Below are 56,728 nucleotides of genomic sequence, written 5' to 3'. Positions count from 1 at the left end.
CGTGGCGCCGAGATTCAGGCACGGGTTGTCGGCGAAATGGGGCGCGCCGAGCAGCTCGCCCTTGAGGTCGTACGTCCAGCGATGCAGCGGACAGACGATGTTTTGCGTCTGCCCGCGACCGTTGAGCATGATGGCTTGCCGGTGGCGGCACACGTTCGACAGCAACTCGACTTGCGATTGCTGGTTACGGACGAGTACTCGCCCCTCGCGTTCGCTGGGCAAGGCAAAATAATCCCCCGCTTCGGGCACCATGAGATCGTGGCCGATGTAGCGAGGACCTTTCTTGAAAAGGGTGTCGATTTCGCGCGTAAGGAGCGCTTCGTCAAAGTAAGCCGTGACTGGCAGCTGGCTGTGAACAGACCGCAACTGCAATGCATTGCTCAGATTGGACATTCCCACTCCCGATGAAGACGTGAAAGCAGTGAACAACCCAACCATCGAAGATTCGATTTAGGGAGCCCGCGATTATACCCGTTTCCCTGTGACAGGGGCACTTAAGTCCCTGATTTGGGTTAAAAATGTCAAGAAAGTTCGGCATTTTCGCCGCAGACCTCAAGCTTTTTTTCTGCGAGACTTCAGGGTCGAAGCGGGGCAAAGGTGGGCATCGGACAGGCTCGAAGCAAGGCGGCACGGCGGGGCGCAGGCCTTCGAGAGGATCGAAAATGTCGCTTTTGCCGTAGAATGTCCGACTTGTTTTAATTTTGCGACTATTCATGGCGAAGACCGCATCGAACGATTCCGCCGCCGCGCCAGCCGAAAGCGGTGATAGCGCGCCCCTGCCGGAGAATTACGAGGCCGCGCAGGCAGAGCTGGAAGAGCTCGTCGCGCGCATGGAAGGCGGCAGCCTGAGCCTCGAGGAATCGCTGGCCGCGTACCGTCGCGGGGCGGCACTTGTCGCATTCTGTCAACAGCAGCTCGAAAAGGTCGAGCAGCAGGTGCGGGTTCTCGATGGCGAGACCCTCAAGCCACTGCCCATGAATACCGCAGGCACAGCCGCGACTGAGAGCGGGGACGACCTATGACATTCGAACAATGGACGCGCTCGGTGCTCGAACGCGTCGAAACGGCTCTGGAACACTATCTGCCGGCCGAGACGACCGAACCCGCCAAACTGCACGAGGCGATGCGCTATGCGGTGCTGGGCGGCGGCAAGCGGGTGCGGCCGCTCCTGTGCCACGCGGCCGGCGAGCTGACCGGCGCGCGCGCCGAATGCCTCGATGCGGCGGCGGCGGCGCTGGAAATGATCCACGTGTACTCGCTCGTGCACGACGACATGCCCTGCATGGACGACGACGAACTGCGCCGCGGCAAGCCGACGGTCCACGTCAAATACGACGAAGCGACCGCGCTTCTGGTCGGCGACGCGCTGCAATCGCAGGCATTCGTCGTGCTCACGTCCGACGTATTGGGCCAGCCGCAACAGGCCTCGCTCGTGCGCGAACTCGCGCTCGCCAGCGGCTCTGTCGGCATGTGCGGCGGCCAGGCCATAGATCTCGCGAGCGTCGGCCACACGCTGACCCGCCCGCAGCTTGAGACCATGCATCGCATGAAGACCGGCGCGCTGCTGCGCGCGGCCGTACGCATGGGCGCTCTGGCTGGTGAGACGCCGGACGCGCAGGCTCTGGCTTCGCTCGACGCCTACGCCGCCGCGGTCGGTCTCGCGTTTCAGGTCGTCGACGACATTCTCGACGTCACGACCGACTCCGCAACGCTCGGCAAAACCGCCGGCAAGGACGCGAAGGACGGCAAGCCGACCTACGTGTCGATTATCGGGCTCGACGCGTCGCGCGCGCTCGCGGCGCAACTGCGCAGCGACGCTCACGCGGCGCTTGCACCGTTCGGCGCTCGCGCACAGCGTCTTGCCGAACTGGCCGATCTGGTGGTGAACCGGGTCAGCTGAACGCGAAAGCCCGCCGCCGCGCACCCTCCATCCCCGGGGTGCATGTATGAAGTGCGGGCGCGTAAGTTTTCCTACAATGGAACGACGATGTACGACTTGCTGAAAACCATCGACGACCCGGCAGCCCTGCGCCGCCTCGATCGCCGTCAATTGCAGCCGCTTGCCGACGAGTTGCGCGCCTTTGTGCTCGACAGCGTATCGCAGACGGGCGGCCATCTCTCGTCCAACCTCGGCACGGTCGAGTTGACCATCGCGCTGCACTACGTGTTCGATACGCCGCACGACCGGATCGTCTGGGACGTAGGCCATCAGACCTATCCGCACAAGATCCTGACCGGTCGTCGCGACCAGATGCACACGCTGCGTCAGTTGGGCGGCATCTCGGGCTTCCCGAAACGCGATGAATCGGAATACGACACCTTCGGCACCGCGCACTCGAGCACGTCGATTTCGGCCGCGCTCGGCATGGCGATCGCGAGCAAGCTGCAGGGCGACAACCGCATGGGCATCGCCGTGATCGGCGACGGCGCGATGACGGCTGGCATGGCCTTCGAGGCCATGAACAACGCGGGCGTCGAAGACGACGTGCCGCTGCTCGTGATCCTCAACGACAACGACATGTCGATCTCGCCGCCGGTCGGCGCGCTGAATCGCCATCTCGCGCGTCTGATGTCGGGTCGCTTCTATGCGGCCGCGCGAGCGGGCGTCGAGCGGGTGCTGCGCGTCGCACCGCCGGTGCTCGATCTCGCGCGCAAGCTCGAGGAGCACGCGAAGGGCATGATCGTGCCGGCCACGCTGTTCGAGGAGTTCGGCTTCAACTACATCGGGCCGATCGACGGTCACGATCTCGATTCGCTGATTCCGACGCTGCAAAACATCAAGGAACTGCGCGGGCCGCAATTCCTGCACGTGGTCACGAAGAAAGGCCAAGGCTACAAGCTGGCCGAGGCCGATCCGGTGCTGTACCACGGCCCGGGCAAGTTCAATCCGGCCGAGGGCATCAAGCCGGCCGCGACGCCGTCGAAGAAGACCTACACGCAGGTGTTCGGCGAATGGCTGTGCGACGCGGCCGAGCTCGACTCGCGCGTGGTCGGCATTACACCGGCGATGCGTGAAGGCTCGGGCATGGTCGAGTTCGAAAAGCGCTTCCCGGATCGTTACTTCGACGTCGGCATCGCCGAGCAGCACGCGGTGACGTTCGCAGGCGGCCTCGCCGCGGACGGCATGAAGCCGGTCGTTGCGATCTATTCGACCTTCCTGCAACGCGCGTATGACCAGTTGATTCACGACGTCGCGCTGCAAAACCTGCCGGTGGTGTTCGCCATCGATCGCGCGGGTCTCGTCGGCGCGGACGGCGCGACGCATGCGGGCGCGTACGACCTCGCGTTCATGCGTTGTATCCCGAACATGACCGTGATGGCGCCGTCGGACGAAAACGAGTGCCGGCAGATGCTGTACACCGCGTTGCAGCAGTCGCATCCGACCGCTGTGCGCTACCCGCGCGGCGCGGGTACCGGTGTCGCAACCATCAAGCAGATGGCCGCGTTGCCGCTCGGCAAGGGCGAAGTGCGTCGCGAGACCTCGGCGCCGGCTGGCAAGCGCATCGCGATTCTCGCGTTCGGCACGATGGTCGCGCCGTCGCTCGCGGCCGCCGAGCAATTCGACGCCACCGTCGCGAACATGCGCTTCGTGAAGCCGCTCGACACCGAACTCGTGCGCAAGCTGGCCGAGACGCACGACGCGATCGTCACCGTCGAGGAAGGCTGCATCATGGGTGGCGCGGGTTCGGCCTGCGTCGAAGCCCTGCTCGCAAGTGGGGTTATGCGCCCCGTACTACAATTGGGCCTCCCCGATCGGTTCATCGATCATGGGGACCCGGCCAAGCTGCTCGCCGCGTGCGGTCTCGACGCCGCGGGTATCGCCCGGTCGATCCGTGAACGCTTCCTCGCAAGCGGCGCTGTCGGCGGTCAGTCGTCGGTGAAGCGCGTCGCTTAAAGCGCGCTGTCGCCTGTCGTGCAGTCGTAGGTGCGACTCATGCCGCCGTCATGCGAGGGCGGCTTCGGCAATCTCCAGTTTGAAGCGACGGGTCTTGCGGCCCGTCACCCAACGCCGGCGGCAGCCGGCGTTCGCCGTTGCGCGCGCTGATCCGCACGGCCGCTGGGCGCTTCGAACTCGCTGCGCGATACTCGCCGATGCAGCGAGACTTTGACGCAGCCCGGCGCTTTTCAGAAAGGACAAAAGAATGAATCAGATGAATCCCGCCTTCGTGATGCCCGACGTGCAAAGCACCCCCGATACGCGCCAGATTCCAATCCAGCGGGTCGGCGTGAAGGGCGTGCGTCATCCGTTGACGGTTCGCACGCAAGCCGGTGAAGTACAGCCGACGGTCGGCACGTGGAATCTCGACGTGCATCTGCCGGCCGAGCAGAAGGGCACGCACATGTCGCGCTTTGTCGCGTTGCTCGAAGAGAACAAGGCGCCGCTCGAACCGGCCTCGTTCCGCACGATGCTCGCGGCCATGCTCGATAAGCTCGAGGCCGAGGCGGGCCGCATCGAAGTGTCATTCCCGTACTTCGTGAACAAGACCGCGCCGGTGTCGGGCGTGCAGAGCCTGCTCGACTATGAAGTCACGCTGACCGGCGAGACCCGCCATGGCGCGACGCGGCTGTTTCTGAAGGTGCTGGTGCCGGTCACGAGCCTGTGCCCGTGCTCGAAGAAAATCTCGCAGTACGGCGCGCACAACCAGCGCTCGCACGTGACGATCGATGCCGAGCTGATCGGCGACGTCGCCGTCGAAGAGCTGATCAGCATCGCCGAGGAAGAAGCGTCGTGCGAACTGTGGGGCCTGCTCAAGCGCCCGGACGAGAAGTTCGTCACCGAGCGCGCGTATGAGAATCCGAAGTTCGTCGAAGATCTCGTGCGCGACGTTGCCCAGCGTCTGAATGCCGACGAGCGCATCGTCGCGTATGTGCTCGAAGCTGAGAACTTCGAGTCGATTCACAATCACAGCGCGTATGCGGTAATCGAACGGGACAAGCGTCTCGCCTGATACGTTCTGTGCCGCTCCACGCCGTTTCGTTGAGAAAGCATTGAACCCACAAAAAAGCCGCTTTTAAAGCGGCTTTTTTATCGTCTTGCGGCGGCGGTTCAGTGCGCGAGCGACGTCAGATCCCAACGCGGCTTCACGGTGAACGCGTAGTCGTTGACGGCCTGTTCGGGCCAGCGTTGCAGGCGCAGCGCGCCGGCCAGCGCGATCATCGCCCCATTGTCCGTGCACAGCGACAGGTCGGGATAGTGCACGTAAAAATTGCGCTTCTGCGCGGCGGCCGACAGCGCTTCGCGCAACTGCCGGTTCGCGCCGACGCCGCCCGCCACCACCAGCCGGTTCAGCTTCGTGCGCTTGAGCGCCGCAAGCGATTTCGCGGCCAGCACTTCGACGGCGGCATCGACGAAACCGCGCGCGAGGTCGGCCTTGGCCTGCTCGCAGATGTTTGCGCCGCCCAGCCGGTTTGCGTGCGTGAGCACGGCGGTCTTCAGGCCGCTGAAGCTGAAATCGAGGTCGCCGGAATGCAGCATCGGGCGCGGCAGCACGACTGCGCCGGGGGTGCCGAACTCGGCCATGCGCGAGACTTCCGGGCCGCCCGGATAGCCGAGGCCCAGCAGCTTGGCGGTTTTGTCGAAGGCTTCGCCCGCGGCATCGTCGAGCGTTTCGCCGAGCGTCTCGTAGACGCCCACGTCCGTCACGCGCATCAGCTGCGTATGGCCGCCCGATACCAGCAGCGCGACGAACGGGAACGGCGGCGGCTCGTCGACGAGCAGCGGCGACAGCAGATGCCCTTCGAGATGGTGAATGCCGACGGTCGGCTTGTTCCACGCCATCGCCAGAGAATTGGCGACGCTCGCGCCGACCAACAGCGCGCCCGCGAGCCCGGGCCCTTGCGTGTAAGCGATCGCGTCGATGTCGCCGCGCGCGACGCCGGCGCGCTCCATCACCTCTTCGAGCAACGGCAGCGCGCGGCGGATATGGTCGCGCGATGCAAGCTCCGGCACGACGCCGCCGTACTCCCGGTGCATCGCAATCTGCGAATGCAGCGCGTGCGCGAGCAGGCCGCGCTCCGTGTCGTAGAGCGCGAGACCGGTTTCGTCGCAGGAGCTTTCGATGCCGAGAACGAGCATGATGAATCGCTTGAGACGGGCGCGCGCGACGCGCGTCCGAAAGTAAAAGGTAAGCCTCAAAGTATACCAGCGCGGACAAGCAGCCGCTGGCGGTCGGCAAGTCGCGGGCATGGGCGCGAGGGCCCGGCAGGTACAATGCGGCCCCATGGAATCCTTCGATATCGCGGTGATCGGCGCGGGCGCGGCCGGAATGATGTGCGCGGCCGTGGCCGGTCAAGTCGGCCGGCGTGTGGCGCTGATCGACCACTCGCAACGTCTCGCGGAAAAAATCCGCATTTCTGGTGGTGGCCGCTGCAACTTCACGAATCTGTATGCGGGGCCGGCCAATTATCTGTCGGCGAATCCGCATTTTTGCCGCTCGGCGCTTGCACGCTATACGCCGCGCGACTTCATGGCGCTGCTGAAGCAGCATCGCGTGACATGGCATGAGAAGCATAAGGGCCAGCTGTTTTGCGACCAGTCGAGCGATGCGGTCATCGACGTGCTTAAAAACGAGTGCGACGCCGGTGGCGTTGCATGGCGCACGCCGTTGTCCGTCGAAGAAGTTCGCCAGGACGCCGAAGGGCGGTTCCTGCTCGGCACGACGGCGGGCACGATCGCCGCCCGTGCGCTCGTGATCGCGACGGGCGGTTTGTCGATCCCAAAGATCGGCGCGACCGATTTCGCGTACCGGATCGCCAAGCAGTTCGGCCACAAGCTGATCGATACCCGCCCCGCGCTGGTGCCGCTGACCTTCGCGCCCGCCGACTGGGAGCCGTTTGCGGCGCTGTCGGGCGTGTCGCTCGAAGTCCAGCTGTCGACCGGCAATAAGAAGACCGGCGCGGAGTTCACCGAAGATCTGTTGCTCACGCACCGCGGCCTGTCGGGCCCGGGCGTGCTGCAGATATCGAGCTACTGGCAGCCCGGCGAGCCGATTCACATCAATCTGCTGCCGGAGCGCGACGCCGCGGCCGCGCTGATCGACGCGAAAAACGGTATGAAGCGGCAGATCGCCAATCTGCTGTCGGAATGGGTGCCGCAGCGGCTCGCGCACGTGTGGCTCGACACCCATCAGGTGGCCGCCGAGGCCCGCGTCGCCGATCTGCCGGACAAGTCGTTGCGCCGCATCGGTGAGGCGCTGTCGCGCTGGACGCTCACGCCGAACGGCACCGAGGGCTATCGCAAGGCCGAAGTGACACGCGGCGGCGTCGATACACGCGGTTTGTCATCGACGACGATGATGAGCGCGCGGGTGCCGGGCCTCTACTTCATCGGCGAGGCGGTCGACGTGACCGGCTGGCTCGGCGGCTACAATTTCCAGTGGGCGTGGGCGTCGGGTGTCGCGGCGGGGGAGGCCGCCGCCGAATATGCCCGGGGGGCTTGACGGCGCCATGGCTTTGTGAGAAAGCTCTGCTATACTCCTGAACCTTTACAAAGTTCCGTTATTGAAAAATGACGACCATCCGCGTAAAAGACAATGAGCCGTTCGAAGTCGCCATGCGCCGTTTCAAGCGCACCATGGAGAAAAACGGCTTACTGACGGAACTTCGCGCTCGCGAGTTTTACGAGAAACCCACAGCCGAACGCAAGCGCAAGAAAGCGGCGGCGGTGAAGCGTCATTTCAAGCGTCTGCGTGGCCAGATGCTGCCAAAAAAGCTCTACTGATTCTGGCGTTGCCCCGCTGTATGCAGCGCGGCAGCATCGAAGCCGATGGGGGCACGACAGGTGCCATCACGGCAAAACCGGCCCATCGGGCCAGCCGGCAGGGTCGCATCCACTACGCAAATCGCGCCAACCCGCTTGAGGAAGAAGTCCCAAGCGGGTTTTCGTGCTGATGTGGCGGTATCGCCGCCATCGACCGGCCGGTTTTTCAACTTTTCAACGCAATTCAGGTGAGTGATGAGTCTCAAGGACCGGATCAACGACGATATGAAAGCTGCCATGCGGGCGCGCGAGACCGAGCGTCTCGGTACGATCCGCCTGCTGCTCGCCGCGATCAAGCAGCGTGAAGTCGATGAGCGGGTCACGCTCGACGATACCGGCATAACCGCCGTGGTCGACAAGATGATCAAGCAGCGCAAGGATTCGATCAGCCAGTTCGAGGCCGCCGGGCGCACGGATCTCGCAGACAAGGAAAAGGCCGAACTGGCGATTCTTTCCGCATATATGCCTGAGCAGATGTCCGAAGCGGAAATCGTTGCCGAAGTGCAGGCGGCGGTCGCGCAAACCGGCGCTGCCGGACCGCAGGACATGGGCAAGGTGATGGGCGTGCTGAAGCCGAAGCTGGCCGGTCGCGCGGACATGACCGCCGTCTCCGCGCAGGTCAAGGCCGCGCTCGCGAAGTAACCCTGTCGAATTGTCCGGGCCGCGCGCCTCCTCCAGACGGAGAGGCGCGGGGCTTGGTCGCGGTGTCGAGCCCGGACTTCGGGCTTGGATTTTGAAGCTTTCAAGGCAGCGTCATTTACTGTGATCCCACCGTCATTCCTGCAGGACCTGCTCAACCGCGTCGATATCGTCGACGTGGTCGGCCGGTATGTGCAGCTGAAAAAGGGCGGCGCGAACTTCATGGGGCTGTGCCCGTTTCACAACGAGAAGAGCCCCTCGTTTACGGTTAGTCCGACTAAGCAGTTTTATCACTGCTTCGGCTGCGGTGCGCATGGCACGGCCATCGGTTTCCTGATGGAACACGTGGGTGCGTCGTTTCCCGAAGCGGTCAACGAGCTCGCGCAATCGGTGGGTCTCACCGTGCCGAACGAGCCTTCGCCCGGATATGGCGGTGGAGGAGCTGGTGGCGGCTATGCGCCGGCGGCGTCGAAGGCCGTCACCACGGCGCTGTCCGACCTCATGCAGACCGCCTGTGATTACTACCGTAAGCAGCTGCGCGGTGCGCCGGGCGCAATCCAATATTTGAAGAAGCGCGGTCTGACCGGCGAAATCGCCGCGCGCTTCGGTCTCGGCTATGCGCCTGAAGGCTGGCAAAACCTCGAGGCGGCGTTCGCGAACTACCGCGACGACGCGCTGGTCGAAGCCGGTCTCGTGATCGTCAGCGAAAAGTCCGACGCGCAGGGTCAGAATCGCCGCTACGACCGCTTCCGCGAGCGGATCATGTTCCCGATCCGCAATGTCAAAGGGCAGGTGATCGGCTTCGGCGGCCGCGTGCTCGACGGCGGCGAGCCGAAGTATTTGAATTCGCCCGAAACGCCGCTATTTAACAAGGGCAGCGAGCTGTACGGCCTGTTCGAGGCGCGTCTGGCGATTCGAGAGCAGCACTACGTGCTGGTCGTCGAAGGTTATATGGACGTGGTTGCGCTGGCCCAATTGGGCTTCCAGAACGCGGTCGCGACGCTCGGCACCGCTTGCACACCCATTCATGTGCAGAAACTGATGCGCCAGACCGATACGGTCATTTTCAGTTTCGACGGCGACGCGGCCGGCCGGCGTGCCGCACGCCGCGCGCTCGATGCGTGCCTGCCGCATGCCGCCGATAACCGGACGATCCGTTTCCTGTTCCTGCCGAGCGAGCACGATCCCGACAGCTACGTGCGCGAGTTCGGCACGGAGGCTTTCGCCGAGCAGGTCGAACGGGCGATGCCGCTGTCGCAGTTCATGCTCAACGAGGTGCTGAGCGGCAAGGAACTCGATCAGCCCGAGGGCAAAGCCCGCGCGCTGTTCGACGCGAAACCGCTGCTGCAGGCGTTGCCCGCCAACGCGCTGCGCGCGCAGATCATGCATATGTTCGCGGACCGGCTCGATGTGCCGTTCAGCGAAGTCGCGGCGCTTTGCGAGGTCGATGCGCGGATCGCGGCCGCGGCGCGCGAGGCGCCGGCCCGCAAGGACCGCCGCAGCGTGACCGGCATCGAGGAAAAGACGCTGCGCAATCTGGTGATGTATCCGCGCACGGTCGCGATGCTCGATGAAGAGGCCGAGGAGGCGCTGCTGACCGTGACCCGGCACGGCGAACTGTTCGCGGAAGTGACGACGCACGCGCGCGCCCTTGGCGATTCGGCGGCGTTCCAGTTGTTGTCAGATCTCTTGCGAAATGGCGCGAACGCCCCAACTTTCGAGGAAATCTTTCGCAAAATTCTAGACTATGATGAAAACGTCCGGGATTTGCTGCTGAAAGACCCGCAGGACGCGGCCGTCATCGAGGAACGGCGCGAGCAGGAACGAATCGTCGGCGAGGAGTTGAAGGCCGCGATTTTGAAGATGCGATACGACGCTTATTGCGATCGTCTCGAACAGCTTTCGCGACAGTCACGACATACGCCGGAAGAGTTTGCCGAGTTTTCGGAGCTCAACCGGAAGCGGGCCGACATGAAGCGTCAACTCGGTCTGTAGCGGAGAGGGCAAAACCTCGGGTGGTATAATCAAAAGTTTCTAGCGGTTTGTTTTTCAAGGGTTTTCCTAGCAAAGGCGAAAGGCGATGCGATGGCAAAGACAACAGGCGGAAATCAGACAACTGGCTCACGCGCTAAAGAGCGCACCGGAAAAGTTACCGAAGCCAGGCTGACTGCATCCGCCAGAAAAACGTCTGCTGTCAGCGTCGCGCCAGCTGCCGGGAAGAAGTCGTCGACCACTGCGGCCGCGCAGGCCGCACCGGTTCGGGCGGCGAAAGCTGTAGCACCGCCGGCTGCCAAGCGGGCGGGTGTCAGAAGCGCAAGGGAAGCGGCTGCCGTTGAGGACGATGCGGCAGCGCGCGTGACTTCAGTATCCACGGTTCATCCGGCTGTTGTCCAACAGCCGGGGGTCGAGACTACAGCCGGTACGGCGAACTCCATGACGAAAAAGCTGAATGAAGTACCCGTCGATGACGATGCAACCCAGACCGAAGAAACCGCTGCCGCCGCACCGGGCAAGGTGGAAAAGGTCAAGGCTCGCGACCGTCGTGCAAAGGAAAAAGCGCTGCTGAAGGATGCGTTCGCGTCGTCGCAGCCTGGCACGGTGGAGGAACTCGAGGAGCGTCGCTCCAAGCTGCGCGCGCTGATCAAGCTCGGCAAGGAGCGCGGCTTTCTTACGTACGCTGAAATCAACGATCACCTGCCGGACAACTTCACCGAGACCGAGGCGATCGAAGGCATCATCAGCACGTTCAACGACATGGGCGTCGCGGTCTACGAACAGGCCCCGGACGCTGAAACGCTGCTGCTCAACGACAACGCGCCCGCGGCTTCGTCGGACGATGAAGTCGAAGAGGAAGCCGAAGTCGCGCTTTCCACCGTCGACTCCGAATTTGGCCGCACCACCGACCCGGTGCGCATGTACATGCGCGAAATGGGTACGGTCGAGCTGCTCACGCGCGAAGGCGAAATCGAAATCGCGAAGCGCATCGAAGACGGCCTGAAGCACATGGTGATGGCCATCTCCGCGTGCCCGACCACGATCGCCGACATCCTCGCGATGGCCGAGCGCGTCGCCAATGACGAAAATCGCATCGACGAACTCGTCGACGGTCTGATCGACGCCGACGCGGAAGACGCCGACGGCTTCTCCGCACAGGAAGCGGAAGCGATCGAGAACGAAGACGAGGAAGCCGAGGAAGAGGACGAAGAAGACGAAGAAGAGGACGATGGCTCGGCGCAAGCCACGGCCAACGCCGCGCAGCTCGAAGCGCTGCGGCGCGCGTCGCTCGAAAAATTCGCGTTGATCAGCGAATGGTTCGACAAGATGCGTCGCGCGTTCGAGAAGGAAGGCTACAAGTCCAAGTCCTACCTGAAGGCGCAGGAAACCATCCAGAACGAGCTGATGACGATCCGCTTCACCGCGCGTACCGTCGAGCGCCTGTGCGACACGCTGCGCGCGCAGGTCGATGAAGTGCGCCAGGTCGAGCGTCAGATTCTGCATACGGTGGTCGACAAATGCGGCATGCCGCGCGCGGAATTCATCGCGCGTTTCCCGGGCAGCGAGACGGACCTCGAATGGGCCGACAAGATCGTCGCCGAGGGACATGCGTATAGCGCGATCCTCACGCGCAATATTCCGGCGATCCGCGAACAACAGCAACGTCTGCTCGATCTGCAGGCGCGTGTGGTGCTGCCGCTGAAGGACCTGAAGGAAACCAACCGTCAGATGGCGGCTGGCGAACTGAAGGCGCGTCAGGCGAAGCGCGAGATGACCGAAGCGAACCTGCGTCTCGTGATTTCGATCGCGAAGAAGTACACGAACCGCGGTCTGCAGTTCCTCGACCTGATTCAGGAAGGCAACATCGGCCTGATGAAGGCGGTGGACAAGTTCGAATACCGTCGTGGCTACAAGTTCTCCACGTATGCTACGTGGTGGATTCGTCAGGCCATTACGCGTTCGATCGCCGACCAGGCGCGCACGATCCGGATTCCGGTTCATATGATCGAAACGATCAACAAGATGAACCGTATCTCGCGTCAGATCCTGCAGGAAACCGGCCTCGAACCGGATCCGGCAACGCTGGCCGAGAAGATGGAAATGCCGGAAGACAAGATCCGCAAGATCATGAAGATCGCGAAGGAGCCGATCTCGATGGAAACGCCGATCGGTGACGACGACGATTCTCATCTGGGCGACTTCATCGAAGATACGAACACGGTCGCTCCGGCGGATGCGGCGTTGCACGCGAGCATGCGCGACGTCGTGAAGGATGTGCTCGACTCGCTGACGCCGCGCGAAGCGAAGGTGTTGCGCATGCGTTTCGGTATCGAGATGAGCACCGATCACACGCTCGAAGAAGTCGGTAAGCAGTTCGACGTGACGCGTGAGCGGATTCGTCAGATCGAGGCGAAGGCGCTGCGCAAGCTGCGTCATCCGAGCCGTTCGGACAAGCTGAAGTCGTTCCTCGAAGGGAATTGACGGCGGCGGCCGCGGCTGGCCGCACATGATGCGATAGAAGGGGCCGCCCGGTCGTTTCGCGGAAGCGAAGCGGTTGCGCAGGCCCCTTTTTCGTGTAGTATGTCGCCCAATCGACGAAACGGGCCCGGCCTTCACGACCGGGTCTTTTTTCTTGGGCTGGACGCCGTGTTGGTTGCAGGCAGTGGACTCATAATCCACCTCCGAAAGGACATCGTGGGTTCGAACCCCACCCGGCCCACCAAAGTATCGAAAAAAGGGTTCCGACTTCGGAACCCTTTTTGTTTTGGGCGGGAACCCCTGCCGGGCGCGTCGCTCGGCGAAGCCAACGAAGACTTGTCGCAGCCTTCAGCAAGAGCGCTGACGCGAGTCGCATTCTGCTTCGCATGGCTATTCGGGCTGGAGCCGTTCCTCACGGCATCGTCCGATGAGATGGCGGATTCGCGTCTCGAACCTCACTGAGGCGTCGGGCGTTGCAAATTCGGTATCGAGTCAGCGCAGTTTCTACAGGCGCCGCCAGCGATCGCAGGAATAGCCGTTGCGCATCCGGCGTAGGGAGATGTTCCCGTACACCTGGAGGCCGTCATGCAAACCGACCCAACCATCGATCCCGTCGCGCCTCCGAATCAGCCGCTCGAGGAATCCAACGGCGAGCCGCGTCCATTGCCCGATACGCCGCCCGACACCGACCCGCTCGCGCCGGGTTCCTCGCCCGAGGACGAGGAGGCGCTCGAGCGCGCTCCACGCAGGCCATAAGCGGTGATTGCGCGTAATCAGGGAAACTCCGTGTAAATGCGGGCGCCGCCTCGCCGTTAATTGAATGCGGAAGGCTTGCTGATGCACGCAGTCCGCTTTCAGCACGGGTGTTGTCACGCGGCGGCCGGCGCCGCAATTCACCTCCGGGCAATGCCCGTGCTGAAGGCTTCTTCGAGTCGCGTGCAAATCTGATAAAGACGTGACAGAGGGTGCTCGCTAAAGCGAGAAATCAGAAGACTGCCGCAACGGCAGTGTCTCAATAGTGAATGCTGATTCGGCGCGGGGTCTGAGGACGGTTGCGCCGCCAGCAGGCGGCAGCGGTTGCCTGCGTTGGCAATGAAGATTGGGTGAATAAGCCGTCTCGGTAATTCGACGACTTAATCGGCCCCGACGGAAACGATTAATTGCGGGTACGCGAGGGAGAGTGCATTAACTCCATTAAGTTCCCCGCGATCGCAAAATAATTTTCAAACCGCGCGGGAAACCGTCATTCGAGCCGTTCGATTACAAAAAATATCGACGGTCTTTCCTCAATGTGCTCCGACCCGATTACGTCACGCGTATTAAAACGCTGTTGCAAACACGCAACTTCGAATATTGGCGCGTTGCAAATTCGTTTTGGGTGCGGCTGGCGATCCGACACTTAGATCTTGCAATAAACATTGGAAATACAAGAACTTAGCGCCATCGGCTCCCGGATTGTTGCGAATTTCGAAAAATCATGTTGCGTGAATTGTCGGCGTCGATACCAGGGTCTCCCCCTACACTCACGCTTCGCTTCAAGGGTGCCCGGTCGATCCGAACGGGTCGGCCAAGCGGGCGGCGGCAGGTGCGATGCATCGGCCGCTGAGGCAGGTCCTGCTCCCCGTATAAATTTTTCGAATTGGAGTTCCCATGAAAAAGAGTCTCATCGTCGTTGCGGCTGCCGCATCGTTCGCTTCGGTCGCTCACGCACAAAGCAGCGTGACCCTGTACGGTCTGATCGACGCAGGTCTGACGTACACCAGCAACGTTGCTGGCAGCTCCAAGTGGGCAGCAAACAGCGGCGGCATCGACCAGAGCCGCTTCGGCCTGCGTGGCTCGGAAGATCTGGGCGGCGGTCTGAAGGCAATCTTCACGTTGGAAAGCGGCTTCAACATCAACAACGGCCAGTTCGCTAACAACAAGGGCATGTTCAACCGTCAGGCTTACGTCGGTCTGTCGAGCGCGCAATTCGGTACGGTCACGCTGGGTCGCCAGTACGACGCAGCGCAGGACTACCTCGCACCGCTGACCGCAACGGGCAGCTGGGGCGGCACGTACTTCGCGCACCCGTTCAACAACGACAACCTGAACACCAACGGTGGTCTGTCGGTCAACAACTCGGTCAAGTACTCGAGCGCTAACTACGCTGGCTTCACGTTCGGCGGCACGTACGGCTTCTCGAACCAGGCTGGTGGCTTCGCAAACAACCGTCAGTACAGCTTGGGCGCCGCCTACCAGTGGCAAGGCCTGCACCTCGGTGCTGCCTACGTTCAGCAAAACAACCCGGCTGCTAACGCAAGCGGCGCATCGGACGGCGTTCTGGCGAACACGTCGGGCGTCCTGACGGGCAACTTCCGTCAGCGTCAGTTCGGCGCAGGCGCTTCGTATGGCTTCGGCCCGGCGCTGGTCGGCGTGGCCTGGACGCAATCGCGCGTCGACAACCTGGTTGGTGCAGCAGCTGGTCAGCGTCAAGGCCACACCAACAACTACGAAATCAACGGCAAGTACAACGTGACCCCGGCGATGGCTCTCGGCGTGGCGTACACGTTCACCGACGCACGCGGCTACGGCATCAACGCCGACGGTAACGACATGAAGACCCGTTACCACCAGATCGGCCTGCAGGCTGACTACTCGCTGTCGCGTCGCACCGACGTCTACGCTCAGGCTGTGTACCAGCACGCAATGGGCGACGGCGGCGTGGCTTCGATCTACAGCGGCGACAACACGGTTCCGACCTCGTCGTCGAAGAACCAGACGGCTGCTACGGTCGGTCTGCGTCACCGCTTCTAAGCTTCAGCAGAAGCTGCCTGTAGTACAGAAAGGTGCCGTTCGCGGCACCTTTTTTTATGCGCGCGGCAGACCGGTAAGCCGGCTTCCGTATGCGAGAGCCAAAAAAACGGGCGTCCCTGGGGACGCCCGTTTTGCGATGACGACCCGGAGCCTTAGAAAATCGTCCGCAGACCGAGCGCAACGCCGGTCTGGTTGTTGCGGCCCGGCAGTTCGACCGAGGCCGCGCCCGACACCTTGTCGAAATCGACGGTGCCGTACACCTCGGTGCGTTTCGACAGCGCGTACTCGGCCAGTCCGACGAACGTGTAGCGGTAGCCGCTGCCGACCTGGCCATTGCCGATCGCCGCGTTCGACATGTGGTCGTAATACGCGGCGCCCGTCAGCGTCAGCGCGCGCGTGGCCTGCCACGTGACGCCGGCGAACGGTCCGTTGTCGATGCGGCCCGAGCCCTTGACGATATCGACGCCCGGCACGAGCGTCTGCTGCGCGAGCGCGCTGTCGACGAAGCCGGTGTCGTCCTTCGAATGCAGATAGCCGACGTACAGCTTCGTCGACCTGAACGCGTAAACCGCGTTCGCGTTGAAGATGGTCTGCTTGTGATTACTGTTGTCGCTGTTCTGCTGCACGCCGGCCGCGACCGACAGCGGACCCGCCACGTACGACAGCGTGAAGCCGTACATGGTGCCCGCACCGAGATGGCCCGGCACCTGGCCCGAGAAGCCGCCCTCGCCGGTCGATTCCGAATTCGTGCCGAACGAGTACATCGCGGCCACCGTCAGGCCGTTGAACGTGCCCGTGTACTTGACCGCGTTATCCGCGTACAGCCCCGCGCCGAGCGCGCCGGGCAGCCACGAGTTCTCGTTGTAGTTGCCGACCGTGAGCGGGTCGTAGGTGTCGCCGAGCAGGTCGAACAGCGGCGTCTTCTGGCGACCGAGCGTCAGCGTGCCGTACGGACTGCTGACGCCGACGTATGCGTTGCGATTGAAAATGCGCTGGCTATCCGAGGCCGAGCCGTTCTGCAGGTTGATACCGCTTTCCAGATCGAAGATCGCCTTCAGACCGCCACCGAGATCTTCCGAGCCGCGCAGACCCCAGCGGCTGTTGGTGATCGCGCCGTTGGTCATGTACAGACGGTCGTCGTTTTTGGCGTTCGAGTTCGTCAGATAGCGCACGCTGACGTCGGCGACGCCGTACAGCGTGATCGAGCTTTGTGCCGAAGCCTGTTCGGACGTCACGGCAAGCGCCGCGCCACCGACGAGCGCGGCGGTCTTGATAAAGCGGATGTGTCTCAAGGGATTTCCTGCGTGTGGAGAGAGATTTTCTAGTTCGGACGCGGCGCGCGCCAAGGGGTGGCGGCGCCGGGCGCGCCGATGATAGACCACGCTCCGCGTCGAACCATCAGCGCTGTGACGCAATAACCTATTGCCATTTTTGACAATTGCGCCGCTCCGGATCACAAAAGTTGACTTTCTCCCATGCAAGCTTCGAGTAGTCTCGAACGCGTTGACGTATCGACACTACTTTTGGAGCGACGCCAGCACGCGCTTCACGCGTGCACCGGGGAGCGCGATGCCCGGGCACTACGTGCCGTACCAGACCGCGCATCGCTACTATCTGCGCTGGAAAAGATCGGGCGTGATGAGCGCGATCATGCTGGCGCTGTTCAAGACCGACGACGCTCTCGAAACGCGCGCGACGCGCAAGGGCGGCGTACGCGCCGGGTAGCGCGCGCCCGCCGCGCCGCTAGATCTGCTCCCGTCCGTACGCATCTAGCCGCTCGAGATCGAGCACCTCGATCTGGTTATAAGACAGACGCAAAATCCGCAGCTTTTCCAGGTTCTGCAGCGCCTGATTGATGCGCTGCCGCGACACCCCCGCAAGCAAGCCGACCTCTTCCTGCGAAATCGCCAGTGTGTGCCCCGTGTCCGGATACAGATCCGGATTGAACAACTGCGCGAGCGATTGAGCGACGCGTGCGTCCACGTCGAGCAGCCGGCTGTTCTGGATCGACGCGATGAATTCCCCCATCCGGTTGTTCAACTGACGGATCACGAAGCCCGTGAACGGCAGGCTCGATTCGAGCAGCGCATGGAAGGTCGCTGAAGGCACGAACATCATCAGCGATGGCTGGATCGCGGCCACGTCGTACTTGCGCAACTCGCGCTTGATCACGCTGCCTTCGCCGAACCAGCCGCCCGGCGGCACGCCCGACAGCGTGCAACTGCGGCCCGACGCGTTGTAGATCGCGAGCTTGATGAGCCCCGAGTGCACGCCGATCCAATAGTCGGACGGTTGCTGGCGACGCGCGATCCATGCGCCGCCTTCAAAGTGCTCGGCGTGCGCGCTGGCGAGCACCATCGCTTGATGCTCGGTGGCGAGCGCGCGAAACCACGCGCAGGTGGCGAACAGCCGCGCCAGGTCGGCGGGCGCGACACGTTGGGGCGGGCGGGAGTCGGCGCGGTCGGTGAGAGGAGCGTCGGTCATCGGCGATAAGCGTCCTGGGAGCGGTTCCGGCTGAGCCATGTCAAGGCGGGGCGACGGCGGCGCCACTCTGTCATTTGAATGACAGACAGTTCATGACGACAATTGCTAGGCTAGGCCCTGGTTATTCATAGAAAACGATCACAACAATCGGCGGCGCGGCTCGCGCCTCAGGAGACGAAGCAATGACACAGCACATGTTCGACGAAGGCCTCGGGCGGCGCGAGGCCAATTATGTCCCGTTGACGCCGATCGATTTCCTCGTGCGCGCAGCGCAAGTGTATGGCGAGCGGCTCGCGATCGTCCACGGGGATACCCGCCGCAACTGGCGCGAGACCTACGAGCGCGCGCGGCGGCTCGCGAGCGCGCTGCACGAGGCCGGCATCGGCCGTGGCGATACGGTCGCCGCGCTGTTGCCGAACATCCCGCCGATGGTCGAGGCGCACTTCGGCGTGCCGATGGCCGGCGCCGTGCTGAATACGCTGAACACGCGGCTCGACGTACCGACGCTGCTGTTCATGCTGCGCCACGGTGAGGCGAAGGCGCTGATCGTGGATACCGAATATGGCGAGTTCGCGCATCGCGCTGCGCTCGAATTTCCGGAACTGCGCGTGATCAGCGTGGCCGATGCGCAGCCCGCCGACGCCGCGCAGTTCATCCGCGCGACCGACTACGAGCAGTTCCTGCAAACCGGCGACCCGTCCTGCGAGTGGACTCCGCCCGCCGACGAATGGGACGCGATCGCGCTGAACTACACGTCGGGCACGACCGGTGACCCGAAGGGCGTCGTCTACCATCACCGCGGCGCGTATCTGAACGCGCTGAGCAACATCCTCGAATGGGATATGCCGAAGCACGCGGTCTATCTGTGGACGCTGCCGATGTTTCACTGCAACGGCTGGTGCTTTCCGTGGACCGTGGCCGCGCGCGCGGGCGTCAACGTCTGTCTGCGCAAGTTCGACGCGAAGACCGTGTTCGAGCTGATTCGCCGCGAGCACATCACGCATTACTGTGGCGCGCCGATCGTGCAGAGTTCGCTCGCGAATGCGCCGGCCGAATGGCGCGAGGGCATCACGCATCGCGTGTCGACGATGGTCGCGGGCGCCGCGCCGCCGCCCGCGGTGATCGCGAAGATGAAGCAGATCGGTTTCGATCTGACGCACGTGTACGGGCTCACCGAAACCTACGGCCCGGCGGCCGTCTGCGCGAAGCAGCAGGAGTGGGACGCGCTCGACGAGCAGATCAGCGCCGACCTGACCGCCCGCCAGGGCGTGCGGTATCACCTGCAGGCGGCGGTCGCGGTGCTGGATGCGGACACGCTCGCGCCGGTGCCGGACGACGGCGAAACGATCGGCGAGATCATGTTTCGCGGCAACATCTGCATGAAGGGCTATCTGAAGAACGAGCGCGCGACCGAAGCCGCTTTCAAAGGCGGCTGGTTCCATACCGGCGATCTCGGCGTGCGCACGGCCGACGGCTATATCCGCATCCGCGACCGCAGCAAGGACATCATCATTTCGGGCGGCGAAAACATTTCGAGCATCGAGGTCGAGGACACGCTGTACCGGCACCCGGCGGTGTCGGTGGCGGCGGTGGTCGCGATGGCCGATCCAAAGTGGGGCGAGGTGCCGTGCGCGTTCATCGAGTTGAAGGAAGGCGCGCAGGCAACCGAGGAGGAAATCATCGCGCACTGCCGGCTGTTCCTGGCTGGCTTCAAGTTGCCGAAGGCGGTGCGCTTTGGCGAGTTGCCTAAGACGTCGACGGGGAAGATCCAGAAGTTCGAGTTGCGCGCGCGGATCAAGGCGGAGGGGAAAGGATAACGCGCTGCGATTTCTTTGTTTCAGGGCGGCGCGCATCGAGTTACGCCGGCGCGCGCCGCTTCATGCTGGCGTCAAATCCCCACTTTGTGCGCGTTCAGAATCAGCCGCAGGCCGAGCGCGGTCACCGCGCTCGCGGCGATGCGATCGATCCACGCCTTCCAGCGCAGATAGATTTCGCGCGGCCGTTGGCTAGAAAAGCACAGGGCGACGATCGTGTACCAGCCTGCTTCGATTGCGAAGATCGCCGGCGGCAGCGCGAAATAGCACCACACGGGCGGATGCTGCGGCAGCAGCGCGGCGAAGATACTGCCGTAATACACGGCCGTTTTCGGATTGCTGAGCTGCGTGCTCAAGCCGATCCAGAACGACTTGCGCGGATTGATGCCGCTGCCGGTTCGCGTTTCGCTGAACGCGAGCGGCTTCGCGGCGCCGCGCCAGATTTTCGACGCCAGATAGATCAGATAGACGCCGCCGGCTACTTTCAGCCCCACGTAGAGCCATTCGACCGTCGCGAGCAGCGTATAGAGCCCGAGCAGCGCGATGCCGCTAAAAAACACGCCGCCGATGCCCATGCCGAGCGCCGTCGCGAGACCGTCGCCACGCGACAGACCGATCGCGTTGCGCGCGACGATGACGAAGCTGGGCCCCGGACTCATCGCGCCTAAAAGCAGCGCGGCGAGGATCGTGAGGATGGCTGTCGAGGCGGGCATGGTCGTGTCTCCTGATGTCGGGCCGATGCCAGAGGTGCTGGCGAATACCGAGTTTCGCATTGTCCGCCAATCGCGCGGCGGAAGCCACGATTACCGAAAACTCGGAAATCCCGCAATCAGTACAATTAGAAAAACTTCTTTGCTGCGGCCAAAATACATCGAATGCTAGAATCACTTTCGATATAGTTCCCTCGCCACGGCGAGGCGACGCACGAAGCGAAACACGGGTGCAATTCGAGCCCCCTTCGATTCTTCGAGTAGCCGATTCGCTTGATCCCAGCGCTTTAATCCAGAATCTGACAGGCATCAGTTGCAAATGCGGGTTTTTACGCATTTGCAGGGATCGCGTGAATTCGTCGAATTGCTTTCGTTCAAATTGAATTAAGCACGAGCCTCGCGTTGTTATGCGAGTTGCCAGTTTGTCTAATGCCAGCAAGAGCTGCGACACCAATACGTTATGAAACAACGAGAAGGACAACAACGACTGTTCGAACGCGACGAGAACCTGCGCGAGCGCATGATCGCATGGATCCGCCGACGCATGGACGACCACAACATCACCCTCGAAGCGCTGGCCGAATCGCTCGAAGCCGATGCGAACGCCGTGGCCGCGGTGCTGTATCGCGACGCGTTCGGCAACACGTGGGACGGTCACGGCGATAAACCGGCATGGCTCGCCCGCGCGATTCACGCCGGACAAAGCATCGATCATTTCCGCTGCTGAGCGCGCGCAGGCGCACCGCGAACCGCCCGCGCGAAAAAAAGCCCGCGCAAGGCGGGCTCGATCTTTACTGCTCGGCGTTGCACGACGAATCGCGCATCACAGGTCGAAAAACACGGTTTCCTGATCGCCCTGCATGTGGATGTCGAAGCGGTACACGTTGGCCGTACCGGCAACGCGGCGCGCGATCAGCGTGCCACGGCGCTCGGCCGGCACCGACGCCAGCACGGCGTCCTGCTCGTTCGCCTGCGCTTCGTCCTCGAAATAGATACGCGTGAACGTGTGCAGCAGCATGCCGCGCATCGTCAGGATCACGTCGATGTGCGGCGCTTCGTCGGGGTTCGCGCGGCCCGGCTTCACCGTCTCGACGATAAAGCGCTTATGCGGGTCCGTACCGGTACCGACGCGCGCAAAGCCGTGAAAGCCGGTCTTCAGGATCTCGTCGCGCGATTCCGGATAGTGGCCGTTCGAGTCGACTTGCGACATTTCGATCATCGCGTCGCCGACTACCTTGCCGTCGCCGTCGAACACCTGACCGACGATCGTGATGTGCTCGCCGGCCGCTTCCATGTCGGCGATCACGTGCGTGAACAGGCTCTTGTAATCGAAGTCGTATTGCTGCGGGCAAAGACCGTAGGCGAAGTATGGACCAACGGTTTGCGAAGGCGTTTGCTTGAGAGTCGTCATGGCTTAGCGCTCCATCGGGGTTTCGTTCGGGCCGCGCAGCACGATGTCGAAGTCGTAGCCGAGCGCATAGGCCTCTTGCGTAATGTCGAGCGAGAACTTCGAGATCATGCGCTCACGGGCGTTTTCCGGCGTGCCCTGGTAGATCGGGTCGAACGCGAGCAGCGGATCGCCGGGGAAGTACATCTGCGTGACCAGACGCGAGCCGAAGTGGTCGCCGAACAGCGAGAAGTGGATGTGCTGCGGACGCCATGCGTTCGGATGGTTGCCCCACGGATACGCGCCCGGCTTGATGGTCAGGAAGCGGTAACGGCCTTCGTTGTCCGTGATGCAGCGGCCCGCGCCGAGGAAGTTCGGATCGAGCGGCGCGTCGTGCTGGTCGGCCTTGTGCACATAGCGGCCGGCGGCGTTCGCCTGCCAGATTTCCACGAGCGTGTTGCGCACCGGGCGGCCGACTTCGTCGAGCACGCGGCCCGTCACGATGATGCGCTCGCCGAGCGGTTCACCATTGCGCACCGCGTTGCGGGTCAGGTCGTTGTCGAGCGGGTCGAGGTCGTCGGTGCCATAGACCGGCACGCGCTGGTCGCGCAGACGTTCCTTCAGCGGAATCAGCGGGCGGGTCGGGCCGCGCTTGACCGACGAACCGTACGGCGGATAGATGTACTCGGGATGGGACGCGAAATCTCGCGGGGAAAGAATTGAATCTTCCATGAAGTGTCTCCGTTGGAGGAATCGGGGAATGCGGCGTTATGACTCGCACTTTATACAAAGCAGCCGGTTATGAAAAATGACGTTTTTGCCCGTTTCGTATAACCTTCCGTTATGCAACGCAGTCTCGCGGATAGCCGCGTCAAATTTCGTCATCTCCAGTGCTTTCTGGCCGTCGCGCAGTTCGGCAGCGTCCAGCGGGCGGCGGACAGTCTGTCGATCACGCAGCCGGCGGTATCGAAGACCGTCGCCGAGCTGGAAACCATTCTCGGCGTGAAACTGTTCGAGCGCGGCCGTCACGGCGCGGTGCCGACGCGCGAGGGGCAGCTTTTCATGCCGCACGCGAGCGCCTGCGTGAGCGCGCTGCGGCAGGGCGTCGATCTGCTCGCGCGCGCCGAGGGCGCGGCCGCCGCGACACTCGAAGTCGGCGTGCTGCCCACTGTCGCCGCGGCGCTGATACCGGCCGTGCTGAGACAGTTCTCGACGCAGTGGCCGCGCGTGATCGTGCGCCTCGCGACTGGCGCAAATCCGGAATTGCTCGAACGCCTGAAAGCGGGTTCGATCGAATTCGCGATCGGCCGCCTCGCGGACCCGGAGCGGATGGTAGGCCTGAGCTTCGAGCAGTTGTTTACCGAGCCGCTGATCGCGGTCGTGCGCGCCGGGCATCCGCTCGCGCAGGGAACGGCCTTGCCGGCCACGTCGCTGGAGGAATTTCCGATCGTGCTGCCGCCGTTCGGCACGCTGATCCGCCAGTCGACCGAGAGCCTGCTCAGCGCGTGGGGCGTGGCGCCGTTGTCAGGGTTCGTCGAGGTGTTGTCGGTATCGACGGGGCGTGCGCTGACGCTCGAAAACGGCGCGGTGTGGTTCGTGCCGCAAAGCGCGGTCGAATACGAACTCGCGCACGGCATGCTGGTGCGCTTGCCGCTGCCGTTTGCGGGTACCGGCGAGCCGGTGGGACTGATCCGTCGCTCGGATACGCAGCCGTCGGCGGTGGGGCGCGCGTTCATCGAGGCGGTGCGCGAGGTCGCGCGGGGCAGAATGGCGGCGGCGTCGGGCAAGGATGCGGGCAAGAGCACTGGTAAAACCGCCGGCAAAACGGCGCGCAAAGGCAGCCCGGGCGACGCGCCGCTCGAGTGATCCGGCGGCCTGCCGCACGCATGCCCCCGAGCGCCCAGCGGCACGCCGTTCGACGGATGAACCAACCAGTACAAAATGACGGTTGCGAATGCCCCGCGACCCGGTGTAAAAACACGGTGCGAAAGCCGCCGCAGCCCGTTTTTTGCGCGGCACGCCGCGTGCACGCCACGAGCGGGCACGCGTCACGCAGCCCATCGCGAGCGGCCGGAACGGTTCGCACCGAACCCCGGAAAGACCGGCCACCGCATCGAAAGACCGTACAAGGAGATTGCCATGCCCAGCGACTTGCCCACTCCCGAGGCCGCGCAGCGCGCCGTGATGGCGCCGGAGCACAATCCGCTCGGCACGGCCGGCCTCGAATTCGTCGAGTTCGCCGCCCGCGATCCGCGGGCGCTCGGCGAGACCTTCAAGCGGCTCGGCTTCAAGGCGATCGCGCGTCATATCAGCAAGGACGTGACGCTGTACCGTCAGGGCGAGATGAATTTCCTGATCAACGCGGAGCCCGATTCGTTCGCGGCGCGCTACGCGGAGGAATACGGGGTCGGCATCTGCGCGATCGGGATTCGGGTCGCCGACGCGCAGCGCGCGTTCGAACGCGCGGTGGAACTCGGCGCGTGGGAGTTCGAGGGCGAACGCCTCGGTGCCGGCGAGCTGTTGATTCCGGCGATTCAAGGCATCGGCGATTCACACATCTATTTCGTCGATCGTTGGCGCGGGCGCGGCGGTCAGCGCGGTGGCCTCGGTGATATCTCGATCTTCGACATCGACTTCCGCCCCATCGAAATCGACACGGCCGAAGCCGATCTGAGTCACGCGGGCAGCGGCCTGATCGCGGTCGATCATTTGACGCAAACCGTTGGCGAAGGCCGCATGCAGGAGTGGATCGACTTCTATCGCGACCTGCTGAATTTCCGCGAGATTCACGAGTTGCACGCGAATTGGCACGTGTCGGCGGAATCGCGCGTGATGGTGTCGCCGTGCGGCGCGATCCGCATACCACTGTACGAGGAAGGCACGCGCCGGACCAACCTGATGCACGAGTATCTGCCCGACCATCCGGGCGAAGGCGTGCAGCACATCGCGCTCGCCACCGACGACATCTTCGCGTGCATCGAGCGTCTGCTCGCGAACGGCGTCGAATTCGTCGAGCCGCCGCCGCGCTACTACGATCAGCTCGATGCACGTTTGCCGGGCCACGGGCTCGACGTCGAGCGGCTGCGGCGCACGCATGTGCTCGTGGATGGCGAGATCGGCGCGGACGGCGTGCCGTTGCTGTTTTTCCAGACCTTCGTGCGCCGTCGCGCCGGCGAGATCTTCTTCGAGATCGTGCAACGCCAGGGGCATCATGGCTTTGGCGAAGGCAACCTGGCCGCATTGGCGCAGGCGCGCGCCGGCAGCTGAATTTCGCGCGGCCGGCATGTGTGATTGATCCAATCACGCGTGCGGCTGGCGTTTCCTCACGCCCCCTCTGGCCGCTCCGCCAACTCCGGATAAATCGCACGGTACGCGGCCGCCTCGCCCAGCAGCCACTCGCGGAAATTCGCGAGCGGTTTGCCGTGGCTCAACTCGGTCGGATACACGAGGTAATACGCGGCGTCGGCGACGGCGGGACCGTCGAACGGAATCACGAGACCGAACTGCTGCAACTGCGTGTCGACGAAAAAGCGCGGCACCAGCGCAATACCGAGTCCGGCCGCGGCCGCGCTGATCAGCATCGTGTGCAGTTCGTAGCGCACGCCCTGCATCGTGCGGTTGTCGTCGACGCCGAACTTAGCGAACCAGGTCGCCCAGCCGTCGGGTCGCGTCGTCGAATGCAGCAGCGGATAGTTGAGTAGTTCGGCAACGTTGCGGATCGGCCGCTTCAGCAGACTCGCCGCGCAGACCGGTACCACTTCCTCGCTGAACAGAAAATCGGCCGATGTACCCGGCCACGTCGGCTTGCCGTAGTGGATGGCCGCTTCGAAATGCGTGTCGGCGAACGCGAACGTCGCGGTACGCACGCCCATGTTCACGCGCACGTCCGGGTATTGTTCATTGAATGTCGCCATGCGCGGAATCAGCCATTGCGATGCGAACGTCGGCAACACCGCGAGTTCCAGATAACCGCCGCCGCTGCCGTGCGCGATGATCGACAGCGTGTCGCGATCGAGGTGTTCGAGCGAGCGTCGCACCTGCGCGCTGTAGACCTTGCCCGCGCGCGTCAGCACCACGCGCTGCTTGACGCGCACGAACAGCCGCACGCCAAGATTGCTTTCGAGCGTATTGATCTGTCGCGACACCGCGCTTTCGGTGAGGAACAGTTCGCGCGCCGCGTGCGTGAAGCTCTCGTGCCGCGCCGCGGCTTCGAACGCGAGCAGCGCGCCCATGTTGGGAATCTTGAACTTTCGCACGTTAATTCCAAAAACGCATCAAGTGGCGATTTTATCTCGCTTTACGGGGGCGAAGCGGATTTTGAATAATCTCGCCCGTCATGTGGCGCTCGTGCGGGCGCTCAACGTTTAGCGTGGAGAAGCCGGATGCGAAACCTGAAGAATGCGAACATCGAACAACTGTTGATGAAACTGCTGGGCGCGGAGAAAACCGCGCGCCTGTTTGCGACGCTGAATCATCCACAGGTGTTGAACGAGTGGGAAAGCGGCAGCATCACGCGTGCCGAACTCGCGCAGGCGATGAACATGGCGCTGTTCGACGATCTGCTCGCGCGCTCGGAAAACGGCCGCCGCTATACGGAGGAAACCGTCGCCGCCGGCGGCAGCGTTCACTTCGATCATGGCGCGCTGCGCACCGTGCGCTGGCCGCACAGCGGCGCGCTGCCGCCCGGCGAGGCCGCGTTCGCGCGCATCCTGCGGCCGCTCGGTTTTCGGATCAACGGCCGTTATCCGCTCGATCGGCTCGGCATGACCGGCCGCGCATGGGCGCATGACGACGCGCCCGACGAGATCGCGCAGTTCTTCGTCAGCGAACTGCACCCGGAGCGTTTTTCCGCGGCGTTCCAGCAGGCGGTGACGAACGTCATCGGTGCATCGCGTGATCCATTGACGCCGCGCGCTAATGGCCTCTTGTGGGAACTCGAACGCGACGGCGTGCTGCCGATCGATGCGGCGCAAGAGTTGCTGCCAGTGATCGTCGGTGCGTTCGCGCGTCAGCATGAGATGCCACGCGAAGCCGACTACGAAGTATTGTTGAAGGAATCGGCGGAGATGGCGTGGATCGCGACCGAAGGCAACGCGTTCAATCATGCAACCGATCGCGTCGCGGATGTTTTCAAGCTGTCGGACGATCAGAAAGCGAAGGGTCGCCCGATGAAGCCGGACGTCGAGCATTCGCGTTCCGGGCGCGTATTCCAGACCGCGTATCGCGCGGATCTCGTGCAGCGTGAATTTCGCGCGGCCGACGGCAGTGTCGTCACGCGCGACGTGCCGGGCTCGTTCTACGAATTCATCACGCGCAAACGCAGTTTCGATCAGGACGCGCGCCGCTGGGAAACGGACCTGCGTTTCGATGCGGGCAACGCACAGGGAATCTTCCGGATGACCGCAAGCCAGGCGGCCTGAGCGCATACGTCGGCGCGAGCGCCGGCATCGCAGACGAGGAGCGCAGTGGGGACGTCATTGTCATTGGATGAAGGGCGGCGGGTCGGCGAGCGTGGCGCTTCGAATGAACCGCGTGTCGCCAGGCCTTTCGCGGGCAGCGCCGCCGTATTGCGGGCGCTCGAAAGCGACCTGCGCCAGCATGTGCGCGGCGAAGTGCGCTTCGATCGGGGTTCCAAAGCACTGTACGCGTCGGATGCGTCGAACTATCGGCAAGTCCCGCTCGGTGTGGTGGTACCGACCGATATCGACGATCTGCTCGCGACGCTCGACGCATGCCGTCGCAACGACGTGCCGTTTCTCGCGCGCGGCGGCGGCACGTCGCAGAATGGCCAGTGCGTGAACGTCGCGGTCGTCGCCGATGCGAGCAAGTACCTGAACCGCGTCGTCTCGATCGATCCGCTTGCGGGCGTCGCGATCGTCGAACCCGGCGTCGTGTGCGACTCCTTGCGCGATGCCGCCGAACAGCACGGCCTCACGTTCGCGCCCGATCCCGCCACGCATAGCCGCTGCACGCTAGGCGGCATGATCGCGAACAACTCGTGCGGCGCGCATTCGGTGATGGCCGGCAAGACCGTCGAGAACATCGAGGCGCTTGAAATCGCGACCTTCGACGGCGCGCGTTTCTGGGTCGGCCCGACCTCCGAAGAAGAACTCGAACGCATCATCGCGGCGGGTGGTCGACAAGGCGAAATCTACGCGGCGCTCAGGCAACTGCGCGACACGTACGCGGAACGGATTCGCGCGAAATTCCCGAAAATCAAGCGGCGCGTGTCGGGCTTCAATCTCGATCAACTGCTGCCGGAAAACGGCTTCAACGTCGCGCGTGCGCTGGTTGGCAGCGAAGGCACTTGCGCGGTCACGTTGCAGGCGAAAGTGAGACTCGTGAAGAGTCCGGCGAGGCGCGTGATCGTCGTGGTCGGCTTCCCCGACATCTATACGGCGGCGGACGCCGTGCCGCATTTCATGCGCTGCGGGCCGATCGCAGTCGAGGGACTCGACCGCGCGATCATTCGCGGCTTGCAGACGCGCGGTCTGAAGAAGGATGAGATCGCACTGTTGCCCCACGGCGATGCATGGGTCGTGCTCGAATTCGGCGCGGACACGCAGCACGAAGCTCTGCAACAGGCGCGCGATGCCGCCGAGTATTTTCAGTCGGGCGCGGCGGGGCCGGATATCTCGACGGTGCTCGTCGAAGATCGCGCATTGCAGGCAAAGGTGTGGTCGATTCGCGAGACCGGCGCGTCGGCGGTCGCGTTATCGGTGGACCGCGACAAGCCTGATCCGGTGGTCGGCTGGGAAGACGCCGCAGTCGATCCGTTGCGGCTCGGCGATTATCTGCGCGCGTTTCAGGCGCTCGTCGATCGCTATGGCTACGAGACGAGCCTGTACGGCCATTTCGGTGACGGCTGCGTGCACGCGCGCATTACGTTCGATCTGCGCAGCGCGGAAGGTATCGCGACATGGCGCGGGTTCTTGCGCGAAGCGGCGGAACTGGTGGTCGAATTCGGCGGCTCGCTGTCGGGCGAACACGGCGATGGCCAGGCGAAGGCCGAGTTTCTGCCGATCATGTACGGCCCCGAACTGATGCAGGCGATGGAGCAGTTCAAGGCCATCTGGGACCCGGCGAATCGTTTGAATCCGGGCAAGGTCGTGCACGCATACCGCGCCGACGAAAACCTGCGCATGGGTCCCGCGTACAAACCGGTGACGCTGCATACGAAGCTCGCGTTCGCGAGCCAGGAAGGCGACGGCTTCCAGAGGTCGATAGAACGCTGCATCGGCATGGGCAAATGCCGCTCGCTCGAAGGCGGCACGATGTGCCCGAGTTATCGCGGCACACGCGAAGAAAAATACTCGACGCGCGGGCGTGCGCATCTGTTCTGGGAAATGCTGCAAGGCGAAGTGATCGTCGATGGCTGGAACAGCCGCGAAGTGAAAGAAGCGCTCGATACCTGCCTCGCATGCAAGGGCTGCAAGTCCGATTGCCCGACGCACACGGACATGGCGTCGTACAAGGCGGAGTTCCTTTCTCACTACTATGAGAACAATCCGCGGCCGCGTCAGGCGCTGTTCATGGGGCGCATCGGCGAATGGGCGCCGTGGGCCGCGCGCGTTCCACGCTTGACCAACTTTTTGACAACGGCGCCCGGTTTGTCCGCGCTCGGCAAATGGATCGCGGGCGTGGCTCAGACCCGTGCGTTGCCGCGCTTTGCCGCTACGACTTATCGACGGAGCGCGTCGTCGCAAGCATCCGCGATTGATGCGCACGGCGGCGACGCAAAGAAGGTGATCCTATGGGTCGACACGTTCAACGACCACTTCACGCCCGAGATCGCGCAGGCCGCCGCTGATGTGCTCACGCAACTCGGCTGGCACGTCGTGCTGCCAAAGAAGCGTTTGTGTTGCGGGCGTCCGCTGTACGACTTCGGTCTGCTCGAACGCGCGCGTGAACTGCTGACGCATATCGTCGACGATCTCGCGGAAGACATCGCTGCCGGCGTGCCGCTGGTCGGTCTGGAGCCGGGCTGTCTGTCGGTGTTCAAGGACGAGTTGCTGAAGCAACTCCCCGATCATGCGTTGGCGAAGAAGCTGTCCGCGCAAACGTACCTGTTTGCCGATTTCGTCGCGCGTCAGCCGTTCGAGTGGCCGACGCTCGAGGCCGATGTGATCGTGCATGGCCATTGCCACCAGAAGGCGCTATTCGGCATGCAGGGCGATACGGCGTTGCTGAACAAGCTGGGCGTTAGATGGAGGCTGCTCGATACCGGCTGCTGCGGGATGGCGGGATCGTTCGGCTTCAATGTCGAGCATCACGCGCTGTCGGAAAAGATCGGCGAGGACATATTTGAGGCCGTGCGCGACGCGACGGCGGCGCATGCGGAAACGCTCGTGCTGACCAACGGCTTCAGTTGTCGCGAGCAGATCGAGCACGGCACGGGGCGACACGCACTGCATATCGCGCAACTCGCGCAACGGGCGCTGGCGGCGCGCTGAGTGCCGCGCGCCGTGCAAGGCGCGCTATTTTTTCGCTGAGTCGTTCGCGGCAGGCGGTGTGTGCCGCAGGTCCGCATTGGTCGCCATCCACAACACTTCGGCGTCTTCCTCGCTGGTCGACACCGCCGCGTGACCCGTGCGGCTGTCGAAGTAGAGGCTGTCGCCCGCGTTCAGATGCGTCGGCGCGTACAGCTCCGAATAGAGGCACACGCTGCCGCTGATCACATAGAGAAACTCCTCGCCTTCGTGGCGGCCCCAGTCGTCGAAGGCGTCGAGCGTGTGCGCGGAGATGCGGATGCGAAACGGCAGCATCGCCTTGTGCGCGAGATCGGTGGCGAGCAATTCCATCTGGTAGCCGCGATACGCGTGGCGCTGGCCTTCGTTCTTGCGCGTTAGCGCGCGCCGGCCGCTCGCGCTGACTTTCGGCGTCGAGCCGAACAGTTCGCCGATTTCGATCTTCAGGCCCAGCACGATTTTTTGCAGCACGTCGAAAGTGGGGGACATCAGACCGTTTTCGATTTTCGACAGCGTCGAGCGTGAGACGCCGCACAGGCGGCTCGCGGTTTCGAGCGTCAGATCCTGCGCCTGACGGGCGGCGCGCACGCGCCGGCCGAGATCGGTGGAGGAGGTGTCGGCGGATTTGGTGAGATGGGTGTCCATGAGGCTTGCAGCGGGTCGGGTATGCGCTTGATCGGGCGAATAATGTTTCCGATCATAACATTTGGCGTGACTGGTGCCTTTGGGCGCCGATTCAAGCGTTCGCGCGCTTTTCTCATCGGAAACGTCGCAACTTTCCGATCACGTCGACGCGGCGCGCGCACACTTGTGTGCAAGGCGTTTTTCACGCATTGCGAGTGAATATTTCATTGAGCTGCTTGCCCGCCGCCGCGCCGGTGAAGTCGAAGCGGCCATCGGCCAGCGCCTGAGCGGCGTGCATTAAGCTACCCCATGCCGTACGCGCGAGGCCGCCGCCGACGCTGATCCGCCGCACGCCGAGCGCGGCCACGTCCTGCAACGTCAACGTCGAGGTGGAGCCGATCAGCAGATTGACCGGTTTCGGCGCGACGGCCGCGACCACCGCTTCGATCTGCTCGGGCGTCTGGATGCCAGGCGCATACAGGCAGTCGGCGCCCGCCGCCGCATAGGCTTTTAGCCGCGCGATGGCATCGTCGAGATCGGGCTTGCCGGCGAGGAAATTCTCCGCGCGGCCGACGAGCAGCGTATCGCCGCCGTTCTGATCGATCGCGCGCCGCGCCGCGCTGAGCCGCTGCACGGCGACGTCGACCGGAAACAGCGGCGCGGCGGGGTCGCCGGTCGAGTCCTCGATCGACAGACCCGCGACGCCCGTTGCCACCGCGAGCGCCACGCTCTCGGCGACTTCGTCCGGATCGCCGCCGAAGCCGTTTTCGAAATCGGCGTTGACCGGCAAGTCGGTCGCATCGACGATCGCGCGCAGGTGGGCGAGGATCGTTTCGCGCGGCACGGTATTGTCCGCATGTCCGGTCGACCACGCAAAACCGGAACTGGTGGTGGCGAGCGCCTTGAAGCCGAGCGTATGCAGATAACGGGCGCTGCCCACGTCCCACGGATTGGGCAGCACGAAACAGCCAGACGAGTGCAGCGCGCGGAAAGCGGCGCGTTTTTCAACGGCGGTGCGGGGCATCGCATGTCTCCTTGGAGTGAGGGAGCGTGGCTCCCTCGTTGAGGGCAAAACGTCGGGTCAACTGATGCGCGGGCAAATCGGCATTCACCAGGGGAAAGTCTATGTCCGGATCGAAAGCGCGGCTGATGAAATTGCTGGCGACTTTCACAGTCGTTTCCAATCGTTCAAAATGCCGACAGGCGAACAAGCCGGCTCAGAAATGCGAGGTCACTTTCCCAAAGGAGGCGCGACATGAACATCGCGACGCAGATGCGGTCGATCCCTGCCGTGTTGGCGCTGACGCTCGTTGGCTGTGCCGCGGGCGGCGGGAACGGCGGCGCGCAAACCCATCTGAGTGCAACGCAATGCCAGGATCTGACCGACCTCAGGAACAAGGCGCCGGTCACGCACCAGCGGAGCATGAGCGAACTGACGGCGCTGCAGCAAGCGGGCTACCACCCTGAACGGCGCTTTGATCCTGACTATCCGGCGAGTCTCGAGCGCGCGCAGCGTCAGGTGAACATCTGGTATCAGACGGAATGCCCGCAGGCACGGTCTGGTTGAATCCGCGGCGGCGTCGGCATTGGCGGTACGTTTTAGCGCCGCATATAAGTAGAAAAAGCGAGCGCATGCGTTGAAAACATGCGCTCGCTTCATATCGGTTCGAAACGGCGAAAACGGCACAGACGGAAAAAGCCGCTAACTCACGAGTCTTTCCTTGCTACGGAGATTCGCAACACGTTCGCGACTCGTCATTGACCGTCCGGATTAACTACCATCGGATGATGGCCCGATTGCGACGATCCGCCCATCGGCGACCCGTAACCCGACGTGTCGGCCTGTCCCTTTCCGTTCATCGCGGACACGCGTGCCTCGGCCGCCTGAATGTCCGCGGGATACTGGGCATCGAGCGAGATGGCCGGGTTATAGCCATTCTGTTCGAGTTGCTGCACCTCCCCTTTGACTTCGGCTCGCGTGATCGGCTGTTCCGATTGTGCGAACGACGCGAGCGGTGCAGCGGCGATCACGGCCGTCAGCGCAACTGCCTGGATAAGCGATTTCATGATGTTTCCCTCCGTAGTTGTCTATCCGGCACCGCAGGGATGCCGGCGCCATAAAAACAGTCTAGAAGGGTGCGTACTTCGGGAAAACCACTAGTCGACTAATTCAGTATTGCAGAGAACGGGTAGTCGGCGAGCTGTAATCTCGCCGTCGCGGTTTTCGTAAAACACCGGAACAGCGCCCGTAAATTCAGTCACACGCCTTCGCGTACATCGACGCGGTAAGTCGTGACTTGCCGGTAGGTATCGCCGGGGTGCACGATCACTTCGTCCTGGCTGGTCATATTGACCTCATTCGGAAAACCGCCAGCTTCGAGGCACAAACCGGCGTGCCGTTGATAGCGGACGCCGCCGCGTCCCAGGTTGCCGTTCAGCGCGTTGCCCGTGTAAAACTGCAAGCCCCGCTGATCGGTCGCGACGGTCAGTTCGCGTCCGCTGCCCGGATCGTATGCGCAGGCAACTTCGCGCAGTGGCGGCGCGTGGCCGTCGTCGCCGTTTATCGCGTCTGCGGGCGCCTCGCGCAGCACGTAGCAATGATCGAAGCCGCCAGCACGCGCGAGTTGCGAGTGCGGCCAGTCGAGCCGGCCGCCGATCGGCGCGCTCTGCCGGAAGTCGAATGCGTTGCCCGCGACGTCGGCGAGCTTGCACGGAATCATCGTCGCGTCGACTTCGAAGAAGCGCTCGGCGTCGATCGACAGCACGTGGCCGCGAATGTCGGTGCCCGCGCGCCCGGTCAGGTTGAAGTACGGATGACTGGTCAGATTGAGTGGCGTCGGCGCGTCGGTGATCGCTTCGTAGCCGATCGTCAGCGTGCCGTCGTCGTCGAGCGAATAGCGCACCTGCACCGTGACGTTGCCCGGGAAACCGGCGTCGCCTTCGGGCGACTCCAGGCGCATCAGCAATGCGCCGTCGTCCTCGGCGACGTCCCACAACGCGCGATGAAAACCGACCGTGCCGCCGTGCAGCAGATTCGGGCCTTCGTTGCGATCCAGCGTGTACTCGATGCCGTCGAGCGAAAAGCGCGCGCCCGCAATGCGATTCGCCCAGCGGCCGACCAGTCCGCCCATGTAGGTCGAGGCCGCCACGTATTCGGCGGGCGTGTCGTGGCCGAGCAGAATATCGCCGAGACGTCCGGCGCGATCCGGCGCGTGCCACGAAACCAGCGTCGCGCCGAGGTCGCTGATGGCGACTTTCATGCCGTGTGCGTTACGCAGCGTATAGAGCCGGACCCGATCACCGCCCTGCAGCGTGCCCCATGGCTCGGAAGAGAGTTGTGCGATGCTGATCATGTGGTCAGTGCGAAGAAAAAATAGAAAAGCATGCTCAGCCAGTGGTTTTCGTCTTCGGCCCCACGCGCTCCTGGTATTCGCGCGGCGTGCAGCCGAGTTCGCGGCGAAATACCGCGTACATGTATTGCAGCGACGTGAAGCCGCAACGAATCGCGACTTCCGCGCTCGACGCATCGCGCTTCGCGAGCAATGACTTCGCGACGTCGAGCTTGTGGCGCAAGATCTCCTGATGCACGGTGCATTGCCGCTCGCGCCGGAAATACTCTTCGAGCGACGAACGCGACACGCCAACATAGTCGGCCACCTGCTCGGTGCGGATGCCCTGGCACGCGTACTGGCGGATGAAATGACGCGCCCGCATCACGTAGGGACTCGCGAGCGGCTGATGCCGCGTCGATTCGAGCACGTTGATGCCGACCGGCGGCACCAGAATGCGGCGCCCCGGAAAACGCGCGCCGTGCAGCATCTGATGCAGGATGTGCGCGGCGGTACGGCCCATTTCCTCAGTGCCCTGAATCACCGACGACAGCGGAATGCGCGTCAGCGTCCGCGTGAGCGGATCGTTGTCGATGCCGATGATCGCGACTTCCTCGGGCACTGGAATGCCCGCGATCAGACAGGCCTGCAGCAAATGCCGTGCACGCGCGTCGGTCACCGCGATGATGCCGACCGGCTTCGGCAGTTGCCGCAGCCACGTGGTCAGCTGTTCGATCGCCTGGTTCCACGACGGCGCGCTCGTGGACAGGCCGCGATAGATCTCGCTGTCGATCTGCGCCGCGCTACGTCCGTCCGCGCTGCGCAGATGCGCGAAGGCGAGTTCGCGCTGTTGCGCCCAACGGTTTTCCTGCGCCTGCGGCAGGCTGTACAGCGCGAAGTTTTCGAGGCCAGCGCCGATCAGATGCGTGTACGCGAGCGACACGAGCTTGCTGTTGTCGGTCGCGATATAGGGTAAATCCGAGGGGTACTGCGTCGGATCCTCGTACGACGAACCGACCGCGACCACCGGCAGCGGGCAGTCGCGCAGGGCTTCGCCGACGGCCGGATCGTCGAAGTCCGCGATGATGCCGTCGCCGTCGAAGCGCTGGATACCGGCGAGCCGGCAGCGGAAGTCCTCTTCGAGGAAAAGATCCCATGCGACCCGGGTCGACAGCAGGTAGTTGCCGATGCCGGTGATGATCTCGCGATCGTAGACCTTGTTCGCGTTGAACAGCAGCGCGATCCGATGGGTTGTCTGAGGTGCTTGTGGACGGGTCATGGCGGTGTGCGGCGTGTGGACGATAGACCACGCGCCTTTGTCTCCATTGTGTCGGGTGCCTTGGGGCAACCCCGTTTTTAAGCGTCTGGCTATTCTAGGCGTCGAATCGCGCGCCGGCAGCAAACAAACGCGCAGGCGGTAAGAAACATCAAGCTCGCTGCGAAATTTCGCAATTGCCGGCACATCGTGCAAGCGGCAGCATGGCGTCACCTCGTCGGCCCGCACGGCCAAGCCGCGCCGGTCGCGGTGAAGAATGCAAAGAAAACCTTTCATGGGACCCGAGTAGTCGTCATGCGGCAACTCGGGTCGACTGGAGACGCCGATGTCCTACTTCGAACACATTCCCCAGATTCGTTACGAAGGCCCGCAAACGGACAACCCGCTCGCGTACCGTCACTACGACAAAACCAGGAAGGTACTCGGCAAAACGCTCGAGGAACATCTGCGTATCGCCGTGTGCTACTGGCATACGTTCGTGTGGCCCGGCGTCGACATCTTCGGTCAGGGCACGTTCCGGCGACCGTGGCAGCAACCCGGCGACGCAATGGAGCGGGCGCTTCAGAAAGCCGACGCCGCGTTCGAATTCTTCTCGAGGCTCGGCACGCCGTACTACACGTTCCACGATACCGACGTCGCGCCCGAAGGCGCGAGCGTCAAGGAATACAGCGAGAACTTCCTGCGCGTGTCCGATTACATCGCGCGCAAGCAGCAGGATACCGGTATCAAATTGCTGTGGGGCACCGCGAATCTGTTTTCGCATCCGCGTTACGCGGCCGGTGCCGCGACCAATCCGAATCCGGAGGTGTTCGCCTTCGCCGCGACCCAGGTGCGTCATGCGCTCGACGCGACGCTGCGCCTCGGCGGCGAGAACTACGTGTTGTGGGGCGGCCGCGAAGGCTATGACACGCTGCTGAACACCGACCTCGTGCGCGAGCGCGAGCAGTTCGCGCGCTTCCTGCACATGGTGGTCGAGCATAAGCACCAGATCGGTTTCAAGGGCACGCTGCTGATCGAGCCGAAGCCGCAGGAACCGACCAAGCATCAATATGACTACGACGTCGCGACCGTGCACGGCTTCCTGCTGCAGCACGGTCTCGACAAAGAGATTCGCGTCAACATCGAGGCCAATCACGCGACGCTCGCGGGCCATTCGTTCCATCACGAGATTGCGACCGCGTTCGCGCTCGGCATCTTCGGCAGCGTCGATGCGAATCGCGGCGATCCGCAAAATGGCTGGGATACCGATCAATTCCCCAACAGCGTCGAGGAGCTGACGCTGGCCTTCTACGAGATTCTGCGGCACGGCGGCTTCACGACCGGCGGCATGAACTTCGATGCGAAAGTGCGGCGCCAGAGTGTCGATCCTGAAGACCTGTTTTATGGCCACATCGGCGCGATCGATAATCTCGCGCTCGGCCTCGAACGTGCGGCGGTGCTGGTCGAAAACGAGCGCCTCGAGCAGTTCAAGCGGCAACGCTACGCGGGCTGGGATGGCGAGTTCGGCCGCAAGATCCTGTCCGGCGAATATTCACTGTCGACCCTCGCGGCGGACACGCTCACGCGCGACCTGAACCCGCGGCATGTGAGCGGGCAGCAGGAACACATGGAAAACATCGTAAATCAGGCGATTTATAGCGGACGTTGAATAAAGATCGCGCGGCCACGTGGACCGCGCGCACCAGCAAGCTGTGGGTTGTCGCTTGTCCGAGTCTGCGGCTCGCAGCGCAGACCGATACGTCCGGTATTCCGGCGATCACTAACAAAGGAGACAAAAATGAAGTTCGCAATGCGTCGTAACGTACTGAGCTCGCTGCTGTGCGGCGCGGTACTCGCCAGCCTGTCGCTCGCCGCGCCGCTCGCGCACGCCAGCAAGGATCATCCGGAAATCGGCTTCTGTATCGACGATCTGCGCGTCGAGCGCTGGTCGCGCGATCGCGACTATTTCGTCGCCGCGGCGGAAAAGCTCGGCGCGAAGGTGTCGGTGCAATCGGCCGATGCTAGCGAAGAGCGTCAGATCTCGCAGATCGAAAACCTGATCTCGCGCGGCGTCGACGTGATCGTGATCGTGCCGTTCAATTCGAAGACACTCGGCAACGTGGTGGCCGAAGCACGCAAAGCCGGTATCAAGGTCGTGTCGTATGACCGTCTGATTCTCGACGCCGATATCGATGCCTACATCTCGTTCGACAACGAGAAGGTCGGCGAAATGCAGGCTCAGGGCGTCTACGACGTGCGGCCGAAGGGCAACTACTTCCTGCTCGGCGGCGCACCGACCGACAACAACGCGAAGATGCTGCGCCAGGGCCAGCTGAAGGTGCTGCAACCGGCGATCGACAAGGGTGAGATCAAGGTCGTCGGTCAGCAGTGGGTGCCGGAGTGGAGCGCATCGACCGCGCTGCGCATCATGGAAGACGCGCTGACCGCGAACAACAACAAGATCGACGCAGTCGTCGCGTCGAACGACGGCACCGCTGGCGGCGCGATCCAGGCGCTCGCGGCGCAAGGCCTCGCAGGCAAGGTACCCATCTCGGGACAGGATGCCGACCTCGCAGCCGTGAAGCGCGTAGCGGCCGGCACGCAGACGATGACGGTCTACAAGCCGCTGAAGCTGATCGCGGGCGAAGCGGCCAAGCTGTCGGTCGCGCTGGCGAAGGGTGACAAGCCGGGGTTCAACGCGCAGTACGACAACGGCAAGAAGAAGGTCGATACGGTGCTGCTGCAGCCGACCAAGCTGACGAAGGCCAACCTCGACACCGTCGTGAAGGACGGCTTCTACACGCAACAGCAACTCGCGAGCAAATAACACTGAGACGGGTGTGATGTGAACGTCACGCTCCCGGGTCATCGAGCCCGGGAGCGTGGTCGAACATCGGCCCAACTTGCAGCGAGGCATAGCGAATGACGCAACCTCTTCTGACGATGCGCGGCATCGTCAAAGCTTTTTCCGGCGTGAAGGCGCTCGACGGCATCGATCTGACCGTATCGCCGGGCGAATGCGTGGGCCTGTGCGGCGAAAACGGCGCGGGCAAATCGACGCTGATGAAGGTGCTGTCCGGCGTCTATCCGCACGGAACCTGGGATGGCGAGATCACCTGGGAAGGCGAAACGCTGAAGGCCGCGAGCGTACGCGACACCGAACGCGCGGGCATCATCATCATCCACCAGGAATTGATGCTCGTGCCGGAGTTGTCGGTCGCGGAAAACATCTTTCTCGGCAACGAAATCACGTTGCCGGGCGGCCGCATGAATTACGCGGCGATGTATCAGCGCGCCGACGAACTGCTGCGCGAACTCGGCATCAGCGGCATCAATGCCGCGCAGCCGGTGATGAACTACGGCGGTGGCCATCAGCAGCTGATCGAAATCGCGAAAGCGCTGAACAAGCGCGCGAAGCTGCTGATTCTCGACGAACCGTCGTCGTCGTTGACCGCCTCCGAAATCGCGATCCTGCTCGACATCGTGCGCGATCTGAAACGGCGCGGCATTGCCTGCGTGTATATCTCGCACAAGCTCGACGAAGTCGCGGCAGTCTGCGACACGATCAGCGTGATTCGCGACGGCCGCCATGTCGCCACCGAGCCGATGCACGCGCTGACGACCGAGCGGATCATCTCGCTGATGGTCGGCCGCGAGATCAAGAACCTGTTTCCGCGCGAGCCGCATCCGATCGGCGACGTGATCTTCGAAGCCCGCAACGTCACCTGTTTCGACGTGACGAATCCGCGCCGCAAGCGTGTGGACGACGTGTCGTTCTCGTTGCGACGCGGCGAAATTCTCGGCGTCGCCGGGCTGGTCGGCGCGGGCCGCACCGAGCTGATGCAGGCGATCTTCGGCGCGTATGCGGGCATCAGCGAGGCGCACGTCGTGCTCGACGGCAAGCCGCTGAAAATCCGCGCGCCGATCGACGCGATTCGTGCCGGCATCGCGATGGTGCCCGAGGACCGCAAACGCCACGGCATCGTGCCGGGCATGAGCGTCGGCCACAACATCACGCTTGCGGTATTGCAGCGGTTTACGTCGGGTGGACGCATCGATTCCGCGGCCGAACTCGACACGATTCATACGGAAATGAAGCGGCTTTCCGTGCGTGCCGCGAATCCGATGCTATCGATCGCAAGTCTGTCGGGCGGCAATCAGCAGAAGGCCGTGCTCACGCGCATGCTGCTGACCAACCCGACCGTGCTGATCCTCGACGAGCCGACACGCGGTGTCGACGTCGGCGCCAAGTACGAGATCTACAAACTGATCTTCCAGCTGGCGCAGCGCGGCATGTCGATCGTGATGGTGTCGTCCGAATTGCCGGAAGTGCTCGGCATCAGCGACCGTGTGCTGGTGATCGGCGAGGGCGAGTTGCGCGGCGACTTCGTCAACGACGGTCTCACGCAGGAAGACATCCTCGGCGCCGCGATCCGCCCCGTGCATCTATCTACGAACTCAACCGCAGCGAGTGCCGCATGACTCCCGACGTAACTTCCCAACGCACCGACAACGCCGCGCCGCGAGGCGCATTCGGCGGCACGCAACGGCTCCAGCAACTGTTCGCGCGCTACAAGATTCTCGCGCTGCTGATTGCCGTCGCGGTGATCTGGATTTTCTTTTCGGCGCTCACGCACGGCGCGTTCGTCACGCCGCGCAATCTGTCGAATCTGCTGCGGCAGATGTCGATTACCGGCATGCTCGCATGCGGCATGGTGTTCGTGATCATCGCCGGTGAAATCGACCTGTCGGTCGGTTCGCTGCTCGGTTTGCTCGGCGGCGTCGCGGCGATTCTCGACGTGAACCGGCACTGGCCGATCGGCGTGACGATTCCGGTCGTGCTGCTGCTCGGCATCGTGGTCGGTTTGTTCAACGGCTGGTGGTCGACGTATCGGCGTGTGCCGTCGTTTATCGTCGGGCTTGGCGGCATGCTCGCGTATCGCGGCATTCTGCTCGGCGTTACCGGCGGCTCGACGATCGCGCCGGTGTCGGACAGCTTCGTGTTCGTCGGCCAGGGCTATCTGCCGCGGCTCGCCGGCGACACGCTCGCCGTCGTGCTGTTCGTGCTGCTGGCTTTCCTGACGATCCGCCAGCGCGCCAACCGGCAGCGTTATCAACTGCGTGTCGTGCCGTTCTGGCAGGACGTCGCGAAGGTGGTCGGCGCGGGCGCGATTCTCGCCGGCTTCGTCGCGATGCTCGACAACTACGGCGGCATTCCGGTGCCGGTGTTGCTGCTGCTTGCACTGCTCGGCATCTTCACGTGGATCGCGACGCAGACCGTGTTCGGACGCCGCATCTACGCGGTCGGCTCGAACCTCGAAGCGACGCGCCTGTCGGGTGTCAACACCGACCGCGTGAAGCTCGCGATCTTCGCGCTGATGGGGCTGATGTGCGCGTTCGCCGGCATCGTCAACACGGCGCGGCTCGCGGCCGGTTCGCCGTCGGCGGGCTCGATGGGCGAGCTCGATGCGATCGCCGCGTGCTTTATTGGCGGCACATCGATGCGCGGCGGATCAGGCACCGTGTACGGCGCGCTGATCGGCGCGCTCGTGATGGCGAGCCTCGACAACGGCATGTCGATGCTCGACGTCGACGCGTACTGGCAGATGATCGTGAAGGGCGGCATCCTCGTGCTGGCCGTATGGATCGACGTGGTGTCGGGTTCGAACCGCCGTTGATCCGGTCGCATCGTCGCCTGATTGAATCAGGCGCAAGGTTCGCGGTGTGCCAGCGGTTTTAATCACGCTCGCACACCGCGGCCCGCGCGATAGCAGTTAATGAAACACCCCACGACTTTCCCCCGCCGCTTTCAGTCCCCGCCTTTCCGCGCCGCACGGCCGCTGCAGGTTCACGCGCGCATTTAAGTCTCACGCTCGCCGATTCGTCTTATTACTATTCGCAGTCAAAGACGGGTGCATCGGCGCTGTCGCCGTTTTCCTACCATCGAGCCAGCCGAGCGAGTCATGCCATGTTGACGCGCAGAACCTTTCTGCTTGGCGGCGCCAGTGCGTTGGGCGGGCTGCTGGTCGGCTGGGGCGTGGTGCCGCCGCGCCAGCGCCTGATGACATCGACGCCGCTGCCGACGCAAGGCACGCAGGTCGCGCTGAACGGCTGGGTCAAGATCGACACCGACAACCGCGTGACGATCATCGTGCCGAAGGCCGAGATGGGGCAGGGCATCCATACCGGACTCGCGATGCTGCTCGCCGAAGAACTCGACGCCGACTGGTCGCAGGTGCACGTCGAAGAGGCGCCGATCGATCGGATCTACAACGCGGTGCAGAGCATCGTCGACGATCTGCCGTTTCGCCCGGACGACGACAGCTATATCCGGCGCGGCACCGTGTGGATTACGAGCAAGGCGGTGCGAGAGTTCGGCACGATGATGACGGGCGGCTCGTCGAGCATGAACGATCTTTGGACGCCGATGCGCGAGGCCGGCGCGTCGGCGCGCGTGATGCTGATCGGCGCGGCGGCCGAGCGCTGGGACGTGCCGGTCCACGAATGCCGCGCGGAAAAGGGCTACGTGCAGCATCCGCGGGGACATAAGGCGACGTTCGGCGAGTTGTCGTCGGTGGCCGCGGGCCAGCCGCTGCCGCGCAGCGTCGTCCTGAAGCAGCCCGCCGACTTCAAGCTGATCGGCCAGCCCATCCGGCGCATCGAAGCCGCGTCGAAAATCGACGGCGCGGCGCGCTTCGGCATCGATGTGCTCCCCAACGGTTTGGTCTATGCGAGCGTCGTGATGTGCCCGACGCTCGGCGGCACGGTCGCGCATTTCGACGCGACGCCCGCGCAAAAGATGCCGGGCTTCATCAAGGCGCTCGCCGTGCGGCCGTATGCGGGCGGCACCGGCGGCGTAGCCGTGATCGCGGACAACGCGTTTCACGCGATGAACGCGGTCGAGGCGATCAACGTGAGTTGGCATGACGGCGAGGCCGCGAAGTTGTCGAGCACGGACGTGGATCGCCACCTCGTCGACGCGCTCGACCATACGGACGGTCACGTGTATTACGACATCGGCAACGTCGATAACGCGATGAGCCGCGCGGCGCGCAAGATCGAAGCGGTCTATCACGCGCCATATCTGGCGCATGGCGCGGTCGAGCCGCTGAACTGCACGGTGCAGGTCGCCGACGGCGCGGCGACCGTCTGGGTGTCGACGCAAATGCCGCGGCTCGCGCGGCATCATGCGGCGAAGGTGCTCGACCTCGACGTCGATCTCGTCGATGTGCAGACGCAGTTGTTGGGCGGCGCGTTCGGCCGGCGCCTCGAACTCGATTTCGTCGCGCAGGCCGCGGCGATCGCGCGCGAGGCCGATGGCCGTCCGGTGCAAACCATCTGGTCGCGCCAGCAGGATTTCATGCACGACTTCTATCGGCCCGCTTGCGCGGCATGGCTGCAGGCCGGTTTCGACGAGCACGGCAAGCTGGTCGCGTGGCACGCGAAGTCGGCGGGCCAGGCGATCGTGCCGGACGCGCTCGCGCGGTACTACGGCGTGCCGCACCTCCCGATCGACAAGACCACCTGCGAAGGCGCGTTCGATCAACCGTACGAGTGGCCGGCCGCGCGCGTGTCGCACAAGATCGTCGAATTGCCGGTGCCGATCGGCTTTTGGCGTTCGGTCGGCCACTCGCATCAGGCTTTCTTCACCGAGAGCTTCACCGACGAAGCCGCCGCCGCGGCCGGCCAGGACCCGATCGCGTTTCGCGCGATGCTGCTCGCCCAGCATCCGCGCCATCTGGCGGTCCTGAAGCGTGTCGAGAAATTGTCGGACTGGGGACGTCCGCTCAAACCCGCCGCCGATGGCGCGCGCTGCGCGCGTGGCGTCGCGTTGCACGAGGCGTTCGGCAGCGTCGTCGCGCAGGTCGCGGAGGTGTCGATCGGGGCGAACCGGCAGATTCGCGTGCATCGCGTGGTGTGCGTGATCGATTGCGGCTTGCCGGTGAACCCCAACCTGATCCGTCAGCAGATGGAAGGTGGCATCGTGTTCGGGCTGTCGAGTGCGTTGCAGAACGAGATCACGATCGTCGACGGCCAGGTGCAGCAGAAGAACTTCGTGGACTTTCCGGTCGTGCGGATGAATGTGTGCCCGGCGATCGAAGTCGACATCATGCCGAGCCAACTGCATCCGCAAGGTGTCGGTGAACCGGGCGTGCCGCCGATCGCGCCGGCGGTGGGCAATGCGGTGTTCGCGCTGACGGGGCAGCGTTTGCGGAGGCTGCCCTTGCGGCTCGCCTGACGGACGGCGGAAAAGCAAAAGCTGGCGATGTAGCGTGGCGACTCAGGAGGCAGACATGGCGGTACTGAATATCAACGGACGCAAGGTGCTGGTCAATGCCGACCCGGACATGCCGCTGCTATGGGTACTGCGCTGCGATCTCGGCATGACCGGCACGAAGTTCGGCTGCGGCGTGGGCATCTGCGGCGCATGCACGATCAATCTCGATGATGCGGCGTGCCTCGCTTGCCAGACACCGATGTCGAGCCTGCATACGCAGAAGATCACGACGATCGAGGGTTTGCAGGGAGCCGAGGCGCAGGCGCTGAAAGCCGCGTGGATCGACCTCGATGTGGTGCAGTGTGGTTATTGCCAGAGCGCGCAATTGATGGCGGCTTGCGCGTTGCTGAAGCACAAGCCCGATCCGACCGACGCCGACATCGACGAGGCGATGACGCCGGTGGTGTGCCGTTGCGGCACGTATCCGCGGGTGCGGGCGGCGATACATCAGGCGGCGAAGGCGCGCAAGAGCTGAGCCGCTCTTTCGGACCTCCGCCCGCCCGATTCAACGCGCAAACATTTCGACGACGGTAACCACCGCGGTGAAGATACCGATGCATCCGCCCAACGTGACGACTCCCTGCATGAATGGCGACATACGAGACCCCGTAGTGTGAAGTGGTGTCACGTATTTAACCGAAAACGAAAGCAAAAAGAAAGCTCGTCAAAAATAAACCGTAAGACGCCGATCAAGGCGCGTTCGCAGTCGCGGCGTTCGACGCCCCCGGCTTCGCGCTCGGCTTGGCCGTCACAGGTGTTGCCTTCAGCTGCGGCCGCGTTTCGCCCGGCGTGCTTTGCCCGCCGACCTCCCACCCGCCGCCCAGCGACAGGAACAGATTGACCTGATCGACCGCCACCTGGCCCTCCGCCGCGGCGAGCTGCGACTTCGCGGCCGTCAGCGTGCGCGTCGCGTCGAGATCGGCGATGAACGACTCGCGGCCGGCGCGATACAGCCGATGCGTTTCATCCGCCGATTGCACGGCCGACTTCAGCGCCGCGCGCAGCGCTTCGGCTCGAGCGTAATCGGACGCATAGGTCGCGAGGTTGGTCTCGGTTTCGCGCAGCGCGCCCAGCACCACGCCGTCGAACTTCGCGAGCGCGACCTGGCTCGACGCTTCGGCTTCGCGTACCCGCTGTCGCGCGCCATTGGCCGGGAAGTTCCAGCTGATCAGCGGACCGAAGCCCCAACGCGCGGTCGGCTGGGTGGGAATGTCTTCCAGAATGCCGGTGAAGCCCGCCGACGCGCCGATGCTGATGCTCGGGTAAAGCGCGCCGGTCGCGACACCGATGCGCGCCGTCGAGGCCGCCAGCTGACGCTCGGCTTCGTGCACGTCGGGGCGGCGCCGCAGCAGCCCGGCGCCGTCGCCGATCGGAATCGGCTGGTTGATTTGCGGCAGCCGGTCGCACGCGAGCACGGCTGGCGGCAATTGCGACGGCGCCTGGGCGAGCAGCATCGCGAGCCGGTATTGCGCGATCTTGCGGCGCGCGGTGTAGCGCGGAATGTCGGCCGTCAGGGTTTCGACCTGGGTCTGACCGCTGGTAACCGCGGTCTGGTTGCCGCGGCCGGCGTCGCGCAGACGGCGCGACAAATCCACGCGCTGCTTCTGCAACGCGAGCGATTGCTGCGCGATGCGCAATTCCTCGGCCGCAGAGCATTGCTCGACGTACGAGCGCACCACGTCCGCGACGACGGTAATACGCGCTAGGTCGCCCGCGGCTTCCACGGCCTCGGTGTCCGCCGCCGCCGCTTCGACACCGCGGCGCAGCTTGCCGAACAGATCGATCTCGTACGAGACGTTGATGCCCATGTCACCCAGATTGGCGACCGGCAGTTTCTCGAACAGCAGGAATTGCTCGGCCGATTCCTGCGCGCGCTGGATTGCCACCGACGCGTTGCCTGAAAAGCCGCCCTGCGCTTGCGCCACGCCCAGCGCCTCGCGCGAGCGCGCGAGATTCGCGGCCGCGACGCGCAAGTCGGTATTCGATTTCAACGCCTGCTCGACCAGACTGTTCAGCACCGGATCGTCGTACAGCTTCCACCAGACGGTCGGCGTATTGAGGTTCGACGTCAACATGGGATCGGCGCCCTCGATCGCTCCGGTGGCGAGCGGCGCATTGACCAGCGCCTGTTTCGGCAGCGTGTAGTTCGGCCCGACGTTGATGCAGGCGTTCAGCGCGACGGTGAGCGGCAATAACGACAGCAGTGGCAGCAGCGGCAAGCGCGGCGCCAGCGAAGACAAGGTACGCACGAACTTCATCGCGATGCGCCCGACGGCTTCGTGGCCGTTGCCCCGGCCGACCCGGACGCCACTGACGAACCCGGCGCCACCGGCGCGGCCGAAGCGGCGAGCGTGCCAGATGCGCCGCCCGTGCCCGACACGGCGCGAGTCCTGACCGGCGACAGGTCACGCACCGACACCGTCGCGGTACGCCCCGCGATCAGGCGGAAATCGGCGGGCACTTCGTCGAGCGCGACCCGCACCGGAATGCGCTGCGCGAGCCGCACCCAGCTGAACGCCGGGTTCACGTTCGGCAGCAGATTGGCGCTTTGGGTGCGGTCGCGGTCTTCGATACCGGCGACGATGCTCTGCACGTGCCCGCGCAGCGGCTTCGGCTCGCCCATCACGATGATGTCGACCGGCTGGCCGATGTCGATGCCGCGCAGCTTGGTCTCCTCGAAGTAGCCGTCCACACGGAAAGAATGCATGTCGACCACCGCGACCACCGCGCGGCCCGCCGCGACGAATTCGCCGGCGCGCGGCGCGCGGTCGTTCAGATAGCCGTCGACCGGGCTCTTGATCGTCGAACGTTCGAGGTTCAGCTTCGCGGTGTCGATCGCGACGTTCGCATCGGCGAGCGCGGCTTCGCCCGCGTCGACGCGCGAGCGGCTTTCTTCGAGCACTTCGGCGGCGACGAGATTGCCGAGCTGACGGTTGCGCGCATATTCGCGGCGCGCCTGATCGAGCGTCGCGCGGCGCTGCTGCGCGGTTGCCTCGGCCTGACGCAATGCGAGCGTGTAGCGCGCCTGATCGATTCTGAACAGCACCTGGCCCTGCTTGACCTGCTGGTTGTCCATCACCTCGACCGACGAAATCAGTCCCGACACGTCGGGGGCGACCTGGATCACGTCGGCGCGCACGTGCCCGTCGCGGGTCCAGGGCGCGAACATGTAGTAGTCGACGAGTTTCCACAGCACGAATGCCGCGACCGCCACGACGATCAAGGTCAGCAGAATCTGACCGACGGAGAACCAGGTTTTTTTCACGTTATTAGTCTGTGCGAAACGACGACGACAAGGCCCAGCACCAGCACATAGATGCCGAGATCGAAGATGGAGCGATGCCAGACGAAGCGGTAAAAGCCGGCGTAATCGAGCGCGGTGCGAATGCCGAGGTTGATCAGATACGCGATCAACATCAGGACCAGCACGGACGGTACGAACACGCCGAAGATATCGATTTCACCGATCATCGCGGGAACTGGAAAAAAGGGGGGACGGGGCGCGCAAGCGGGCACGAGCAGCGGCGCAAGAATGGGGACGTCACGCGGCGGCCTCCGGTTCGGTCGGCGTTGGTTTCGTGAGGGTCGCCGGAAACAGCGAAAGACGCAAGCCGACCAGCGCGTGCAGCGCATCGCGCAAGTGGCGCGCCGAGGTCTGCGAGGTCTCGGTCGGCGCCGCGGCGTTGGCTAGCCCCTGCGCGGTGACGCGCGCGACGGCCACGTCGATCAACGACATCAGGCTGTCCGGTACCGGCTCGCGGTCGCGTCGCGCGACGCAGCTCTCGTAGTATGTACGCACTCCATCTAGGACATGCTCGATCGCGCCGGCCGCTTCGCCGCCGAGCTTGCGGGTGAGGCGGCGCAGATCGAGCGCGTTGAACGCGATGCGCAGGTCGCGGAAGCTCTCGATCGACGGATGGCGGTAGTCGTCGGTGGCCGCGAGGCGCGGGATCAATTGCATCAGCCGGTCGAGCATGCGAGCGGCGAGGTTGCGCGGGTCTTCGATCGGCCGCGTGGATGCGGTCAGCGCGACGTCTGCCCAGCTAGAGCGCAACAGGCGCGCCGCGGCGAGCTCGGCGCCGAATGGGCGCGTCACGCGAGTCCACAGGTACGCATAGAGCAGGCCGGAGAGCCCCGCGAGGTTGGCGTTCAGGAACGTCAGGAAGTTCGCGTCGTACGCGTCCTGAATGCTGATGAAGGTGGCCGTGTTCACCGCGACCAGCACCGTCACCATGTTGAACTGCGGGCGCGGAATCAGCGTGCCGACCAGAATGAACGGCGCGGCGAACAGGATCACCAGCATCGCGAAGTCGTGCACCTGCGGCAGCACGACGAACAGATAGAGGCCCGCGGCCACGACGGCGACGCCCGTCGCGACGAAGAAGCGGAACACGAACGGCGCGGGCTCGTCGAGCGCGGCGAAGAAGCAGCAGGCCACTGCCGCCAGCGTGACCGCGCTCGCGCCGTCGTTCCAGCCCGAGCCGATCCACAGCGCGCACGCGAGCACCACGGCCGCGCCCGCCGACAGGGTAGCGAACAGCATCATGCCGCGATCGTAGAAGCGCTCGGTGCCGCCGAGCCGCCAGTGACGGAAATGCGGCCGCCACGAACCTTCCTCGCGCGTGATGATGATGCGCAGCGAGCGGCAGTCCTGCCACACGTCGATCACTTGCCCGAGGCGCCACAACGCATTCGACAGCAGCGCGCCGTCCCAATGCGCGAGCGCGGCGGCGGGCGGGCGCATCGCGGCGATGCGCGCGCGCAGCGAGTTGGCGGTTTCGTCCGCGTGATAGCCCTCGCTCGGCTCCGGCAGCGGTTGGTCGAACCACTTGACGACGTCGTCGATCAGCGTCTGAAGCCCCTCGGGCCAGTGTTGCGGACCATTGTTGTAGAGCGCGAGCAGCGGATCGGCGAGCGACGACATGATCGGCAGCAGCAACTGCATGCGGCCTCGTAGCTCATGCGCGCGCGCGAGCACGTCGGGCCGCGTGTGATCGTAGGCGAGCTGGCTCAGCAGCAGTTCGAGGCCGTTGATCGTGCTCGCGAGCCGTTGCCGCGCGCCGGAAATCGCCGAGCTTGCGATACGGCCGGATAGCGTTTCGGTCGCGTAGAACGCGGCGTCGCGAAACCATGCGTCGGTGCGCTCGATGATCGTCGGCGCGAGCCGGCTCGGAAACACCGCGCTGCCGACGATGCTCGCGCAGACGATGCCGACAATGATCTCGAGGGTCCGGCTCACGGCGAGATCGAACACGCCGGTCGGATTCGTCACCGACGGCAGCGCGATGATCGGCATCGTATAGGCGGCCAGCATGAACACGTAGCTGCGAGCGGTGCGGTCCGATACCGCTAGGTACAGCATCGTGCCGGTCCACGTCGCGACGATCACGCTGAACAGGTACGGCGATTCGACGAACGGCGGCACCAGCAGCACCGCGCCCGACGCGCCGAGCACCGTGCCCAGCGCACGATAGATCGCCTTCGAACGGGTCGCGCCGACGAACGGGTTCGACACGATGTAGACGGTGGCCATCGCCCAGTACGGCCGCGGCAGTTCGAACGCGAGGCCGATGTAGAGCGCGAGCATGGCCGCGGCGAACGTCTTGACGGAGAACAGCCAGTCGCGGAGGGTGGGATAGACCATAAACCGTTACGCGGAATCGGCGTTGTGCGGCGCGCTGGCTCGCACGCCGCGCTTGGTGGATTTGCGCGCCTTGACGGTGCCGCGTGATTTGCCGGCCGTTTTGGCCGCGCTTTTGCCGCTCGTCCGTTTGACCTTGCTGGCAAGCGCCTCGCCTTTGGCGGGCTCGCGCTCGCCGCCGCCTGGTTCGGCGCGTGCGGCGGCATCGGTCGTGAATGCGGCGAGCACGCGCAGCGCGGCTTCCAGATCGTCGCGCGAGACGCCTTTGAGCGCCTGCGCGCGCAGCGTGACCAGTTCCTCTTCCATCTTCGCGGTGACGGCGCGGCCTTCGTCGGTCAGGACGACGGTCTTCGCGCGGCGGTCTTCGGGGTCTTCGTCACGGCGCATCAGGCCGGCCGCGCACAACTGGTCGAGCAGCCGCACGAGCGATGGTCCCTCGATGCCGATGTGGTCGGCGAGCGTGACCTGACGCACCGCCGAGCCGAGCCGGCTCGCGGTTAGAAGCGGCGTCGCGCACGCTTCGGAGACGTTGAAGGCCGCGAGCACACCGTGACTCGTGCGCCGCCACTTTCTGGCGGCGACGACCAGCGTGCTGCTGACGGTGCGGCGCAAGGCATCGAGATTCGACATGGCCGGTATTGTATTTCCAAAATATTCGTTAGCAAACTATTGATTTGGAAATCGTGGCCGAAGCGGAGGAGTCTGCGGTGCGAATCACGCAACCAGCCCGATCCGCACCGTGCGCGCCAGATCGTCGAGCTGGAACGGCTTGCGCAGGATCGTGCAATGCTTGACTGCGAGATCGGAAATGTTCACGTCCGCATAACCGGTCGCGAGGATCACCGGCAGATCGGCACGAAGCTTGCGCGCCGCGGCGATCACGTCGATGCCGTTCATGCCCGGCATCGCGAAGTCGACCATCAGCAGATCGGGATGATCGTCGACGAGGCGGTCGAGGCCCGCCTGGCCGTCGGCGGCCTCGGTCACCGTATAGCCGAGCATGCGCAACGATTCGACGAGCATCGCACGCACCTCGTTGTCGTCCTCGACCACCAGCACGTGCTTGTCACCCGCCGCGTTCGCTTCGGCGTCGGACTCCGCTTCGCTGTGCGTAGCCGCCCGTTCGCGCATCGGCAGCCAGATCTGCACCGTGGTGCCGATGCCTTCTTCGCTGAAGATCCGCGCGGCGCCACCCGCCTGCCTCGCGATGCCGTACACCTGACTCAGGCCGAGCCCCGTGCCCTTGCCGACAGGCTTGGTCGTGAAGAACGGATCGAATACGCGCGACACGACCTCGGGCGGAATGCCTTCTCCGGTATCGGTGACTTCGATCACGACGTAGCGGCCTTGCTTCAGCGTCTGGTCGGGCGCATCGCGCAGGGTCACGTGAATGTCGAGGCGGCCGCCATCGGGCATCGCGTCGCGCGCGTTGATCGCGAGATTGAGCACCGCGAGCTCCAGCTGATTCGCGTCGGCCCGGGTCCACATTTCATTGCGCTCGAAGTCGTTGCCATAGCGGATACTCGAGCCGAGCGACACCGCGATGATGTCGCGCATGCCTTGCAGCAGCGCGACTACGTCGATCGCTTTCAGATTCGGATTGCTGTTGCGCGAGAAGGTCAGCAGCTGGCCGGTCAGTTTCGCGCCGCGCTCGGTCGCGCGCTTGACGGTGGCCGCCATGCCGCGCAGGCGGTCGTCGCCGCTCACGCGCGCGATCAGTTCCGCGTTCACCATGATCACGTTCAGCAGATTGTTGAAGTCGTGCGCGATGCCGCCAGTCAGCTGGCCGAGCGCTTCCATCTTCTGCGATTGCACGAGCACGGCCTGCACCTTCGCGCGTTCGTGGATCTCGGCCATCAGCCGGTCATTGGCTGACGCGAGTTCGTGCGTGCGCGCGGCGATGCGGCTTTCCAGCGAATCGTTCAGCTGCTCCAGCGCGTCCTGTGCCTCGATCCGCTCGGCAAGCAGCCGCCGCGATTCATATTGCCGCCCGCGGGCCCGCAACGACGACGCGACCGCGCGCCGCAAGGTTTCCGAATTGAGCGGACGTTCGAGCACCACGACGTTGCCGAGCCGTTCGAGCACTTCGAGGCCGCGCGTGGATCGATGGCCGATACTGCGCGCGGCGAGCAGGATGAACGGGAAGTCGGACCATGCTGGCTGCCGTTCGAGCCACGCAAACAGGCCCGCGCCGTGGCCGTTCGCGAGCGCTTCCTCGGTCAGCAGCGCGGTGCCCGCGCCGGCGTCGAGCTCGCTGGTGAGCGCGTCGGCGTCGTCGCAGGTCACACAGGCGCGCGCGTCGTTGTGCAACACAGCGGCGATCACTTCGGCGTCGCGGCCGAACGGTGCGAGGATGAGGACACGCTGCTCCATCGCTTACTGTCCCGATGTGTCGATCATATTGTTCGTCGCGCCGAGCATCGCGGTGCTGCCGCGATACGAGGGCAGGCCCGACAGCACGCCCTCGAAGTCACGCAGCGCTTCGCCGACCTCGACGCCTTGGGTGCCGAGGCGGAACTGGCGGATCGTGCGTTCATGATCGTTCGCGCGGCTCTTGACGGCGGTTACCGCGGTCAGCACTTCGCCGTGATGCTCGAAGTAGCGGAACAGCACGACCACGTCACTCAGATAACTGATGTCGACCTCGGTCTGCACCTCGCCGATGATGCCGTGCTGCCCGAGTACGAGCATCGTGACCACGCCCTGCTGATTCAGATAGCCGAGTAGCTCGTGCATGTGCAGCAGCAGGAAGCGCTCGCCGGGCATCGCCTGCAGATAGGCATTCAGGCTGTCGACCGCGACATAGCGCACACCTTCGTTTTCGACCGCGTTGCGCACGTCGCTCGACAGCTCTCCCGGTGAGATTTCCGCGGGATCGATCTGGCGCAGCGTCAGCAGACCGCTGTCGACATGCGGTGCGAGATCCATGCCGAGCGACGCACACCGCGAGACCAGTGTGCTGAGCGTTTCGTCGAACACGTAGTACGCGCAGCGCTCGCCGCGTTCGAGCGCGGCAAGCAGGCACGACACGACGGTGGTGGTTTTGCCGACCCCCGACGGGCCGATGATCAGCGAATTGGTGCCGGGTACGAGGCCACCGCCTAGCAGCGCGTCGAAGCCGGGCGTACCGGTGCTCATCGGGCTCGTGCCGAATTCGCTGTGATGCTCGGCGGCGACCAGACGCGGATAGACGCGCAGACCGCCGGTGTTCAGCGTGAAGTCGTGATAGCCCTCGCGGAACTTGATGCCGCGCATCTTCGCGATGCGCAGGCGGCGGCGGTTGCCGCCGTAATCGTGGGCAATGTTGTCGAGGCTGATCACGCCGTGCACGATGCTGTGCAACTGAATGCCGGAGGCGGTGGCCGACGTGTCGTCGAGCAGCAGCACCGTGCATGCGCGCGTCGAGAAATGGTGCTTGAGCGCGAGAATCTGCCGACGGTAGCGCAACGGGTTCTCCGCCAGCAGACGCAGTTCGGACAGGCTGTCGAGTACGACGCGCGCGGGCTTCAGTTCGTCGACGTGTTCGATCACGTTGCGCACGCTTTCGCCGAGTTCGACTTCGGCCGGGTGCAGCACGGTCTGTTCGTATTGCGGTTCGAGCCCTTCTTCGGGCAGCTGTTCGAGGATCTTGAAACGGCTTAGATCCCAGCCGTGGCTCGCGCCGATCGCGAGCAGTTCGGCACGGGTTTCGGACAGCGTGACGTAAAGACCGGTCTGCCCTTCGTCGAGGCCCTTGAGTAAGAATTGCAATGCCAGGGTGGTTTTACCCGTGCCTGGCGCACCCTCTACGAGGTACATGCGGTTCGGCGTAAGACCACCGCCGAGGATGTCGTCGATTCCTTCGATGCCCGACGATAAGCGGGCGGGGATGGGGGCGGTGGTAGCGGTCGACATGATGGTTGAAATGACGTCGGCAGTGGCTTTGATCGGAAACGGCGCGATGTTGCGGCCGGTATGGCGCCATGCAAGTTGTGTGCCGTCCTGCGGCGCCTGCGTGCTGGGTGCTCCCGCGCATGGGCATGAAGCGTGCTGTTGAGGGTGGCTCGCTGCGAGCTTTTTTCAGCAGCCCTCTGGAAGCTTCACGCGCAACATGAAAACCTATCGACTCTCCGCTATCGCGCTTACCGCGGCATCGCTCGTTGCGCTGCTGCCGGTCGGCGCATCCGCCGACGATAGCCCCAGACCTTGCGGCGCGCTCAAACGGATCGTCGCCGCGGCGCCGGACGGCTTCGCCTCGCTGACGCCCGACGATGGCAAAGGCGTCGCGCAACCTTATGGCGATGACGCGCAATGCTCAGCCGCGCATCGCAGTTTCCAGTGCACGTGGACGCCGCATCAGGCCGCGGGTTCGAACGCGGATGCATTGGAAGCGGTCGCGGCCGACATCGCGTCGTGCCTGCCCGATGCAACACACGATCAGAATTCGCCGGCACGTCAGCACTTTTATTTCGGCGCGAAGAATCGACGCACCGAAATCACGCTGACGCCGGAGGGGGCGAACCGGTTGCGGCTCGTTGTGTCGAGTAGGTAAGCGGTGGTTCCGTTCAGGCGGTGGCAGCCGGCCACCATGACCAGCCGCGTCGCGAGTGACGTAATTCGACGACCGACAGCGGCGCGATCTCGATGCGACAGAACACGGTTGGCGATGCGCCGAGGGCATGCACGATTGCCGCTCGCAGCAGAGTTGCGTGGGTGATCGCGACGATGGTTCGACCGTGCGCAGAGGCCGCGAAGCTTGCTTCGTTGACCGCGTTGCATGAACGTACGTCCGCCTGTTGCGCGTCGAGCCACTTGCCGACCCGCTGCACGAGTCGATCGAACGATTCACCGCCGGGCGGCGCGGCGTCGGGCTCGCGTGTCCAGGCGGCGAGTTCGCGGGGTGTTTTGTCGGCAATGTCCGCGAGGCGCTGGCCGCGCCATTCGCCATAGTCGATATCCGCCAATGCGTCGGCAGGCGTGGCGCTCAGACCGAGCGCGACGGCCGTTTCGCGCGCGCTGGCGGCGGGGCTGGTGAATACGGTGGCGTCGGCGGGAAGCGCGAGACGGGCGCGCGCCGCTTCGGCTTCGGCGCGGCCGCGCGCGTCGAGCGGATCGTCGGCGGGGAAGCGGCCCGCGCGCTGCGCGGCCGTTGCCGCATGGCTCATCAGTAATAGTCGCGTATCCATTCTTTGCCTCGGCGCCCGATTCGCACTTGCCTGCGTGGCTTCATCGGCTCGCGGCGCGCGTTGCAAGGCAGCCCTCGCCGTCACGGAAGCCGCAGTTTAGCGCGTAGAATACTGACACTGCGAAGCACGGAAGCCGGTGAGAGCCCGGCGCGGTCGCGCCACTGTAATCGGCCTTGCAATCCACAAGAGCCGAAAGCCAGACCTGAGCTTCGCACCATTCCTCTGCAATCGACTTTCGGGGCGCGTCACCCCAGGAGATGTCCATCATGACCGAAGCTGTTTTCGATCGCGCCGCGCAACCGGCGGCCCAGCCCACTCCCATTCCTTTGCGCGAACTGCTGCCGTGGGTGGTGTTCGGCGGCTTGCTGCTGTTGCTCGCGCTTTACTTCGTTGGTGCGGAACAGGGCGCGACGTCGCTCGTGCCCGGCATGTACGTGCATGAGTTCGTGCACGACGGCCGCCATCTGCTGGGCTTTCCCTGCCACTAACGGAGTTCGACATGGTAGGTAAATTGTTGGTGCGCGGGATGCTCGCGGGCATCGTCGCGGGCTTGCTCACGTTCGCGTTCGCGCGAATCGTCGGCGAACCACAGGTCGATCAGGCCATTTCGCTCGAAGAAAAAGCTGCCGCCGCGCGCGGCGAGGCGCCCGAGCCCGAAATCGTGAGCCGCGAGACGCAGGCCGGCCTTGGCCTGCTGACCGGCGTGGTCACGTATGGCGCGGCATTCGGCGGTCTGTTCTCGCTGGTGTTTGCCTATGCGTATGGACGCGCGGGTATGTTGAGCGTGCGCGCGCTGTCCGCATGGCTCGCGCTCGGCGCATTCATCTCCGTCGTGGTCGTGCCGAATATCAAGTATCCGGCCAATCCGCCGTCGATCGGTGATCCGGAGACGATCGGCACACGCACGGGCCTGTTCTTTCTGATGATCGCAATCTCGCTCGCGACGATGGTGTTTTCGCTGAAGGTGCGGCGCCGCGCGGCGGCGAAGCTGGGTGCGTGGAACGGGTCGATTGTCGCGGGGCTCGTGTTCGTCGTGATCATCGCGGCCGTGCAACTGTCGATGCCGGTCATCAATGAAGTGCCGGCGACGTTCCCGGCAGTGCTGCTGTGGAAGTTCCGCGTTGCGGCGATCGGCATGCAGGTGGTCATGTGGACGACGATTGGGCTGCTGTTCGGCGCGATCGTCGAGCGCAGTGCTTTTATGCGTACGAATGCGCGGGTGACGATGAAGTCCGCCTGAATCGGACGGTGACGCGTGGCCGCACAAGCGGCCACGCTTCGCGCGCAATTCGCGAGAATGGTTTTGGATCAAGTACTTGGTGCGGTTGTGGAGCGGTTATCCACAGCCTTGCGAACATTTTCTGTGGAAAAGCTGCTTAACGGCTTTTCGCAACTCCACTCGACGCGGCGCCCACGGGAATCCAACTGGATGCCTAACTAATTCAGATTGCGCGCGCCGCTGCTCATTTTTTAAGCTCTTCGACTTTTTAAAATAATTTGTGAGAAGGGTATTGACGGAGCGTGAGCCGCTCTCCATAATCTCGTTTCTCTGCTGCAGACGCAGCGACGCAAGCGAAGCAGTGCCGGGTAGTGGTGGTTCAGGCGCTGCGGGTTTCGCGGATCGATCTTTAAAAACTAACAGCCGATAAGTGTGGGCGCTTGATGCGGAATGCGGCAGCGGATTCTTCGGGATCTGCCGCAAGGCAAAAGTATCAGAAGCCTCACACAGTATTAGAGGAAGGTTTATCTGTCGAAAGACGGATTGATCATCGTCAGTACGTTGAGTGAGCGACCGGTTTCTAACGAAACCGAAAACAGTAACAGGTTTGAACTGAAGAGTTTGATCCTGGCTCAGATTGAACGCTGGCGGCATGCCTTACACATGCAAGTCGAACGGCAGCACGGACTT

At 63.9% G+C, this 56,728-nt stretch carries 51 protein-coding genes, 1 tRNA gene and 1 rRNA gene (1 of these 53 cut by a window edge); 30 read left to right on the top strand and 23 right to left on the bottom strand.

What is annotated here, in order from left to right; translation table 11 throughout:
• A protein-coding gene (locus GCT19_RS17645; RefSeq protein WP_013092999.1) for an aromatic ring-hydroxylating oxygenase subunit alpha crosses the window boundary here: on the bottom strand, positions 1–393 show its 5' end (the start). The gene continues 714 nt to the left of window position 1, outside the view; the window shows 393 of its 1,107 coding nt (coding positions 1–393); its start codon is at positions 391–393; its stop codon lies off the left edge, out of view.
• Between the two features lie 320 nt (positions 394–713).
• Between GCT19_RS17645 and GCT19_RS17640 the strand changes: the two genes are divergently transcribed.
• From GCT19_RS17640 to folE2, 4 genes are all read left to right on the top strand, one after another.
• Complete coding sequence (locus GCT19_RS17640) at positions 714–1,022, top strand: exodeoxyribonuclease VII small subunit (RefSeq protein WP_013093000.1); 309 nt, start codon at positions 714–716, stop codon at positions 1,020–1,022.
• Positions 1,019–1,900, top strand: coding sequence for a polyprenyl synthetase family protein (locus tag GCT19_RS17635; RefSeq protein ID WP_018433897.1), 882 nt, complete (start codon positions 1,019–1,021; stop codon positions 1,898–1,900). The genes GCT19_RS17640 and GCT19_RS17635 overlap by 4 nt, the downstream gene beginning before the upstream one ends.
• Before the next feature lie 87 nt (positions 1,901–1,987).
• Positions 1,988–3,895 (top strand): 1-deoxy-D-xylulose-5-phosphate synthase, encoded by a 1,908-nt coding sequence (gene dxs, locus GCT19_RS17630; protein ID WP_018433896.1) that lies wholly within the window; start codon positions 1,988–1,990, stop codon positions 3,893–3,895.
• A 247-nt stretch (positions 3,896–4,142) separates the two neighbouring features.
• A complete protein-coding gene (gene folE2, locus GCT19_RS17625; RefSeq protein WP_018433895.1) occupies positions 4,143–4,949 on the top strand; it encodes a GTP cyclohydrolase FolE2 in 807 nt (268 codons plus the stop codon).
• Positions 4,950–5,047: 98 nt separating this feature from the next.
• Here the strand turns inward: folE2 and tsaD are convergent, their stop codons facing one another.
• Positions 5,048–6,076: a tRNA (adenosine(37)-N6)-threonylcarbamoyltransferase complex transferase subunit TsaD gene (gene tsaD, locus GCT19_RS17620; protein WP_013093004.1), complete on the bottom strand. Its 1,029-nt coding sequence runs from the start codon at positions 6,074–6,076 to the stop codon at positions 5,048–5,050.
• Positions 6,077–6,221: 145 nt separating this feature from the next.
• Between tsaD and GCT19_RS17615 the strand changes: the two genes are divergently transcribed.
• Both GCT19_RS17615 and rpsU read left to right on the top strand, forming a co-directional pair.
• Positions 6,222–7,439, top strand: a complete 1,218-nt coding sequence (locus GCT19_RS17615; RefSeq protein WP_041735222.1) for a BaiN/RdsA family NAD(P)/FAD-dependent oxidoreductase — start codon at positions 6,222–6,224, stop codon at positions 7,437–7,439.
• 68 nt (positions 7,440–7,507) lie between these two features.
• Entirely contained in the window at positions 7,508–7,720 is a 213-nt protein-coding gene (gene rpsU / locus GCT19_RS17610; protein ID WP_008919901.1) for a 30S ribosomal protein S21, read from the top strand.
• On the opposite strand, the gene GCT19_RS17605 is transcribed toward rpsU, so the two are convergent.
• The gene (locus tag GCT19_RS17605; protein ID WP_152852636.1) at positions 7,714–7,965 is read right to left on the bottom strand and encodes a hypothetical protein; all 252 of its coding nucleotides are present in this window, start codon (positions 7,963–7,965) and stop codon (positions 7,714–7,716) included. The two genes, rpsU and GCT19_RS17605, sit on opposite strands and share 7 nt — an antisense overlap.
• Here GCT19_RS17605 and GCT19_RS17600 point away from each other — a divergent pair.
• The 6 genes from GCT19_RS17600 to GCT19_RS17580 all read left to right on the top strand — a co-directional run bounded on the left by GCT19_RS17600 (position 7,955) and on the right by GCT19_RS17580 (position 15,664).
• On the top strand, positions 7,955–8,401 hold the full coding sequence (locus GCT19_RS17600) for a GatB/YqeY domain-containing protein (protein WP_018433893.1): 447 nt from the start codon (positions 7,955–7,957) through the stop codon (positions 8,399–8,401). The genes GCT19_RS17605 and GCT19_RS17600 overlap by 11 nt on opposite strands.
• A 120-nt stretch (positions 8,402–8,521) precedes the next feature.
• Positions 8,522–10,393: a DNA primase gene (gene dnaG / locus GCT19_RS17595; RefSeq protein WP_321576825.1), complete on the top strand. Its 1,872-nt coding sequence runs from the start codon at positions 8,522–8,524 to the stop codon at positions 10,391–10,393.
• Positions 10,394–10,483: 90 nt separating this feature from the next.
• Positions 10,484–12,874, top strand: a complete 2,391-nt coding sequence (gene rpoD / locus GCT19_RS17590) for an RNA polymerase sigma factor RpoD (RefSeq protein ID WP_083788731.1) — start codon at positions 10,484–10,486, stop codon at positions 12,872–12,874.
• 153 nt (positions 12,875–13,027) lie between these two features.
• A tRNA-Ile gene (locus tag GCT19_RS17585) sits at positions 13,028–13,115 on the top strand.
• A 341-nt stretch (positions 13,116–13,456) separates the two neighbouring features.
• Positions 13,457–13,627, top strand: a complete 171-nt coding sequence (locus tag GCT19_RS42765; RefSeq protein WP_018433891.1) for a hypothetical protein — start codon at positions 13,457–13,459, stop codon at positions 13,625–13,627.
• Positions 13,628–14,521: 894 nt separating this feature from the next.
• Positions 14,522–15,664, top strand: coding sequence for a porin (locus tag GCT19_RS17580; RefSeq protein WP_013093010.1), 1,143 nt, complete (start codon positions 14,522–14,524; stop codon positions 15,662–15,664).
• A gap of 152 nt (positions 15,665–15,816) precedes the next feature.
• Here GCT19_RS17580 and GCT19_RS17575 read toward each other — a convergent pair whose 3' ends face one another.
• Positions 15,817–16,947 carry a porin gene (locus tag GCT19_RS17575; protein ID WP_408582388.1) on the bottom strand — a complete coding sequence of 377 codons (1,131 nt, stop codon included), beginning with the start codon at positions 16,945–16,947 and terminating at the stop codon, positions 15,817–15,819.
• A gap of 286 nt (positions 16,948–17,233) precedes the next feature.
• On the opposite strand from GCT19_RS17575, the gene GCT19_RS42760 reads away from it, so the two are divergent.
• Positions 17,234–17,389, top strand: a complete 156-nt coding sequence (locus GCT19_RS42760; protein WP_193727410.1) for a hypothetical protein — start codon at positions 17,234–17,236, stop codon at positions 17,387–17,389.
• Between the two features lie 18 nt (positions 17,390–17,407).
• Here GCT19_RS42760 and GCT19_RS17570 read toward each other — a convergent pair whose 3' ends face one another.
• Entirely contained in the window at positions 17,408–18,148 is a 741-nt protein-coding gene (locus tag GCT19_RS17570; protein ID WP_152852633.1) for a Crp/Fnr family transcriptional regulator, read from the bottom strand.
• A gap of 182 nt (positions 18,149–18,330) precedes the next feature.
• Between GCT19_RS17570 and GCT19_RS17565 the strand changes: the two genes are divergently transcribed.
• Complete coding sequence (locus tag GCT19_RS17565; protein ID WP_152852632.1) at positions 18,331–19,965, top strand: acyl-CoA synthetase; 1,635 nt, start codon at positions 18,331–18,333, stop codon at positions 19,963–19,965.
• A gap of 71 nt (positions 19,966–20,036) precedes the next feature.
• Here the strand turns inward: GCT19_RS17565 and GCT19_RS17560 are convergent, their stop codons facing one another.
• Entirely contained in the window at positions 20,037–20,675 is a 639-nt protein-coding gene (locus GCT19_RS17560) for a LysE family translocator (RefSeq protein ID WP_152852631.1), read from the bottom strand.
• Between the two features lie 457 nt (positions 20,676–21,132).
• Between GCT19_RS17560 and GCT19_RS17555 the strand changes: the two genes are divergently transcribed.
• Positions 21,133–21,399, top strand: coding sequence for an H-NS family nucleoid-associated regulatory protein (locus GCT19_RS17555; RefSeq protein WP_013093015.1), 267 nt, complete (start codon positions 21,133–21,135; stop codon positions 21,397–21,399).
• Positions 21,400–21,495: 96 nt separating this feature from the next.
• On the opposite strand, the gene pcaG is transcribed toward GCT19_RS17555, so the two are convergent.
• Both pcaG and pcaH read right to left on the bottom strand, forming a co-directional pair.
• Complete coding sequence (pcaG, locus tag GCT19_RS17550) at positions 21,496–22,083, bottom strand: protocatechuate 3,4-dioxygenase subunit alpha (RefSeq protein WP_018433885.1); 588 nt, start codon at positions 22,081–22,083, stop codon at positions 21,496–21,498.
• Positions 22,084–22,086: 3 nt separating this feature from the next.
• Positions 22,087–22,791: a protocatechuate 3,4-dioxygenase subunit beta gene (gene pcaH, locus GCT19_RS17545; protein ID WP_152852630.1), complete on the bottom strand. Its 705-nt coding sequence runs from the start codon at positions 22,789–22,791 to the stop codon at positions 22,087–22,089.
• A 111-nt stretch (positions 22,792–22,902) separates the two neighbouring features.
• Here pcaH and pcaQ point away from each other — a divergent pair, with 111 nt between their 5' ends.
• The gene (gene pcaQ / locus GCT19_RS17540; protein ID WP_152852629.1) at positions 22,903–23,925 is read left to right on the top strand and encodes a pca operon transcription factor PcaQ; all 1,023 of its coding nucleotides are present in this window, start codon (positions 22,903–22,905) and stop codon (positions 23,923–23,925) included.
• Between the two features lie 273 nt (positions 23,926–24,198).
• Complete coding sequence (locus GCT19_RS17535; RefSeq protein WP_018433883.1) at positions 24,199–25,326, top strand: 4-hydroxyphenylpyruvate dioxygenase family protein; 1,128 nt, start codon at positions 24,199–24,201, stop codon at positions 25,324–25,326.
• 56 nt (positions 25,327–25,382) lie between these two features.
• Here the strand turns inward: GCT19_RS17535 and GCT19_RS17530 are convergent, their stop codons facing one another.
• Positions 25,383–26,315: a LysR substrate-binding domain-containing protein gene (locus tag GCT19_RS17530; protein WP_184128634.1), complete on the bottom strand. Its 933-nt coding sequence runs from the start codon at positions 26,313–26,315 to the stop codon at positions 25,383–25,385.
• Positions 26,316–26,441: 126 nt separating this feature from the next.
• On the opposite strand from GCT19_RS17530, the gene GCT19_RS17525 reads away from it, so the two are divergent.
• Both GCT19_RS17525 and GCT19_RS17520 read left to right on the top strand, forming a co-directional pair.
• Positions 26,442–27,479: a DUF1338 domain-containing protein gene (locus tag GCT19_RS17525; RefSeq protein WP_152852628.1), complete on the top strand. Its 1,038-nt coding sequence runs from the start codon at positions 26,442–26,444 to the stop codon at positions 27,477–27,479.
• A gap of 63 nt (positions 27,480–27,542) precedes the next feature.
• Entirely contained in the window at positions 27,543–30,512 is a 2,970-nt protein-coding gene (locus GCT19_RS17520; protein WP_018433880.1) for an FAD-binding and (Fe-S)-binding domain-containing protein, read from the top strand.
• A 24-nt stretch (positions 30,513–30,536) separates the two neighbouring features.
• On the opposite strand, the gene GCT19_RS17515 is transcribed toward GCT19_RS17520, so the two are convergent.
• The 3 genes from GCT19_RS17515 to GCT19_RS42755 all read right to left on the bottom strand — a co-directional run bounded on the left by GCT19_RS17515 (position 30,537) and on the right by GCT19_RS42755 (position 32,323).
• A complete protein-coding gene (locus GCT19_RS17515) occupies positions 30,537–31,172 on the bottom strand; it encodes a helix-turn-helix domain-containing protein (protein ID WP_013093023.1) in 636 nt (211 codons plus the stop codon).
• Between the two features lie 181 nt (positions 31,173–31,353).
• A complete protein-coding gene (locus GCT19_RS17510) occupies positions 31,354–32,175 on the bottom strand; it encodes an isocitrate lyase/PEP mutase family protein (RefSeq protein ID WP_018433879.1) in 822 nt (273 codons plus the stop codon).
• Positions 32,156–32,323 (bottom strand): hypothetical protein, encoded by a 168-nt coding sequence (locus GCT19_RS42755; RefSeq protein WP_193727409.1) that lies wholly within the window; start codon positions 32,321–32,323, stop codon positions 32,156–32,158. Before GCT19_RS42755 ends, GCT19_RS17510 begins: the two co-directional genes overlap by 20 nt.
• A gap of 83 nt (positions 32,324–32,406) precedes the next feature.
• On the opposite strand from GCT19_RS42755, the gene GCT19_RS17505 reads away from it, so the two are divergent.
• Positions 32,407–32,718: a DUF4148 domain-containing protein gene (locus tag GCT19_RS17505; protein ID WP_018433878.1), complete on the top strand. Its 312-nt coding sequence runs from the start codon at positions 32,407–32,409 to the stop codon at positions 32,716–32,718.
• A 188-nt stretch (positions 32,719–32,906) separates the two neighbouring features.
• On the opposite strand, the gene GCT19_RS17500 is transcribed toward GCT19_RS17505, so the two are convergent.
• From GCT19_RS17500 to GCT19_RS17490, 3 genes are all read right to left on the bottom strand, one after another.
• Positions 32,907–33,218 carry a DUF4148 domain-containing protein gene (locus tag GCT19_RS17500; protein WP_018433877.1) on the bottom strand — a complete coding sequence of 104 codons (312 nt, stop codon included), beginning with the start codon at positions 33,216–33,218 and terminating at the stop codon, positions 32,907–32,909.
• 191 nt (positions 33,219–33,409) lie between these two features.
• Complete coding sequence (locus tag GCT19_RS17495) at positions 33,410–34,504, bottom strand: aldose epimerase family protein (RefSeq protein ID WP_018433876.1); 1,095 nt, start codon at positions 34,502–34,504, stop codon at positions 33,410–33,412.
• Positions 34,505–34,538: 34 nt separating this feature from the next.
• The gene (locus GCT19_RS17490; RefSeq protein WP_018433875.1) at positions 34,539–35,759 is read right to left on the bottom strand and encodes a XylR family transcriptional regulator; all 1,221 of its coding nucleotides are present in this window, start codon (positions 35,757–35,759) and stop codon (positions 34,539–34,541) included.
• Between the two features lie 322 nt (positions 35,760–36,081).
• Here GCT19_RS17490 and xylA point away from each other — a divergent pair, with 322 nt between their 5' ends.
• The 6 genes from xylA to GCT19_RS17460 all read left to right on the top strand — a co-directional run bounded on the left by xylA (position 36,082) and on the right by GCT19_RS17460 (position 44,488).
• A complete protein-coding gene (gene xylA / locus GCT19_RS17485) occupies positions 36,082–37,404 on the top strand; it encodes a xylose isomerase (protein ID WP_018433874.1) in 1,323 nt (440 codons plus the stop codon).
• A gap of 129 nt (positions 37,405–37,533) precedes the next feature.
• Positions 37,534–38,562, top strand: coding sequence for a D-xylose ABC transporter substrate-binding protein (gene xylF, locus GCT19_RS17480; RefSeq protein ID WP_018433873.1), 1,029 nt, complete (start codon positions 37,534–37,536; stop codon positions 38,560–38,562).
• 95 nt (positions 38,563–38,657) lie between these two features.
• Entirely contained in the window at positions 38,658–40,217 is a 1,560-nt protein-coding gene (gene xylG, locus GCT19_RS17475) for a D-xylose ABC transporter ATP-binding protein (protein ID WP_013093031.1), read from the top strand.
• Positions 40,214–41,413, top strand: coding sequence for a sugar ABC transporter permease (locus GCT19_RS17470; RefSeq protein ID WP_013093032.1), 1,200 nt, complete (start codon positions 40,214–40,216; stop codon positions 41,411–41,413). The genes xylG and GCT19_RS17470 overlap by 4 nt, the downstream gene beginning before the upstream one ends.
• 290 nt (positions 41,414–41,703) lie before the next feature.
• Positions 41,704–43,974 carry a xanthine dehydrogenase family protein molybdopterin-binding subunit gene (locus tag GCT19_RS17465; protein WP_152852627.1) on the top strand — a complete coding sequence of 757 codons (2,271 nt, stop codon included), beginning with the start codon at positions 41,704–41,706 and terminating at the stop codon, positions 43,972–43,974.
• A gap of 55 nt (positions 43,975–44,029) precedes the next feature.
• Positions 44,030–44,488: a (2Fe-2S)-binding protein gene (locus GCT19_RS17460; RefSeq protein ID WP_018433871.1), complete on the top strand. Its 459-nt coding sequence runs from the start codon at positions 44,030–44,032 to the stop codon at positions 44,486–44,488.
• A 214-nt stretch (positions 44,489–44,702) separates the two neighbouring features.
• On the opposite strand, the gene GCT19_RS17455 is transcribed toward GCT19_RS17460, so the two are convergent.
• From GCT19_RS17455 to GCT19_RS17425, 7 genes are all read right to left on the bottom strand, one after another.
• Positions 44,703–46,271, bottom strand: coding sequence for an efflux transporter outer membrane subunit (locus GCT19_RS17455; RefSeq protein WP_152852626.1), 1,569 nt, complete (start codon positions 46,269–46,271; stop codon positions 44,703–44,705).
• Positions 46,268–47,278, bottom strand: coding sequence for an efflux RND transporter periplasmic adaptor subunit (locus GCT19_RS17450; protein WP_018433869.1), 1,011 nt, complete (start codon positions 47,276–47,278; stop codon positions 46,268–46,270). The genes GCT19_RS17455 and GCT19_RS17450 overlap by 4 nt, the downstream gene beginning before the upstream one ends.
• Positions 47,275–47,484 (bottom strand): DUF1656 domain-containing protein, encoded by a 210-nt coding sequence (locus tag GCT19_RS17445; protein WP_013093037.1) that lies wholly within the window; start codon positions 47,482–47,484, stop codon positions 47,275–47,277. Before GCT19_RS17445 ends, GCT19_RS17450 begins: the two co-directional genes overlap by 4 nt.
• A gap of 70 nt (positions 47,485–47,554) precedes the next feature.
• Positions 47,555–49,657 (bottom strand): FUSC family protein, encoded by a 2,103-nt coding sequence (locus tag GCT19_RS17440; RefSeq protein ID WP_152852625.1) that lies wholly within the window; start codon positions 49,655–49,657, stop codon positions 47,555–47,557.
• Positions 49,658–49,663: 6 nt separating this feature from the next.
• Entirely contained in the window at positions 49,664–50,284 is a 621-nt protein-coding gene (locus GCT19_RS17435) for a MarR family winged helix-turn-helix transcriptional regulator (RefSeq protein ID WP_152852624.1), read from the bottom strand.
• 84 nt (positions 50,285–50,368) lie between these two features.
• On the bottom strand, positions 50,369–52,027 hold the full coding sequence (locus GCT19_RS17430; protein ID WP_152852623.1) for an ATP-binding protein: 1,659 nt from the start codon (positions 52,025–52,027) through the stop codon (positions 50,369–50,371).
• 3 nt (positions 52,028–52,030) lie between these two features.
• The gene (locus GCT19_RS17425) at positions 52,031–53,548 is read right to left on the bottom strand and encodes an ATPase domain-containing protein (RefSeq protein ID WP_152852622.1); all 1,518 of its coding nucleotides are present in this window, start codon (positions 53,546–53,548) and stop codon (positions 52,031–52,033) included.
• A 196-nt stretch (positions 53,549–53,744) separates the two neighbouring features.
• On the opposite strand from GCT19_RS17425, the gene GCT19_RS17420 reads away from it, so the two are divergent.
• On the top strand, positions 53,745–54,185 hold the full coding sequence (locus tag GCT19_RS17420) for a hypothetical protein (protein ID WP_018433864.1): 441 nt from the start codon (positions 53,745–53,747) through the stop codon (positions 54,183–54,185).
• A 13-nt stretch (positions 54,186–54,198) separates the two neighbouring features.
• Here the strand turns inward: GCT19_RS17420 and GCT19_RS17415 are convergent, their stop codons facing one another.
• Positions 54,199–54,819: a histidine phosphatase family protein gene (locus GCT19_RS17415; protein WP_026228376.1), complete on the bottom strand. Its 621-nt coding sequence runs from the start codon at positions 54,817–54,819 to the stop codon at positions 54,199–54,201.
• A gap of 266 nt (positions 54,820–55,085) precedes the next feature.
• On the opposite strand from GCT19_RS17415, the gene GCT19_RS17410 reads away from it, so the two are divergent.
• The 3 genes from GCT19_RS17410 to GCT19_RS17400 all read left to right on the top strand — a co-directional run.
• A complete protein-coding gene (locus GCT19_RS17410; protein WP_013093044.1) occupies positions 55,086–55,307 on the top strand; it encodes a CbtB domain-containing protein in 222 nt (73 codons plus the stop codon).
• An 11-nt stretch (positions 55,308–55,318) separates the two neighbouring features.
• Complete coding sequence (locus GCT19_RS17405; RefSeq protein WP_152852621.1) at positions 55,319–56,059, top strand: CbtA family protein; 741 nt, start codon at positions 55,319–55,321, stop codon at positions 56,057–56,059.
• A gap of 588 nt (positions 56,060–56,647) precedes the next feature.
• Positions 56,648–56,728 (top strand): 16S ribosomal RNA (locus GCT19_RS17400); the annotation flags it as partial.

Origin of the sequence: Paraburkholderia atlantica, from assembly GCF_009362785.1 — a bacterium.
In the GTDB taxonomy this organism is placed as follows: Bacteria; Pseudomonadota; Gammaproteobacteria; order Burkholderiales; family Burkholderiaceae; genus Paraburkholderia; species Paraburkholderia atlantica.
This window is presented reverse-complemented; position numbering and strand designations above follow the sequence as displayed.

Excerpts from the sequence above, each read along its gene's own strand:
- GCT19_RS17470 (WP_013093032.1), top strand. The coding sequence starts at position 40,214 with ATGACTCCCGACGTAACTTCCCAACGCACCGACAACGCCGCGCCGCGA.
- GCT19_RS42765 (WP_018433891.1), top strand. The coding sequence starts at position 13,457 with ATGCAAACCGACCCAACCATCGATCCCGTCGCGCCTCCGAATCAGCCG.
- dxs (WP_018433896.1), top strand. The coding sequence starts at position 1,988 with ATGTACGACTTGCTGAAAACCATCGACGACCCGGCAGCCCTGCGCCGC.
- GCT19_RS17455 (WP_152852626.1), bottom strand. The coding sequence starts at position 46,271 with ATGAAGTTCGTGCGTACCTTGTCTTCGCTGGCGCCGCGCTTGCCGCTG.
- GCT19_RS17490 (WP_018433875.1), bottom strand. The coding sequence starts at position 35,759 with ATGACCCGTCCACAAGCACCTCAGACAACCCATCGGATCGCGCTGCTG.
- xylF (WP_018433873.1), top strand. The coding sequence starts at position 37,534 with ATGAAGTTCGCAATGCGTCGTAACGTACTGAGCTCGCTGCTGTGCGGC.
- GCT19_RS17500 (WP_018433877.1), bottom strand. The coding sequence starts at position 33,218 with ATGAAATCGCTTATCCAGGCAGTTGCGCTGACGGCCGTGATCGCCGCT.
- GCT19_RS17435 (WP_152852624.1), bottom strand. The coding sequence starts at position 50,284 with ATGTCGAATCTCGATGCCTTGCGCCGCACCGTCAGCAGCACGCTGGTC.
- GCT19_RS17565 (WP_152852632.1), top strand. The coding sequence starts at position 18,331 with ATGACACAGCACATGTTCGACGAAGGCCTCGGGCGGCGCGAGGCCAAT.
- GCT19_RS17510 (WP_018433879.1), bottom strand. The coding sequence starts at position 32,175 with ATGCCCCGCACCGCCGTTGAAAAACGCGCCGCTTTCCGCGCGCTGCAC.
- GCT19_RS17465 (WP_152852627.1), top strand. The coding sequence starts at position 41,704 with ATGTTGACGCGCAGAACCTTTCTGCTTGGCGGCGCCAGTGCGTTGGGC.
- GCT19_RS42760 (WP_193727410.1), top strand. The coding sequence starts at position 17,234 with ATGCCCGGGCACTACGTGCCGTACCAGACCGCGCATCGCTACTATCTG.
- GCT19_RS17580 (WP_013093010.1), top strand. The coding sequence starts at position 14,522 with ATGAAAAAGAGTCTCATCGTCGTTGCGGCTGCCGCATCGTTCGCTTCG.
- GCT19_RS17515 (WP_013093023.1), bottom strand. The coding sequence starts at position 31,172 with ATGGACACCCATCTCACCAAATCCGCCGACACCTCCTCCACCGATCTC.
- GCT19_RS17445 (WP_013093037.1), bottom strand. The coding sequence starts at position 47,484 with ATGATCGGTGAAATCGATATCTTCGGCGTGTTCGTACCGTCCGTGCTG.
- folE2 (WP_018433895.1), top strand. The coding sequence starts at position 4,143 with ATGAATCAGATGAATCCCGCCTTCGTGATGCCCGACGTGCAAAGCACC.
- GCT19_RS17495 (WP_018433876.1), bottom strand. The coding sequence starts at position 34,504 with ATGATCAGCATCGCACAACTCTCTTCCGAGCCATGGGGCACGCTGCAG.
- GCT19_RS17410 (WP_013093044.1), top strand. The coding sequence starts at position 55,086 with ATGACCGAAGCTGTTTTCGATCGCGCCGCGCAACCGGCGGCCCAGCCC.
- GCT19_RS17560 (WP_152852631.1), bottom strand. The coding sequence starts at position 20,675 with ATGCCCGCCTCGACAGCCATCCTCACGATCCTCGCCGCGCTGCTTTTA.
- GCT19_RS17635 (WP_018433897.1), top strand. The coding sequence starts at position 1,019 with ATGACATTCGAACAATGGACGCGCTCGGTGCTCGAACGCGTCGAAACG.
- pcaQ (WP_152852629.1), top strand. The coding sequence starts at position 22,903 with ATGCAACGCAGTCTCGCGGATAGCCGCGTCAAATTTCGTCATCTCCAG.
- GCT19_RS17640 (WP_013093000.1), top strand. The coding sequence starts at position 714 with ATGGCGAAGACCGCATCGAACGATTCCGCCGCCGCGCCAGCCGAAAGC.
- GCT19_RS17570 (WP_152852633.1), bottom strand. The coding sequence starts at position 18,148 with ATGACCGACGCTCCTCTCACCGACCGCGCCGACTCCCGCCCGCCCCAA.
- GCT19_RS17535 (WP_018433883.1), top strand. The coding sequence starts at position 24,199 with ATGCCCAGCGACTTGCCCACTCCCGAGGCCGCGCAGCGCGCCGTGATG.
- GCT19_RS17440 (WP_152852625.1), bottom strand. The coding sequence starts at position 49,657 with ATGGTCTATCCCACCCTCCGCGACTGGCTGTTCTCCGTCAAGACGTTC.
- GCT19_RS17505 (WP_018433878.1), top strand. The coding sequence starts at position 32,407 with ATGAACATCGCGACGCAGATGCGGTCGATCCCTGCCGTGTTGGCGCTG.
- GCT19_RS17430 (WP_152852623.1), bottom strand. The coding sequence starts at position 52,027 with ATGGAGCAGCGTGTCCTCATCCTCGCACCGTTCGGCCGCGACGCCGAA.
- rpoD (WP_083788731.1), top strand. The coding sequence starts at position 10,484 with ATGGCAAAGACAACAGGCGGAAATCAGACAACTGGCTCACGCGCTAAA.
- GCT19_RS17600 (WP_018433893.1), top strand. The coding sequence starts at position 7,955 with ATGAGTCTCAAGGACCGGATCAACGACGATATGAAAGCTGCCATGCGG.
- GCT19_RS17555 (WP_013093015.1), top strand. The coding sequence starts at position 21,133 with ATGAAACAACGAGAAGGACAACAACGACTGTTCGAACGCGACGAGAAC.
- rpsU (WP_008919901.1), top strand. The coding sequence starts at position 7,508 with ATGACGACCATCCGCGTAAAAGACAATGAGCCGTTCGAAGTCGCCATG.
- xylA (WP_018433874.1), top strand. The coding sequence starts at position 36,082 with ATGTCCTACTTCGAACACATTCCCCAGATTCGTTACGAAGGCCCGCAA.
- GCT19_RS17420 (WP_018433864.1), top strand. The coding sequence starts at position 53,745 with ATGAAAACCTATCGACTCTCCGCTATCGCGCTTACCGCGGCATCGCTC.
- GCT19_RS17405 (WP_152852621.1), top strand. The coding sequence starts at position 55,319 with ATGGTAGGTAAATTGTTGGTGCGCGGGATGCTCGCGGGCATCGTCGCG.
- GCT19_RS17460 (WP_018433871.1), top strand. The coding sequence starts at position 44,030 with ATGGCGGTACTGAATATCAACGGACGCAAGGTGCTGGTCAATGCCGAC.
- xylG (WP_013093031.1), top strand. The coding sequence starts at position 38,658 with ATGACGCAACCTCTTCTGACGATGCGCGGCATCGTCAAAGCTTTTTCC.
- GCT19_RS17615 (WP_041735222.1), top strand. The coding sequence starts at position 6,222 with ATGGAATCCTTCGATATCGCGGTGATCGGCGCGGGCGCGGCCGGAATG.
- GCT19_RS17415 (WP_026228376.1), bottom strand. The coding sequence starts at position 54,819 with ATGGATACGCGACTATTACTGATGAGCCATGCGGCAACGGCCGCGCAG.
- tsaD (WP_013093004.1), bottom strand. The coding sequence starts at position 6,076 with ATGCTCGTTCTCGGCATCGAAAGCTCCTGCGACGAAACCGGTCTCGCG.
- pcaG (WP_018433885.1), bottom strand. The coding sequence starts at position 22,083 with ATGACGACTCTCAAGCAAACGCCTTCGCAAACCGTTGGTCCATACTTC.
- GCT19_RS17525 (WP_152852628.1), top strand. The coding sequence starts at position 26,442 with ATGCGAAACCTGAAGAATGCGAACATCGAACAACTGTTGATGAAACTG.
- pcaH (WP_152852630.1), bottom strand. The coding sequence starts at position 22,791 with ATGGAAGATTCAATTCTTTCCCCGCGAGATTTCGCGTCCCATCCCGAG.
- GCT19_RS17425 (WP_152852622.1), bottom strand. The coding sequence starts at position 53,548 with ATGTCGACCGCTACCACCGCCCCCATCCCCGCCCGCTTATCGTCGGGC.